This is a genomic window from Arthrobacter sp. NPDC092385, from assembly GCF_044755105.1.
Taxonomy (GTDB): domain Bacteria; phylum Actinomycetota; class Actinomycetes; order Actinomycetales; family Micrococcaceae; genus Arthrobacter_D.
Genome location: NZ_JBIVQL010000008.1, coordinates 170,954 through 224,539, shown reverse-complemented (window position 1 = coordinate 224,539; position 53,586 = coordinate 170,954). Strand labels below are relative to the sequence as shown.

The following is a 53,586-nucleotide window of genomic DNA, read 5'->3' as shown; positions in this document are numbered from 1 at the left end:
CTCCACCGACAACGAACTACGTGCATGCATAAAAATGCTCCCCGGGAGTCGAAACTGAATTTCTCAGTCCAACTTCCGGGGAGCAGTTCAGTGGGGCTGCGGTCCTTCCTTTTCCCGTCGATCGCGTGCGAGCAGCGGGAGGAACGCCGTCAAAGATGCAGGGAGTACGTCCTGCCGCGACCCAGCAGCGTGAATCCGCGACGGGAGAGGAACTCGTACCCCTGAGGACTCGCATTCACCGCGAGGTCCACCGCCCCCGCCTCACCTGCGGCGCGCGCCGTCGCGCTCAGCAGCGCTGTCGCGAGTCCCTGCCGTTGGTAGTCCGGAAGGACCTCGAGGTGGTGGATACCGCCGAGTCGGCGCAACCCGGCCACCCCGGACGGGTAGAAGGAGTAGGCGGCACCCGAGACATTGCCGCCCCGAGCATCCCTGGTCACGGCATGCCAGGCCTGCCTCGGCTGGGACCGGACCACGCGTAGTTCCTGCTCGAGGGGTCCCGAGTAGTCGGGTACCTCGGTGGTGAGGACGGCGTCGCCGTTCTCGGGAACGACCACGGCGGAGACCGGCGCGGCCATCCACCAGGGCTGCCAGCTGGGGGTGAACCCGAGGTCGGCGAGTTCGGAGGCGCTCACCGCGCTGTTGAGCCAAATCCGGGCGGAGGAGGCACCGAGCCGCATGCCCTCGGCCAGGGCGGGCCGCACGGCGTGGGCCCCGACCGCGGGCGGGAACATCATCATGAGCTCCCGTCGGGCCGGCAGCCACACCCAGGTGGCACCGTGCGTCGAGAAGGTCTTTCCGCCGGTGGCCGTCGCCAATGCTGCACACCAGGCGGTCTGCAGGCGCTGGCACTGCGCGATGGTCACCATGGCGGCCCGATGCCCGGGATCCCCCTCATGCCAGGCCGCGGCGCACGAGCAGGGGATGGAGGTCAGCGTCCCGGCCGCGGAACCTGCGGAAGGCTTCCAGCGGGTCGATGCTGTTGCCCCGTGAGAGCAGCTCGCGCCGGAAGTGGTCGCCGTTCGCGCGGGTCAGGCCGCCGGAGGACTTGAACCACTCGACCGTGTCGGCGTCGAGCATCTCGCTCCAGATGTACGCGTAGTAGGACGCCGCGTACCCGCCGGCGAAGATGTGCTTGAAGTAGGAGGTGCGGTACCGCGGCGGAACGGGGGCGAAATCGATGCCCGCCTCGGCGAGGGCCGAGGCCTCGAAGGCGAGCGGGTCATCGATCACGGTGCCGGGGGAGATGGAGTGCCAGGCCAGGTCCAGCAGGGTGGCGCCGAGGTAGGCCGTCGTCTCGAATCCCTCGCCCCAGGCGCCGGCCGCGTGGATGCGGTCGATGACGTCCTGGGGGAGTGCTTCACCCGTCTCGTGGTGGCGGGCGTAGCTCGCGACGATCTCCGGCCAGAGGATCCACATCTCGTTGACCTGCGACGGGTACTCCACGAAGTCACGCGGTACCGATGTGCCCGCGAACAGCGGGTAGGTGACGTCGGAGAACAGCCCGTGCAGGGCATGGCCGAACTCGTGGAAGGTGGTGACGACCTGGTCGTAGGAGAGCAGCGTCGGTTCACCCGGGCCCGGCCTCGAGATGTTCAGGTTGTTGACGACGACGGCCCGCGTCCCCTCGAGGCGCGACTGGTCCACGAAGGAGTTCATCCAGGCTCCGCCGCTCTTGGTGTCCCGCGTGTAGAAGTCGCCGAGGAACAGGCCGAGCCCCGAGCCGTCCTCGTTGGAGACCTCCCAGACGCGCACGTCCGGGTGGTAGCCCACGAGGTCCGGGCGCTCCGTGAACGTCAGCCCGTACAGGCGGTTCGCGGCATGGAACACGCCGTCGTGGAGAACGCGCTCCAGCTCGAAGTAGGGGCGCAGGGCGTCCAGGTCGACGTCGAACCGGGCCTTCCGCACCCTGGCCGCATAGTAGGCCCAGTCCCAGGGCTCGATCGGGTGGCCCGCCTCTGCCTCGAGTTCGGCCGCCTCGGCACGCGCATTGCGGACGGCCGGGGCCGCCAGCTCGCGCATGCGGTCCAGGATGGCGTCCAGCGACGGCGCGGTCTGGCTGTCCGTGGCTACCGCCGCGTGCGTGTCGAAGCCGAGCAGGGCCGCGCGCTCGGCACGGAGCGTGGCCATGCGGGTGGCGATGGCGAGGGTGTCGGCATCGTTGCCGCGGGCTCCGCGATGGACGGACGCCTCGTGCAGGCGACGGCGCGTGTCGCGGTTGGTGAGCGATTCCAGTGCAGGCTGCGCGGTCGGCAGGATGAGTGTCAGGAGGTACCTGCCGTCGTGCCCAGCGTCCGCGGCGGCCGTGGCCGCCGAGGAGATCGCGTCGGCGGACAGGCCGTCCAGTTCCTCGGCGGTGTCCACCAGCAGTGCGGAGGCGTTCGTGTCCTTCAGGAGTTTCTGCGAGAACTCGGTGCTGAGGGCCGAGAGTTCGGAGTTCAGCCGGCGGAGGGTGGACTGGGCGTCGTCGTCGAGCTCCGCCCCTGCCCGCACGAAGCTGCGGATGTACTCCTCCACGAGCCGTGCGGATTCGTCGTCGAGCCCATCCAGCGGGACCTGGCCGAGGCGTTCGAACACCGCGCGGTTGAGCTTGATGTTGTCCTCGTGCTCGGCGAGGCGGGGAGCAACCTGCTGCTCGAGCTCCTGGACGGCATCCGTGGCATGGCTGACGGAGTTGCTGAAGAAGACGCGCGACACGCGGTCCAGGGTGCTGCCCGCCCGCTCGAGCGCGACCACGGTGTTCTCGAAGGTGGGAGCCGCCGCCGAGCCGGCGATGCCCTCGATCTCGGCGAGGTGCTCCGAGAAACCGGCGTCGAAGGCCGGCAGGTAGTGCTCGTCCCGGATGGCAGCGAATGGAGGCAGCTGGTAGTCGAGTGTGCTGGGCTCAAGGAAAGGGTTGCTCATGGGAACTAACTTTTGCACGTTGTTGCATCTGTGCGCACCACCCTTGACCCTGCCGAGCGGGAGTACCTACGGTCGGAATGCTTCGCCGCCTGATGATCGACAGGACCCGAGGGGACCCCGACGTCGGCGCAGGGGCACCCGGCACCGAAGCCGGAGTGCCGCGGAGCATCCCGGGCAGCGCAGCCCGGTTCCGAGAAGGAGCACCGATGAGAACCCGTTCCCGAACGTCCGTCCTGCTGACACTGGCCCTGGCCCTGACCGGATTCACCGCAGCGGTGCCGGCCGCTGCGGTATCGCCGCCCTCCCCGCCACAGCCCGACGGCGTGACGGCGATTCCCGCCGTCGAAGGACCCCTCGCCGCCACGGCCGAGTCCTACCCCTTCGGTGCCGCCGACCACCAGGAGGTCCCGCAGGACCTGGCGAAGCTCGGGTACGTGGAGGAGGAGTACCTGGTCAGCGGTACGTCCAACGTCTACACGTGGCCGGCGACCGGACCCGCCCAGGTGCGGACCCCCGACGCCCCGTACACCACGCGCGTGCTCGTCAGGAAACCCGCGAAAGGCCAGAAGTTCAGCGGCAACGTCGTGGTCGAGATGCTCAATCCGAGCAACCTGTTCGACCTCAACATCGGCTGGGCCGTCGCCCAGCAGCAGATCGTGGACAACGGTGATGCCTGGGTGGGCATCACGGCCAAGCCGGTCGCCGTCGAGGCGCTCAGGAATTTCGATCCCGAGCGGTACGCGTCCCTCTCCTTCGCGAATCCGCTGTCACTGAACGACCCACTCAACTGCACCTCGGTCGCCTCCGACTCCTCGAGGACGACCGAGAACGGGCTCGTCTGGGACATCTACTCGCAGGTCGGTGCGTGGCTCCGGAGCGACGACGCCGCGAATCCGCTCCGCTACGGCGAACCCACCACGCAGGTCGAGCACGCCTACGGATTCGGCTACTCCCAGACCGGTGGCTACCTCGTGAACTACATCAACGGCGTGCATCCGCTCGTCGTCCAGTCCGACGGGAAGCCGATCTACGACGCCTATATCGTCGCCGTCGCCGGGGGAGCCTTCGCCGGTGCCTACCCGATGAACCAGTGCGAGCCGGCGCCGCCGGCCGGCGATGCCCGCCGCCAGTTCAAGGACGTCGGCGTGCCGATCATGCGGATGATGTCGCAGTCCGACTATCTGCTGGGCATCGGATCCCGCCGGGCCGACAGTGACGCTCCCGGCGACCAGTACCGCCACTACGAGATGGCCGGCGCCGGACACGCGACCCCGGACGAGCTCACATTCTCGGCGTCGTCCGCGGATATCGTCGCAGCAGGCCGTGCCGTCCCGCCGGCGTCGTGCAACGAGGGACCGCGGAGCAGGTTCCCGAGTTCCATCTTCTTCGATGCAGCCCTGCGGAACCTCGATCTGTGGGTGCGCGAGGGTGTCGCCCCGCCGCGTGCGGAGCCGATCCTGGTGCGTGACGGCGCACCCGTGCTCGACGAGTTCGGCAACGTGCAGGGAGGCCTCCGTTCGCCGTTCCTCGACGCGCCGACCAGCACCTGGTACGGCACAGCGACCGGGGCATCCTTCTGCTTCATCGCGGGTTACGAGCGGCCGCTGCCCCAGGAGACGCTCGACGGTCTCTACCGGAACCACGGCGCGTACATCCGCGCGGTGCGCCACAGCGTGCGCTCCCTCGAGGACCAGGGCTTCCTGACCGACTACGACGCGCGGGCCCTCCGCCGGGAGGCCTCGCGCAGCGACATCCCGTGACGCCGGCGTAGCGTCCTCCTCGTGCTGCCGGCGAAGGAGGTTCCCGTCACGGCGGGAGAGCATCCTTCGCCGGTAGCCGGTAGCCGGTAGCCGGTGGCCGGTAGCCGGTAGCCGGTGGCCGGTAGCCGGTGGCCGGTGGCCGGTGGCCGGTGGCCGTCAGGGAGTCAGGGCGTCAGGCCGCCCGACGCGGCGCCGTGTCCGCGCGCCGGTCCCGCAGCGCATCCCCGGCCACCGAGGCGAGGGTGCTCAGCACGGCCAGGGCGACGCCGATGCGGGTGTGGGCCAGGCGGACGCCCCGGGACGAGAGCTTCTCGCCGAACCGGTACACGAACCGCTCCATGTAGATCGTGACGGCGGCGGTGGACCCGAGCAGGACGACGGCCAGGGCGATCAACGCAGGACGTCCGGGTTTCGTCCTCTCCGGCCGGGACCCGGGACACCCCGGTCCCGACTTCTCCGATGCCGGCTCCCCGGGTCCCGACTTCTCCGATGCCGGCTCCGGGAGCACCGGGCTGCCGCCGTCCGCTGACGACTGCCCGCCCCTGAGCACATACGCACCGTACGCAGCGCTTGCCGCGATGACGCCGGCTTTCACCACCGCACGGGTCCTCCGGCTCGCGGCGTAGTCGGGCAGGGAATACCAGAGGGCTATCCCGGCACCGGACACGACATCGGGCAGGAGGGACGGACGCGAGTTCGAGGAGCTCATGCTTCCAGCCTAGAAAGCGCTCCGTCGGCGCACATCCGCCGTCGTGCTGATCCGGACGTCCTCCCGCAGGGTGATGCGTCCCGTTCAGCTGTCCGTGGGTGGCGTGTACAGCTGCAGGTCGTTGCCCTCGCTGTCCTTGAACGGCAGGATCCGGCCCCAGGGGTACTCGCTGACATCCCCCTCGATGGAGGCCCCGCCACGTGTCGAGTTGCGCTCGAGCTCGTCCTCGATCGAGCCCTCGGGGGAGAAGCTGATGACGGCTCCGCCGCCCGCTCCGCCGTGGGTGCTCTCCCGGGCATTGAGGCCGATGGTCAATCCGCCGGCGTCGATCTCCGACCAGTCGGAATCCTCCATGGTGACGCTGAGTCCGAGGGTGTCCCGGTAGAACGCGACGGCCCTGCCCATGTCCTCGACGGGCAGCCAGACGGTTGCTACTCCCTGTGCCATGACGTTCCTTTCGTGGACCCCGCAAGGGTCCGGGGGTTGTGGGCCCCGGCTGGGCCCGTCCCGTCGAACGCTACCGGCACGGCGGATCCCGCGGTCGGGACGCTCGGGCCCCTTGACGCGACAGGCCCGGTGCTGTCCCCCTACCGCGGCCTGGCGGCGGCGTGCTGCCGGGCGAGATCGGCCAGGGAATCATCCACGCCGTCGTCCTCGAACGCACCGAACTTCCGCTCCGCAGCGGTCCGCAGCAGGAAATCGGCGATCGCGGGGTTCTTCGGCAGCAGCGACCCGTGGAGGTAGCTCGCCACGATGTTCCTGTACCGGGCGCCCTCGTGCTTCTCCTCGGCGTTGTTCCCCGCTCCCTTGACCACGGTCGCCAGGGGCTTCAGTCCGCTGCCGAGGAAGGTCTGGCCGCTGTGGTTCTCGTAGCCGTGGATCTCGCCGAACTCGTCACTGGTGGCCACCACGTTGCCGATCAGCCGTTCGGTCCCGCCGCGCGTCTCGAGGTCCAGCACACCGATGCCGGGGATGACGGTGCCGTCATGCGTGCGGAAGACGTTGCCGAAGAGCTGGTACAGCCCGCAGATGAGCAGCATCGGGGTGCCGTCCTCCGCGAGCTCCCGGAGCCTGGGGGCGATCGACTGGAGGTCGTCCTGGATGACCACCTGTCCGCTGTCCTGGCCGCCGCCGCCCACGATCAGATCGACGTCGTCGGGGAACGGGTCCCCGGCGTTGTGCTCCAGGACCTCGGCGCCGTACCCGCGCCAGGCGAGGCGCTGCTTGAGGACCAGGACGTTCCCGTAGTCGCCGTAGATGTTCATCTCGCGGGGGTACAGCTGCAGGATGCGCAGGGACCCCTTGGACGGATCGGCGGGGGCTTCCGTCAGGGCGCTGGCGGATGGGGCGTCACTCATCAGGAGACCACCTCGACCTTCGTGATCTTGGAGAGCTCGCGACGGACCGCGAGCATGGCTGTGTAGGTGCAGAAGATGCGCTTCGGCCGTCCTGCCGAGCCTCGGATGAACTGCCGGAGCGCGTCCGCGATGTCGGGCTCGACCGCGCCCACCCGGACGTCGTCGTACTTCAGCCGGAGCGCCATGTCGTACGCGCGGACACCGCTGACCACGTCCACGCCCCCGAGGCCCAGCGAATCGAAGTCCACGTCCCAGAGCCAGGACATGTCGCGCCCGTCGGCGTAGTTGTCGTTGATGGCGATCATCGTCGCGCAGCCCGCCGGGTCGAAGGACTTCAGCCCCAGCCGGAAACCGCTGGGATTCTTCACCAGCACGAGTTCGAGGGCCTGGCCGTCGACCACGAGGCTCTCACCCCGCCCGAAGGCGGGTTCCACGGCGGCGAGGGAGGAGAAGAGCCTGCCGGTGTCCGCCGTCCCGCCGAGGACGGCGCGGGCCGCCGCGAGGGCGGCTGCGGCATTGAAGATGTTGTACACACCGCGCAGGCGGAGATCGGTGCGGGTCGTCGTCCCCTCCACCTCGAACTCGGCCGAGTTGCCGTCCACCGAACGGAGGACGACGTCGGCCGGCAGCGCGGACGCCGGCGCGGTGCCCGCTGCCCCGCGCAGTTCGTCGTCGTTCGGGAACGTACTCCGGAGCGATGCGTCGAGGCCGAAGTAGGCGACGCCGGCAGCAGTGATCGACGGCGCGAGTCCGGCGACCCGGGGATCCTCCCGGTTGAGGACGACGGTCCCGGTGGTGGCGAGCGCGATGCGCTCGAGCAGGCGCGTGGTCGCGTCGATCTCGCCGAACCGGTCGAGCTGGTCGCGCAGCACGTTCAGGAGCAGGGAATAGCGCGGGGGCACGAGCTTCACGAAGTGCACGGCGTGCGCCTCGTCGAGTTCCAGGACGGCGACGTCCGCCTTCAGCCGGCCGCGCAGGTCGACCTCGCCCAGCAGCGCGGCGGCGACACCGCGCGTGAAGTTGCTGCCCGTGCGATTCGTGAAGATTGTCAGGCCCTGGCCCTCGAGCAGTTCCACGACCATCTTGGTGGTGGTCGTCTTGCCGTTCGTCCCGCTGACGACGACGACGCCGTGGGGGAGGGCGGAGAGCGCGCGGCCCATGAAGCCCGGGTCGAGGCGCTCGACCACGAGGCCCGGGAACGCGGAGCCGCCGCCGCGCAGGCGGGAGGCGAAGCGCACGGCCTTACCCACGAGGACTGGAAGGGGATTCATGCCTACACAGTATCGCTGGCACGCCCTCCTTCCCTGTACCCGGCGGGGAGGTGCTGCTCACGCCTGCCGTCCGACGCCGGGAACGGGGCCCGAACGGCCTAGAATTGGGGGATGACCTCCCCCTCCTCCCCGGCTCCGCTGCCGACGCCCGAGGCCCCGCGCCGGGGCACGTCCGGACCCGCCGCGTCCGTTCCCGGCCAGGCGTCCGGTTCGACGACGACGACGACGACGACGCCGCACGCGCACCGCGACGTCGTCGTCGGCGTGCTGGCCGTGCAGGGCGACGTCCGCGAGCATGTCGCCACGATCGAGTCCCTCGGCGGGCGCGCGGTGCCGGTCCGGCGCGCGTCCGAACTGGCCGCGGTGGACGGCCTGATCCTCCCCGGCGGCGAATCGACCACGATCGACAAGCTGACGCGCACCTTCGGCCTGGCCGGGCCGCTGCGCGAACTGATCCAGGGCGGCCTGCCCGTCTACGGCTCCTGCGCGGGGATGATCCTGCTGTCCGACGTCATCGCGGACCCCTCGACCGACCGGCAGGGGAACCCGCAGCAGACGATCGGCGGGCTGGACATGGTGGTGCGGCGCAACGCCTTCGGACGCCAGCGCGAGTCCTTCGAGGCAGATCTCGCCTTCGCCGGCCTCGCGACGACGGGCGACGCCGCGGGAGACGATCCGGTCCGCGCGGTCTTCATCCGCGCACCGTGGGTCGAGAAGGTGGGCGACGGCGTCGAGGTCCTGGCGCAGGTGCCCGCCGCCGAGACGCCGCAGGCCGGTCCGTCCGAGGGCGCGGACGCCGACTTGGAGCCGGTCGCTAGAATTGTCGCAGTGCGTTCCAGGAACCTGCTGGCCACGAGTTTCCACCCGGAAGTCACGGGCGAGCGGCGGGTCCACGAACTGTTTATTCGGATGATCAGAGGAGAAGCGTAGGCATGTCGGGGCACTCTAAGTGGGCAACAACCAAGCACAAGAAGGCCGCGATCGACGCCAAGCGCGCGAAGTCCTTCGCCAAGCTGATCAAGAACATCGAGGTCGCCGCGCGGGCCGGTGGCGCCGACGTCGCCGGTAACCCCGGCCTGGAGCTCGCCGTGTCGAAGGCGAAGAAGACCTCCGTGCCCATCGACAACATCAACCGTGCGGTCAAGCGCGGCGCCGGCCTGCTCGGCGAGGCCGTCGACTACCAGACCATCATGTACGAGGCCCGCGGACCCCAGGGCTCGGCCCTGCTGATCGAGTGCCTCACGGACAACAAGAACCGCGCGGCGTCCGAGGTGCGCCTCGGGATCAGCCGCAACGGGGGGACCATCGCCGATCCCGGTTCGGTGGCGTACCTGTTCGCGCGGAAGGGCGTCGTCACGCTCCCGAAGAACGGGCTCACCGAGGACGAACTGCTCATGTCCGTGCTCGACGCCGGGGCGGACGAGGTCAAGGAATCGGAGGGCACCTTCGAGATCGTCTCCGAGCCGCAGGACCTCCGCGCCGTGGTGGCCGCGCTGGACGAGAGCAGCATCGAGTACGAGACCGACGAGGTCGAGTTCGTCCCGTCCATGCAGGTGGACCTCGACGCCGACGGCGCCCGGAAGTTCCTCAAGCTCGTGGACGCGCTGGAGGAGCTCGACGACGTCCAGAACGTCTACTCGAACGCCCACCTCCCGGACGAGGTCCTCGCCGAGCTCGAGAACGACGACTGACATCGTTCCTCCCGGACCCGGGCGGCGGGTAGTCCCGTGACCTTCCGCGTAATGGGCGTCGATCCCGGGCTGACGCGCTGCGGGCTCGCCGTCGTCGACATCGAACCGAACCGGCGCTCGACGCTCGTCGCCGTCGGCGTGGTCGGCACGGAAGCTGGCAGGGGCCTCGACGAGCGGCTCCTGGTCATCTCGGAGGCCGTCGACTCGTGGCTGGACCTGCACAGACCGCAGGCCCTCGCCGTCGAGCGCGTGTTCAGCGGGACCAACATCAGTACCGTCATGGGTACCGCGCAGGCGTCCGGGGTCGTCATCGTGGCTGCCGCGCGCCGGGGCATCCCGGTGGCCCTCCACACGCCCACCGAGGTGAAGGCCGCCGTCACCGGCAACGGGCAGGCGGACAAGGTCGCGGTCACGAAGATGGTCACGAAGATCCTGCGCCTCGACACGGCGCCTCGACCCGCCGATGCCGCCGACGCCCTGGCCCTCGCCATCACCCATGCCTGGCGCAGGGGAGTGGGACTGCAGGGCGCGGCCGCTGCCGCAGGCGGCTCCGTCACGCCGGCCCAGCGGATCTGGGCCGAGGCCGAGGCGCGCGCCCGACGCCGATAGCGCTCGGCCGGCCCCCACGCCGGGGCGCCGCCGGTGTGGCGCCTCGCTCCTGCCCGAGGAAGCCGGTACGGTTGATCAATAGAACGTATGTTCGACACCGGGTGACCGCCCGGTCGTCCCTTCCCGCACGTGCCCTTGGAGCCCTTCATGATCAGTTCACTGCGCGGAACAGTGACCCACGTGGGCCTGCACTCCGCCGTTCTCGACGTCAACGGCTTCGGCATGCAGGTGCAGGCGACGCCGCAGACCCTCGCCGGGCTCCGGGTGGGCGAGCAGGCCACGGTCGCCACCGCCATGATCGTCCGCGAGGACTCCATGACGCTCTTCGGGTTCGAGGACGCCGACCAGCGCGAGGTCTTCGAGACTCTCCTCGCGGTCAGCGGCGTGGGCCCCCGCCTCGCCCTCGCGGTCCTGGCGGTCCATGCGCCCGACGCCATCCGCGTCGCGGCGTCGTCCGGTGACGACAAGGCCTTCAGCAAGGTGCCCGGGATCGGACCGAAGGGTGCGCGCCGGATCGTGCTGGAGCTCGCCGGGAAGCTCGTACCGCTCGAGTCGAAGCCGGGTGTGTCGAAGCAGACCTGGCAGGGCCAGGTGCTCACCGCGATGATGGGCCTCGGCTGGTCCGAGAAGGACGCCGGGGCGGCCATCGACGCCGCCGTGGCCGAGGCGCCCGAGGTCGCCGCCACGGGTGATGTCGGCCAGATCCTCAAGCTCACGCTGCGCCGGCTCGGCCAGGACGGCGCACGCAGCTCGGCCCGCGCGAGGGTCGGATCATGACGGACGGGCAGCCCGAGGAGGCGCCGCTCGTCGCCCCGGCGGCCGATCCCGAGGACCGCGCGGTCGAAGCAGCCCTCCGGCCGAAGAACCTCGACGACTTCGTGGGCCAGAAGCGTGTGCGGCGGCAGCTGTCGCTCGTGCTGGAGGCCTCGCGGCTGCGCGGACGCAGCGCCGACCACGTCCTGCTGTCCGGTCCTCCGGGGCTCGGGAAGACGACGCTGGCCATGATCATCGCGGCGGAGATGAACGCGCCGCTGCGCATCACGTCCGGTCCCGCCATCCAGCACGCCGGTGACCTCGCGGCGATCCTCTCCTCCCTGACCGAGGGCGAGGTGCTGTTCCTCGACGAGATCCACCGCATGTCGCGGCCCGCCGAGGAGATGCTCTACATGGCGATGGAGGACTTCCGCGTCGACATCATCGTCGGCAAGGGCCCCGGGGCCACGGCGATCCCCCTCGAACTGCCGCCCTTCACGCTGGTGGGCGCGACGACGCGCGCGGGCCTGCTGCCCGGTCCGCTGCGGGACCGCTTCGGGTTCACCGGACACCTCGAGTTCTATTCCACGGGGGAGCTCGAACTGGTGCTCCGCCGCTCGGCCATGCTCATGGACATGAAGGTCAACTCTGCTGCCTTCGCCGAGATCGCCGGCCGTTCACGGGGCACGCCCCGTATCGCCAACCGCTTGCTGCGGCGCGTCCGGGACTGGGCGCTCGTGCACGGCATCGACCTCATCGACGCCCGGTGTGCGAGTGCGGCCCTCGACATGTACGAGGTGGACGCCCGCGGCCTCGACCGGCTGGACCGTTCCGTGCTCACCGCACTCATCACCAAGTTCAACGGCGGGCCCGTCGGCCTGTCCACGCTGGCGATCGCCGTCGGGGAGGAGCCGGAGACCGTCGAGACCGTCGCCGAGCCCTACCTGGTCCGCGAGGGCATGCTCGGGCGGACCCCGCGCGGAAGGATCGCGACGGCGGCGGCGTGGAAGCACCTCGGCATCGAGATGCCACAGAACGTCGCCGCGGCCATGCCCGAGGACCTCTTCTCGGTGGCACCCGAGGACCTGCTGGGCGCGGAATCGGGCCTTGAGAGCTGGGCACAGCCGGACTCCTGACGCGGGAACGTCCAGCTTTCCCCTTTACACTGGTGTCTTCCGATGTGTGCCGGGGCACAGTCCTGCCGCCCACACCCACACCCAGTCCCATTTCCAGGAACGGATTTTCCAGTGCTTGCACATGTAGTCGCCCAGCCCGCGTCCGGAGAAGCTCCGGGCTTCGATATCTTCTCCCTCCTCCTGCCGCTGGCGCTGGCCTTCCTGATCTTCACCATGTTCCGCCGGCAGCGGAAGGCGCAGCAGCAGGTGAAGGAGATGCGTACGAACATGGAACCGGGCACCGAGGTCATGACGCAGTTCGGACTCTTCGGGACGATCGTCTCGATCGACCAGGAGAACAACAAGGCAGTGCTCGAACTGTCGCCCGGCAATCTGGCGACCGTCCACACGCAGGCCCTCTCCAAGGTCATCCAGCAGGAACCAGCGGTCGCCGCTGATACTGCGGACGACACCTCGACGCACCTGGATGCCGATGCCCACGACGGCACGACGGTGCCGGACGACGTCTCCTCCATCGACGGCGCCGACCGCACTCCTGCCGCAGGTTCCACCGCGGCGGGATCCTCGAGCACCACGTCGGGCGCCGAGAGCCCGGAAGAGACCCTGGAGCGGCTGAACCGGGAGGCTTCGCGGGAAAACCGCGACGCGCGCGGCTCCCGCGACCCCAAAGCGAACCCGGACAACTAGCATTCCGTAGGGCGCCGCCGCTCGGCCGAGCCCCAGGATCCGCCCGCACCCGGGCAGCGCATCTGAACAGCCATTGAATAAGGACAACCACCATGCCTCGTACCGGTCCCGGGACGGCAGCCAAGCGGACACTAGTCTGGCTGGGCGCATTGACAGCACTGCTCGCGATCCTGCTGGGGGCGGGCTCCTACTGGAGCACCGCGAGCTGGAGCCCCCGGCTGGCCCTCGACCTCGAGGGCGGGACCCAGATGATCCTGGCGCCCAGGGTCCAGGGTGGCAGCGAGATCACCCCCGAGCAGCTCGACCAGGCCGTGGAGATCATCCGCCAGCGCGTCGACGGCTCGGGTGTCGCCGAAGCCGAGATCAACACGCAGTCGGGCCAGAACGTCATCGTCTCGCTGCCCGGTACGCCGGACCCGCAGACGCGCGACCTCATCCAGGCGTCCGCGCAGATGGAATTCCGTCCGGTCCTCGCCGGCGGTCCCGGCCAGGCAGCCGCGGCGACCACCCCGACGCCCGAGGACCAGCTGCCGAAGCCGGCCGCCGAGCCACAGGACGCCAGTGACCCCAACTGGATCACCCCCGAGCTGTACAAGCAGTTCGAAGCCCTGAACTGCCTCGACCCGGCCGCGCTCGAGCCTGCCGAGGAAGCCGCGCCGGCCGACCAGCCGATGGTCGCCTGCGAGCCCGATACGCAGGGCAAGTACATCCTCGGGCCCGTCGAGGTACCCGGTACGGACATCTCGACGGCGAGCTACGGACTGCAGCGCAGCCCGCAGGGCCAGGCGCTGAACACCTGGGCCGTGAACATCGACTTCAACGACGAGGGCACGGAGACCTTCCGCGAGGTGACCGAGCGCCTCTACGCGATCGGCACCGGCGATCCGCGCAACCAGTTCGCCATCGTGCTCGACGGCAGGATCGTCTCGGCGCCGACCACGAACGCGGTCATCGCCGACGGCAACCCCCAGATCAGCGGCAACTTCACCGAGGAGTCGGCCGCAGCGCTGTCGGAGCAGCTGAAGTACGGCGCGCTGCCGATCAGCTTCGAGATCCAGAGCGAGCAGCAGATCTCGGCGACCCTCGGTGCGGACCAGTTGCGGCTCGGCCTGATCGCCGGGCTCATCGGGCTCCTGCTGGTCGCCGTGTACTCGATGTTCCAGTACCGCCTGCTGGGCCTGGTGACGATCGCCTCGCTGGTGGTCGCCGGGATCCTGACCTACCTCGCCATCTGCATCCTCGGCTGGACGGAGAACTACCGCCTCTCGCTCGCGGGTGTGGCCGGCCTCATCGTCGCCATCGGCCAGACTGCCGACTCGTTCATCGTCTACTTCGAACGCATCCGCGACGAACTACGTGACGGGCGCGGCCTCATCTCGGCCGTGGAGAACGGCTGGCGCCGCGCCAAGCGCACCGTGCTCGCCTCCAAGGCCGTGAACCTCCTGGCCGCACTCGTCCTCTACTTCGTCGCCGTCGGCAACGTCCGGGGCTTCGCGTTCACGCTCGGCCTGACCGCCATCGCCGACCTCGTGGTCGTCTTCCTGTTCACCCACCCGGTGCTCAGGCTGCTGGCCAAGACGAAGTTCTTCGGCGAAGGCCACCCGTGGTCCGGGCTCGACCCGAGCCGTCTCGGCGGCATTCCGCTCTACCGCGGAGCCGGACGGCTGCGCGAGCCGGTCGAGAAGCCCGTCGTCATCACGCGGGCCAAGAACAAGGGCGCGACGGCGGAAGCCGAGCGGCGCATGACCATCGCCGAGCGCCGCCGCGCGGAGCAGCAGAAGGCCCTCGCCGGGCGCACCGGTTCCTCCGTCGTAGGGCGCGCCGGTTCTTCCGAGAAGGAGAACAACGAATGAGCCGCACAAGCTTTGCCACGTTCGGCAACGAGCTGTACTCGGGGAAGCGCTCCTACCCCTTCGTCGCGAAGCGGAACCTCTGGTTCCTCATCGCGGGCATCGCCGTCCTGATCTCGATCATCATCCCCGTGGTCAAGGGCGGCTTCAACCTCGGTATCGACTTCCGCGGCGGATCGGAGTTCACGGTCTCCGCGACCGAGAACACGGATGTGGCAATCGGCGAGGCGGCGGTGACCGACGTCGTGCCCGACGCCGTTCCGCGGGTCACCAACATCGCCGGCGACACCATGCGCGTGCAGACTGAACGGCTGTCGGACGACCAGACACTCAGCGTGCGCGACAACCTCATCAGCGGGTACGGGGTGGGCGAGGACCAGGTGACCTCGAGCTTCGTCGGCCCCACGTGGGGTGAGGACGTGAGCCGCCAGGCCCTGATCGGGTTCGGCGTGTTCGTCCTCCTGGCCGCGATCCTGATGGCCATCTACTTCCGCACCTGGAAGATGGCCCTCGCCGCGATGGCCGCGCTCGTCGTCGTGATGGTGGTCACGGCAGGCCTGTACTCGCTCAGCGGATTCGAGGTCACGCCGTCGGCGATCATCGGATTCCTGACGATCCTCAGCTACGCCCTGTACGACACCGTGGTGGTGTTCGACAAGATCCGTGAGAACACGGCGGACATCACCACCACGACCAGGCGGACGTTCGCCGAGCAGGTGAACCTCGCCGTGAACCAGACCCTCGTGCGGTCGATCAACACGTCGGTGGTGGCGATCCTGCCGGTCGCCTCGATCCTGTTCATCGGTGCGTTCCTGCTCGGAGCGGGCACGCTGCAGGACCTCTCGCTGGCCCTGTTCATCGGCATCATCCTCGGCACCCTCGGCACCATCTTCATCGCGGCGCCGCTGTATGCGGCCCTGCGGCTCAATGAGCCGGACCTGAAGAAGCAGGAGAAGAAGGTCCTGGACCGGCGATCGCTCGAAGCGGCGGCTGCCTGACCGTCGGACCGTCCGGCGCGACGACGCCTGCATCAGCACTGCTCAGCCGCAGGAAGCCCTCCGGGCCTCCTGCGGCTGAGCTGTTCGTGGCCCGGCTAGAATTGGAGTTGTCGCGCTACCTGTGGCATCTTGAATCCTTTCGGGTTCCGGGATCGAGATTGAGGGACTGTACATGGCTGAAGCGGTGAATCCCGCGGTACGGACCGGGGACGACCAGGGCGCCGAGGCGCCGGGAGCATCCCGTCCGCTCGCCACCGGCGCGCCACGCCCGGTTCCCTCCCGCGGACTCGTGCAGCCTGCCTCGCCGACCTCCGCGCCGTCGGCGACGAGCGCCGACCAGGTGGCCCCCGGACGGCGCGGCCGGACGCGGGCCCGTATCGCCCGCCTCACGGGACGTGGCTCCTCCGGCTACTCCCCGGTGCTGGAGCCACTGCTCCGCACGGTGCGGGCGAACAACCCCAAGGAAGACCTCGACCTCATCCAGCGCGCCTACCTCGTGGCCGAGCGGAGCCACGAGGGCCAGACGCGCAAGAGCGGCGATCCGTACATCACGCACCCCGTGGCCGTCGCCACCATCCTCGCCGAACTGGGCATGACGGGCACGACCCTCGCCGCGGCACTCCTCCACGACACCGTCGAGGACACCTCGTACACGCTCGAGGAGCTGAAGCGCGACTTCGGCCCCGAGGTCGCCATGCTCGTGGACGGCGTCACGAAGCTCGACAAGGTGTCCTTCGGGGACGCCGCGCAGGCCGAGACCGTCCGCAAGATGGTGGTCGCGATGGCCAAGGACATCCGCGTGCTCGTCATCAAACTGGCCGACCGCCTCCACAACGCCCGCACGTGGCGCTTCGTCTCACCCGCATCCTCCGCGAAGAAGGCGCGGGAGACTCTCGAGATCTTCGCGCCCCTCGCGCACCGGCTCGGCATGAACACCATCAAGTGGGAGCTCGAGGACCTGTCCTTCGCGGCGCTGCATCCCAAGGTGTACGAGGAGATCGTGCGGATGGTGGGGGACAGGACCCCGGAGCGCGAGAAGCACCTCAGCCTGGTCCGCAACCAGATCGAGGAGGACCTGCGCGCCGTGAAGATCAAGGCGACGATCACGGGGCGCCCCAAGCACTACTACTCCATCTACCAGAAGATGATCGTGCGGGGTAAGGACTTCGACGACATCCATGACCTGATGGGCGTGCGCGTGCTGGTGGACAGCGTGCGCGACTGCTACGCGACCCTCGGCTCGCTGCATTCGCGGTGGAACCCCTTGCCCGGGCGGTTCAAGGACTACATCGCCATGCCGAAGTTCAACATGTACCAGTCGCTGCACACCACGGTGATCGGCCCCGGCGGGAAGCCGGTGGAGATCCAGATCCGGACGCACGACATGCACCGCCGCGCCGAGTACGGTGTCGCCGCGCACTGGAAGTACAAGAACGGCGGCAGGCAGCTCGAGGCCTCCGACAACGGGGACATGGGCTGGCTGCGGAGCCTCGTGGACTGGCAGCAGGAGACCTCCGACCCGGACGAGTTCCTCGACTCCCTGCGGTTCGAGATCAACGCGCGCGAGGTCTTCGTCTTCACGCCCAAGGGCGAGGTCATGGCGCTGCCGGCGGGTTCGACGCCGGTGGACTTCGCCTATGCCGTGCACACCGAGGTGGGCCACAGGACCATCGGTGCGAGGGTCAACGGCAAGCTCGTGCCGCTCAACAGCGAGCTCAACCACGGTGACTGGGTGGAGATCTTCACCTCCAAGGCCGAGGGCGCCGGTCCCAGCCAGGACTGGCAGGGCTTCGTCAAGTCCCCGCGCGCCCGGAACAAGATCCGCCAGTGGTTCACGAAGGAGCGCCGCGAGGAGGCGATCGACAAGGGCAAGGAGCTGCTGACGCGCGCGATGCGCAAGCAGAACCTGCCCCTGCAGCGCATGATGACGCACAGTGCGCTGCTGACCGTCGCCCAGGAACTCCGCCACCAGGACATCTCGGCCCTCTACGCGGCGGTCGGGGACGGCCACACGTCCGCGCAGAACGTCATCGAGCACCTCGTGGCGCTCATGGGCGGCCACGAGGGCGCCGAGGAGAACATTGCGGAGACGGCCGTGGCCACGCAGCCCCGCCGCCCCAAGTTCTCCGACTCGGGCGTCACGGTCCGCGGCGTCGGCGACGTCTGGGTCAAGCTCGCCCGCTGCTGCACGCCGGTGCCACCGGATCCGATCATCGGGTTCGTGACGCGCGGCTCGGGCGTATCCGTGCACCGGAGCGACTGCCGCAACGTGCAGGAGCTGCGCGACCAGCCGGACAGGATCGTCCCCGTGGACTGGGCCCCGACGCAGTCGAGCGTGTTCCTCGTGGAGATCCAGGTGGAGGCCCTCGACCGCAAGAGCCTCCTCTCGGATGTGACGAGCGTACTCGCCGAGAACCACGTGAACATCCTGGCCGCCAATGTGAACACCTCCTCGGACCGGGTCGCGATGTCACGGTTCGCATTCGAGATGGGTGACCCGAAGTACCTGAACCACATCCTCAGCGCCGTCCGCAGGATCGACGGCGTGTTCGACGTCTACCGGACCACGGGCTCCCAGCGCCGCCCCTGACACCCGGCTGCTGACATCCCCCAATACCCGGCTGCTGACATCCCTCCCAATACCCGGCTGCTGACACCCCGGTCACGTCCCGCCTCCCTGCTGCTGCGCCGTGCGTAACCGCGTCAGTGCACGCGTCTTGCCCGGCACGCGCGAGGTGTTCATGAGCGCTGCTTCGACGAGCCGCAGCGGGCAGCCGAGGTCCGCTGCCCGGCCGATCGCCCGGAGGATGGCGACGGCGTCGCCGTCCTCCCCGTGGACCGCGATGTCCAGTGCCGTCCGGAGCGGGGTCGTCACGGACACGCCGCCCACCAGGTTGACGTCGAACGGGCCCAGCGCCACCTGATGCATGACGGCGGGCGTGAAGGGTGGCAGGGCCGTGGTGCGCCGGCGGTGGTCGGTCACGAGGCTGATCACGACCGGTGGCGGGGCGCAGCCGTAGATCCAGGCTGCGCAGGAGCGTCCTAGCGCGACCCGCGGGCGGATGGAGGAGGGGACGCTGCGGGCGGCGGCCTGCGACCTGGTCGCGGGGTCCTCCCGGAAGTCGCTGCGGAGGTAGGAATCGCCGATGACCAGGTGCACGAGCCCCTCGAGCCGCATGGCCTGGAGCTCGGCCGAGGTGAAGATCTCGCCCGCATGGAAGAGCGCGCCGCCCGTGGACGTCACCGGATCCCGTGCCCCGCCCAGCGCCCGTTCGGGAGGGGCTGCGGCGTGGGCGCTGTCCAGGGGAGGCATGGCTCCAGCATCCCACCGCGCCGCCCACGGAAAAGCCCTCCGGCGGCCGATGTGGACAACGGCGCCGGAGGGCCTGGGTACCGCCCGTGGCGGCCTGCTGTCAGGAGAAGTCCTGCGCGGACCTCTGCAGCATCTCGAGCCATTGCTCACGTGCCGCGAGAGCTTCCTTCGCCGAGGCGATCTTCTTGGCGTTCCCCGCGCGTTCGGCGTCGGCGAGGTCCTCCTTGAGCTGGGCGATCGTCGCCTCGAGCTGGCTCAGCGCGCTGTTCGTGCGTGCCTTCGTCTCCGGGTTCGTCTTCGTCCAGTTCTCGTCGTCCGCGGCCTTGACCGCGTCCTCGACCTGTCGCAGGCCGCCATCGATGCGGCCCATGTCGGCGCGGGGGACCTTGCCGGCCTCGTCCCACCGGTCCCGGACGGACTGCAGTGCCTTCTTGGCCGCGGCGAGGTCCCGAATCGGCAGGATCTGCTGGGCCTCCTTGAGGAGAGCCTCCTTGGCGGCGAGATTGCCGGCGTACTCCTCGTCGACGGCTTCGTTGGCCGACTTGCGAGCCTCGAAGAAGCGGTCCTGCGCCGCACGGAAACGGGCCCACAGGGCGTCGTCATCCTTGCGGCTCGCGCGCTTGGACGCCTTCCACTCGTCCATCAGGCGCCGGTACTCGGCCGCCGTCGGACCCCAGTCCGTCGACGAGGCGAGCTGCTCGGCGCGCGCGATGAGCGCCTCCTTGGCCTGCTTCGCCTCGGCGTTGTCGCTGTCCAGCTGAGAGAAGTACGCCCGGCGGTGGCGGTCGAACACGGTGCGCGCGGACCGGAAGCGCTTCCAGAGGGCGTCCTCCGTGCCGCGGCCGAGCCTCGGCCCGTTCTTCTGGGCCGCCTTCCAGAGCTCGAAGAGCTCGTTCATCCGGGTACTGCTGGCCTTCCACTGCACGGTCGAGGGATCACGGCCGGCGAGTTCCTCGGCCTCCGCGACGATCGCCTCCCGAGCCGCGAGTTCCTTGGCCTTCAGCTCGTCCTGCACGGCGCGTTCGGCCTTCTCGAGGCCCTTGACGGCGTCGAGCAGGGCATCGATGCGAGCCTCGAGGGCGAGGACGTCGCCGACCATCTTGCGTTCGCCGACCTGCGCACGCAGGTGCTTGGCCGTCTTGGCCATGTCCGAGGACGGCGCCTTCGCCTCGACGCGCTGCTCGAGCAGCGCGACCTGGCTCACGACGTCGTCGTACTTGCGCACGAAGTAGGCCAGGGCCTCGTCGCGCGTGGCATCGGGGTACTGGCCCACCGGGTGCTCTTCACCGGCGACGAGCAGGAAGACGTGGCCGTCCTCCTCGACCCGCGCGAACTGGCCGGCCACCTCGAGGGACGTGCTGTGGGCAGCCGGAGCGGCCAGGGGCTGGGCGGCCTTCCTGAGCGGCCGGGGGGCCATGGCGGTGGGCAGCGGCGGCCGTGTGGCGGCCAGGCGCGGCGAGGGAGTGCTCAGCGGCGCGGGGTCGGCTGCGAGGGGTACCGACGGCTCGTCCGCGTCGGCGGGCGCGGCGGCAGGTGATTCTTCCTCATCGGGCACCGACGCCTCGGCCTCGGCGGTACCTGCGGCTTCCGCTGCCGCCGCATCCACCTCGCCGGCAGGAGGCTGCGCCGACGCCGTCGGTTCCGCTGCACCGGTTTCGTCCGTGCCGGTTTCGTCCGTGCCGGTTTCGTCCGTGCCGGTTTCGTCCGCGCCGGTTTCATCCGTGCCGGTTTCGTCCGTACCGGGTTCCGTGCCGTCGGCTACGGACGGGAAGGTGCCGGTGCCATCGGCTGACACGGCGTCCTGCTGCGTGTCCTGGTCGATGGTCGTTTCGTCGGATTGCTGACTGTCTGTCACCGCTAGAAGTCTTTCACTCGTCGGATGGCCGTGAGCAACGCCGGGGCCATTTCATGCAGGGTCTAGGAGTCTATCGGTCCGGCCGATCGGATCGTGGCGGGAGAGCCCCCGTGGACGACCTCCACCAGTACCACCGATCACCGGAACAACGCAGTCCCTGCCCTGAGGCTACTTTACCCATGAGCCCTTCGATCCGCGCCGGGGAGCGGGCGCCGGGCCTGCCGCTGGACGGGCGCCGTCCCGTCGGTACGGCGCCTTTTTCCGGGAACCTCCCGCGGGACCTAGGATTGAGCCCGCAGAACCGGACCGCCCTCCCCATCGGGCGGCGACGACGGCACCCAGCGCAGGAGGAGACCTACCCCATGGCCCGCAAGGCATCACTGTCCGGCTTTCCCGAATGGCTACCGGAGGAGCGCCTGATCGAGCTCCATGTCCTCGAGGTGCTGCAGCGGACGTTCGAGCTCCACGGCTTCTCCAGCATCGAGACCCGCGCGGTCGAGACGGTGGACCACCTCCTCCGCAAGGGTGAGATCGACAAGGAGGTGTACGCCGTCTCCCGCCTGCAGGCCGATGAGGCGTCCGCCTCCGAAAGCGGCCTCGCGCTCCACTACGACCTGACGGTGCCCTTCGCACGCTATGTCGTCGAGAACGCCGGCCACCTCGCGTTCCCCTTCCGCAGGTTCCAGATCCAGAAATGCTGGCGCGGTGAACGGCCCCAGGAGGGACGCGCGCGCGAGTTCACCCAGGCGGACATCGACGTCGTCGGAGACGGCGTCCTGCCGTTCCGGTACGACGTCGAACTCGCCCTCGCGGTGGTCGAGGCCCTCGGTGCCCTGCCGATCCCGCACTTCACGCTGCGCGTCAACAACCGGAAGCTCGCCGAGGGCTTCTACCGCGGCATCGGTCTCGAAGACACCGCGGCGGTCCTGCGCAGCATCGACAAGCTCGAGAAGATCGGCCCCGAGAAGGTGGGCGCCCTGCTCCGCGACGAGGTCGGCGCCGACGACCACCAGGTCCGGCTCGCCCTCGATCTCGCGGGCATCCGTACTCCGGACACCTCGTTCGTCGAACGGGTGCGCGCCCTCGGGGTCACGAACGATCTCCTCGAGGAAGGCCTCGAGGAGCTCCGGCAGGTCGTCGGAGAGGCGTCCCGGCGGGCGCCCGGGCGCGTGGTCGCGGACCTGAGCATCGCCCGCGGACTCGACTACTACACGGGAACGGTCTACGAGACGGTGCTCGACGGACACGAGGGGCTCGGCTCCATCTGCTCCGGCGGCCGCTACGACTCCCTCGCCCGCAAGGGCAACCGCACCTTCCCCGGCGTCGGGCTGTCCATCGGGGTCACGCGGATCGTCTCGCGCATCCTCAGCCAGGGCTTCGCCACGGTGTCCCGGGGCGTGCCCACGGCCGTCCTCGTGACGCTCGCCGACGACGACTCGTGGTCGCAGGCGCAGGACGTCGCCGCCGCGCTGAGGAGCCGCGGCATCTCCGCGGAGGTCGCGGCGACGGCCGAGAAGTTCGGCAAGCAGATCAAGTTCGCGGATCGCCGCGGCATCCCCTTCGTATGGTTCACCTCGCCCGAGGGCGCGCACGAGGTCAAGGACATCCGCTCCGGCGACCAGGTGCCCGCCGACCCCGCCTCGTGGTCGCCCCCGGCCGAGGACCTCCGCCCGGTGGTCGCCTCCGCCTGACGGCCCGTCCCCGGTGCTGCGGTCCGTGTCGAGGTCGCCGCGCGCGGTCAGGCCCGCCGTCGACGCCGTGCGAGCACCACGCCCCGGGCAGCAGCGCCCGCCGCGAGGACGCCGAGCATCGTGGCGACCGATACGGCAGGGAGGGTGAAGGCGAGCAGGAGGCACCCGGCCGCGCCGACCGCGTTCAGCCAGCGCGGGGCGTACCACTGCCGTTCGGTGAGCGTGAAGGCCGCGATGTTGGCGATCGCGTAGTACACCAGGACGCCGAAGCTGGAGAACCCGACCACGGTCAGCACGTCGGTGGTGACCAGGAGGCCGACGACGACGGCGGCTGTCACGATGTCGGCGGCCCACGGCACGGAGTAGCGCGCGGAGATGCGCGCGAGAGCGCTCGGCAGGTCGCCCTGGCGCGCCATGGCGAGGCTCGTGCGGCCCACCCCCGCGATGAGCGCGAGCAGGGCACCGAGGCTGGCCAGGGCGGCAGCGATGGTGACCACGGCTCCACCCCGGCCCATGGAGCCCTCCCCGGGGACGCCGACGTCGATGACGTCGCGGAGCGGTGCCGTGGCGCCGGCGAGGCCCCCGGGACCGAGGGCGTGCAGGAGCGAGAGCGCCAGGAGCAGGTACAGCAGGAGCGTGAAACCGAGGGCGCCGAAGATCGCCGCGGGGATGTTCCGGCGCGGATTCCGGACCTCCTCGCCCATCGTGGCGATCCGGGCGTAGCCCGCGAACGCGAAGAACAGCAGCGCCGAGGCCTGCAGCACGCCTCCGATCCCGGTCGCTCCGTCGGACGGGGACCGGGCCGCGGGCGACGAGAAGCCGACGACGACCACGAAGGCCAGGACCGGGACCACGAGCGAGACGATCACGCGCGTGGCGAGGGCCGTGCGGGTCACGCCGAGGAGGTTGACGACCGTGAGCCCCACGACGGCGGCCACCGCCGCGGCCTTCTCGGCGCCCGGGGCCGCATACAGGCCGAAGACGAGGGCCATCGCCGCGCAGGACGCAGCCTTGCCGGTGACGAAGCTCCAGCCGGCGAGGAATCCGGGCCAGTGCCCGAGTTGTTCGCGTCCATAGACATAGGTGCCCCCGCTCGAGGGGTACCGCACGGCGAGGGAGGCGGTCGCCGAGGCGTTGCAGTAGGCGACGAAGCCGGCGATCACGACGGCGAGGGGCAGGAGCGCCCCCGCGGCCGCACCGGCCGGGGCGAAGACCACGAACGCGCCGGCGCCGATCATGGCGCCGATCCCGACGGTGGTGGCGTCGAAGCCGCCCAGGACGCGGCGGAGTGCCGGTTGCTCGGACATGGTCCTCCTCGGGATCGGCAGCAGCGGTCGGACGGTGGTCGCGGGACGACACGACCCCTCCGGGTCCCTGTCCGGGCGTCCTGACCGGGACCGGTAAAGTTGGTCGGGCTTGACGCAACTCTAGGCAGGTACTCACGACGCCTGCGACTCATCTGACACATCTGTGGGAAGGAATGCTGTGCTCCGCACGCATGAACTCGGCTCCCTTCGGCCCGAGCACGTAGGACAAACGGTCACCCTGGCGGGGTGGGTCGCCCGCCGCCGCGACCACGGCGGGGTCGCCTTCCTCGATCTCCGCGACGCGTCGGGATTCGCCCAGGTCGTGGTGCGCGAGGAGGACGTCTTCTCCAGCCTGCGCAACGAATACGTCCTGCAGATCGTCGGCACGGTGCAGCAGCGGCCCGAGGGGAACGAGAACCCCGCACTTCCCACGGGGGCCATCGAGGTCATCGCCGACACCGTGCGGATCCTCAACACCTCCGAGCCGCTGCCGTTCCAGATCGACGAGCACGTCGAGGTGGGTGAGGAGGCGCGACTGCGCCACCGGTACCTGGACCTCCGCCGTCCGGGCCCCCAGGCGAACCTCCGCCTGCGCTCCGAGGCCAGCCGGGTGGCGCGCGAGCTCCTGCACGCGGACGGTTTCGTCGAGATCGAGACCCCCACGCTGACCCGTTCCACCCCCGAGGGTGCCCGCGACTTCCTCGTGCCGGCGCGCCTCGCCCCCGGCTCCTGGTACGCCCTGCCGCAGTCGCCCCAGCTGTTCAAGCAGCTCCTGCAGGTCGGCGGGTTCGAGAAGTACTACCAGATCGCCCGCTGCTACCGGGACGAGGACTTCCGCGCCGACCGGCAGCCGGAGTTCACGCAGCTCGACATCGAGGCGAGCTTCGTGGAGGAGGACGACATCATCGCGCTCGGCGAGCAGCTGGTGTCGTCGCTGTGGAAGCTCATCGACGTCGAGATCCCCCTGCCCATCCGCCGCATGACCTACGCCGAGGCCATGGCGAAGTACGGCTCGGACAAGCCCGACCTCCGGTTCGGGCTCGAGCTGACGGAGCTGACCGAATTCTTCAAGGACACGGAATTCGGTGTCTTCAAGGCGCCCTACGTCGGCGCCGTCGTCATGCCCGGCGGTGCTGCCCAGCCGCGTCGCCAGCTGGACGCCTGGCAGGAATGGGCCAAGCAGCGCGGCGCCAAGGGCCTCGCCTACGTCCTGATCGACGCCGACGGCAGCCTCCGCGGCCCGGTCGCGAAGAACCTGACGGACGCGGAACGGGACGGCCTCGCGGCTGCCACCGGCGCCGAGCCCGGCGACTGCATCTTCTTCGCGGCGGGCGACCGCACGTCGTCGCGCGCCATCCTCGGCGCAGCCCGGGTGGAGATCGGACGGCGCACCGGCCTCATCAAGGAGGGCGACTGGGCCTTCGTGTGGGTCGTCGACGCCCCCATGTTCGAGCCGGCGTCGGCCGCGGTGGCCGCGGGCGACGTCGCCGTCGGTGGAGGAGCGTGGACAGCCGTCCACCACGCCTTCACGTCCCCGAAGCCCGAGTTCCTCGACACGTTCGACACCGACCCGGAGAACGCCCTGGCCTACGCCTACGACATCGTCTGCAACGGCAACGAACTCGGCGGTGGATCGATCCGTATCCACCAGCGCGACGTCCAGGAGCGTGTCTTCGCGGTCATGGGCCTCGGCGCCGAGGAAGCCCAGGAGAAGTTCGGCTTCCTGCTCGAAGGCTTCAAGTACGGCGCGCCTCCGCACGGCGGCATCGCGCTCGGCTGGGACCGCGTCGTCTCCCTGCTCGCGGGCGCGGATTCGATTCGCGACGTCATCGCCTTCCCGAAGTCCGGTGGCGGCTACGACCCGCTGACGGCAGCACCCGCGCCGATCACGGCGCAGCAGCGCAAGGAGGCCGGCGTCGACGCCAGGCCGAAGGCCGAGGGCTGATCGGCGCGCCCGTGCCCTGATGCCGCACCGAGGGACGGGACGCTCTTCACGGAGTGTCCCGTCCCTCCTGCGTAGGTGCCGTCGCGGCGTCGCGTCCTGCGAGCGCCGTCGCCGATCGCTCTCGGACGAATTGTGACGCATCGGCCGAGGGGATGGGCGCGCTGTGAAATAATCGGGTCAGTACGTGCTCCGGGGTCGGTGTAAGTCCGAACCGGCGGTGATAGTCCGCGACCCGTCAGGGGTCCCGCATCCGCGGGACCGCGACGGTTGAGCCGGTGGAATTCCGGGACCGACAGTCAAAGTCTGGATGGGAGAAGCACGAACAGCAGGGACTCGCCGCTGCCCGCGGAACGGGCCGCGGCACGCGTCGCGGTTCCGTCCGTGACGGAGCGTCCCTCCTGCTGCCATTGCCCGGAGCCGTCGTATCGGTGAAGGATCGGCATGGATTTTCTGCAGTGGCTCTTCGAAGCCCGCATCCCGGTGGGTGATGGTTCCCTCCTGCTGCGTGAAGTGGTGGGCAACGTGTTCGGCCTCCTCAGCGCCCTCGGCGGCATGCGCCGTCGCGTGTGGGCGTGGCCGGTCGGGATTCTCGGCAACCTCCTGCTCCTGACGGTCTTCCTCGGATCCGTCTTCGGGGCTGCGAGCGCCGCCAACCTGCTCGGACAGGCCGGGCGCCAGGTGATGTTCATCGCCGTCTCGATCTACGGGTGGCGTCAGTGGCAGGCCAGCCGCCAGCGCGGCGGGCAGGCCGTCATGCCGCAGTGGGCCGGTACGAGGGCCCGCCTCGGCATGGTCGCCTTTTTGATCGTCGGGACCTTCGCGCTGACCCCGCTCTTCCGCGCCCTCGGCTCGTACGAGCCCGTCTGGGCCGACGCCTGGACCTTCGTCGGATCCCTGCTCGCCACCTACGGCATGGCCAAGGGCTGGGTCGAGTTCTGGCTCGTCTGGGTCGCCGTCGACATCGTCGGGGTACCCCTGCTCTTCAGCGCCGGCTACTACGCCAGCGCCTTCATGTACATGTTCTACGGTGCGTTCACCCTCATCGGCTTCTTCGTGTGGGCCCGCGCCCAGCGCACGGCCAAGCCCGGCATCGAGACCCTCCTGCCGGAGCCCACGCTGCGATGAGCACGACGACGTCCGGTACCGCCGGTGCCACCGCCGCCGAATCGGCCGCCATGCAGCGCGCCCTGGACCTCGCCGCGCGGGGCGTGCGGGGAGCCAACCCCCTGGTGGGCGCCGTCGTCCTCTCCGCCGGCGGCGTCGTCCTCGGCGAGGGATACCACCGCGGTGCGGGCACTCCGCACGCCGAGCCGGCCGCCCTCGCGGACGCCCGCCGTCGCGGCAACGACCCGCGCGGCGCCACGATGGTGGTCACCCTCGAGCCGTGCGACCACACCGGGCGGACGGGGCCCTGCAGCGGTGCCCTGATCGAGGCCGGCGTGGCACGCGTGGTCTACGCCGCGGACGACGTCAACGGTGCCGCTGCCGGGGGCGGCCGGAGGCTCCGCGACGCCGGTGTCGACTGCCTGGGCGGACACGAGGCCGCCCGCTCGCAGGAGCTCAACGAGCGCTGGAGCGCAGCCGTCCTCGGCAGCCGGCCCTTCGTGACCCTGAAGTCCGCGCAGTCCCTCGACGGCCGTGTCGCGGCGTCGGACGGGTCCAGCCAGTGGATCACCGGCGCCGAAGCACGCGCTGACGGGCACCGGATCCGCGCCCTCGCCGACGCCGTGCTGGTGGGTACCGGCACGGTCCTCGCCGACGATCCGCAACTCACCGCGCGAAGCGCCGGCGGGGAGGCCTCCGGAGCGGGAGGCCTCCGGGTCGTCATGGGTGAGACGCCCGTGCCCGACGGCGCCGCCGTCAGGGGAGAGGGCTTCCTCCAGCTGCGGAGCCGGGACGTGGGCGAGGTCCTCGACGAGCTCCACGGCCGGGGAGTCCGCCACCTCCTCGTCGAGGGGGGCCCGCGGATCGCCTCCGCGTTCCTCCGGGCCGGTGTCGTCGACGAGCTGTTCAGCTACGTCGCGCCGCTGATCCTCGGCGACGGCGCACCCGCCTTCCCGGACCTCGGCGTCGGGACCCTCGCCGACGCCGACCGGTGGGTGCTCGACGACGCCGGAGGACCCGGCGTCCGTCAGCTCGGCGCGGACGTCCGGCTGCACCTGCGTCCGCCGTCGCCCTCCTGATCCGCACCTGATCCCCGTCCACCCCCAAGCAACCCACCCGAAGGAAGTACCAGTGTTCACAGGAATCGTGTCCGAGCAGGGCAGCGTGGTCTCACTCGAGCTCACGGCGGACGGCGAGAGCGGCCTGCTCGTCTTCGAAGCGCCGGAGACCGGGAGGGACCTCACGCCCGGTGCTTCGATCGCCGTCAACGGCGTGTGCCTGACGGCCGTCACGCTCGACTCCGGGCGTGTCGGCGTCGATGTCATGGGTGAGACCCTCCGCCGCACCACCACGGGCGCGCTGCAGCCCGGCGCCCCCGTCAACCTCGAGCGGTGCGTGCCCGCGGGCGGACGCCTCGACGGCCACGTGGTGCAGGGGCACGTGGACGGCATCGGCGTACTCCTCGAGCGCGAGGACCTCGGTGCGTGGCACAGGCTCCGCTTCGGGCTGCCTGCCAGACTGGGACGCTACGCCGCGGAGAAGGGCTCCGTGGCGATCGACGGGGTCTCGCTGACCGTCACGGCCGTCAGCGCACCCGACGAACCGGAGCAGTGGTTCGAGGTGGGACTCATCCCGACCACCCTCAAGGAGACCGGCCTCGGCGCCAAGGCCCTGGGCGATCCGGTCAACCTCGAGATGGACGTCCTCGCCAAGTACGCCGAACGCCTCCTCGGGTTCGCCGCCGCGGACGCCCGGGCCGCCGTCGACGGGGGAGCGCAGTGACGGGGACCGAGGTGATCCGGCTCGACCCGGTCACCGACGCGATCGCCGCGATCTCCGCCGGCCGCGCCGTCGTCGTCGTCGATGACGAGGACCGCGAGAACGAGGGAGACATCGTCTTCGCCGCCGAGGACGCGACGCCGGAGCTGGTCGGCTGGACGGTCCGCTGGACCTCCGGTGTCCTCTGCGTGCCGATGCGCGCCGAGGACGCCGACCGCCTCCTCCTCCCGCCGATGACCGCCGTGAACGAGGACTCCAAGGGCACGGCCTACACGGTGTCCTGCGATGCGGCGGCGGGCGTCAGCACGGGTATCAGTGCCGCGGACCGGGCCCGCACCGCCAGGGTCCTCGCCGATCGGTCGAGCGTGCCCGTGGACCTCACGCGGCCGGGGCACGTCTTCCCGCTGCGCGCGGCTCCCGGCGGCGTCCGCGAGCGCCCGGGACACACGGAGGCGGGAGTCGAGCTGAGCGTCCTCGCAGGCAAGGGCCCCGCAGCCGTCATCGCCGAACTGGTGCACGACGACGGCGACATGATGCGCCTGCCCGCGCTGCGCCGCTTCGCCGACGAGCACCGCATACCGCTCGTCTCGATCGAGGACCTCGTCGCCTTCGTCCGCGGACGCGACGCCCGGCAGGAGGACGAAGCGCGCGAGCGCGTCCTCCGGACGGACCCCGCCGGCGCCTGACGGCGCCCGACCACCCATCCCACGAAACACCACCGAAGGAGAACCATGAGCGGCCACGGAGCACCCAGCATCGACATCAGCGGACTGACAGGCCAGGAGGGCGCGCCCCTGCGCCTCGCGATCATCGCCGCCAGCTGGCACACCGAGATCATGGACGGCCTGCTCGACGGCGCACGCCGCGCCGCGGCCGAGGCGGGAGCGGACGTCACGGAGATCCGCGTCCCGGGCAGCTTCGAACTGCCCGTCGCCGCAGCACGCATCGCGCCGCACGTCGACGCCGTCGCCGCCCTCGGCGTCGTCATCCGGGGAGGCACGCCGCACTTCGAGTACGTCTGCCAGGCGGCGACGTCGGGACTCACCGACGTCAGCGTGCGCACGGGCGTGCCGGTCGGCTTCGGCGTGCTGACCTGCGACACGGAGCAGCAGGGGCTCGACCGCGCCGGACTGCCCGGCTCCTCGGAGGACAAGGGACACGAGGCCGTCTCCGCGGCCCTGGCGACCGCGGCCGTCCTGCGGTCCTGGGCCTGATGGCCGCGGAGGCGTCCGTCACAGGACGGGGCCCCGGTGCCGGGGCAGGCCCGCGAGCCGATAGCCTAGGGGATGTGAAAACCTTTGATTCCCTGTTCGAGGAACTCAGCGCGAAGGCCGCCGAACGGCCGGCGGGCTCGCGGACGGTAGCGGAGCTCGATTCCGGCGTGCACGGCATCGGCAAGAAGGTCGTCGAGGAGGCCGCCGAGGTCTGGATGGCCGCCGAGTACGAGTCCACCGAGGATGCGGCCGAGGAGATCTCGCAGCTGCTCTACCACCTGCAGGTGCTCATGCTGGCCAAGGGACTTCGCCTGGAGGACGTCTACAAGCATCTGTAGCCGCGCCGGCGCATCCGCCCGCGGCTCCTGCTTGCCCTTCCCTCCTCCAGCGAAAGACATTCCATGCTCCGTGTAGCAGTCCCCAACAAGGGCGCCCTCTCCGAGGCCGCCTCGTCCATGCTCGCCGAGGCCGGCTACCGCCAGCGCCGCGACTCCCGCGAGCTCGTCCTGGTCGATCCCGAGAACGAGATCGAGTTCTTCTTCCTCCGACCCCGTGACATCGCGGTGTACGTGGGGTCGGGAACCCTCGACGTCGGCCTCACCGGACGCGACCTCTTCCTCGACGCGCAGGTCGAGGCCGTGGAGCTCATGCAGCTCGGCTTCGGCGCGTCCACCTTCCGGTTCGCCGGGCCGGTGGGCGATTTCTCCTCGCCGGAGCAGCTCGAGGGCAAGCGCCTGGCCACCAGCTACGAGGGACTCCTCAAGGACTACCTCGCCGAGCGGGGCATCACGGCCGCCGTGGTCCGGCTCGACGGCGCCGTCGAATCCTCGGTACGCCTCGGTGTCGCCGACGCCATCGCCGATGTCGTCGAGACCGGCAATACGCTGCGCGCCGCGGGCATGGAGATCTTCGGCGAACCCATCCTCCGGAGCGAGGCCGTGCTGATCGGCCGGGCCGGCGTCGAGGCCCCGGCCGGGCTCGACGTCCTGCTGCGGCGCCTCCAGGGTGTCCTCGTGGCACGCCAGTACGTGATGATGGACTACGACATCCGGAAGGACCTCGTCGACGAGGCCGCGGCCCTGACGCCGGGCCTGGAGTCCCCGACCGTCTCGCCGCTGCGCGACTCCGACTGGGTGGCCGTGCGCTCCATGGTCAAGCGCAACCAGACCAACCGCATCATGGACGAGCTGTACGAACTCGGTGCGCGCGCCATCCTCGTCAGCACCATCCACGCCTGCCGGATCTAGGGGAGGGGCAGCCATGACCGTCGCCATCCGCGTCATCCCATGCCTGGACGTCGACGCCGGGCGCGTCGTCAAGGGCGTCAACTTCGAGGACCTGCGCGACGCCGGGGACCCGGTGGAACTCGCGCACCGCTACGACCGCGCGGGAGCGGACGAACTGACCTTCCTCGACGTCACCGCGTCGTCCGGGAACCGGGAGACGACCTTCGACGTCGTCGCCCGGACCGCGGAGGAGGTCTTCATCCCGCTGACCGTGGGCGGGGGCGTGCGGGAGATCTCCGACGTCGACCGCCTCCTCCGGTACGGCGCGGACAAGGCGTCCATCAACACGGCTGCCGTCGCCCGCCCGTCCGTGATCGACGAGATCACGCGGCACTTCGGTGCCCAGGTCCTCGTCCTCTCCCTCGACGCACGCCGCACGCGGGACGCCGCCACGCCGTCCGGCTTCGAGGTGACCACGTACGGTGGCCGCAAGGGCACCGGGATCGACGCCGTCGCCTGGGCCAGGGAGGCCGCGGACCGGGGCGTGGGCGAGATCCTGCTCAACTCCATCGATGCGGACGGGACCAAGGAGGGCTTCGACCTCGAACTCATCCGCGCCGTGCGTGCCGCCGTGGGCGTGCCGCTCATCGCCTCGGGCGGAGCGGGCAGGCCGGAGCACTTCCCGCCGGCCGTGCAGGCCGGTGCCGATGCGGTGCTCGCGGCCTCGGTCTTCCACTTCGGGCCGGTGGACGCCATCGCACAGGTGAAGACCGCCATCCGGGACGCGGGCTTCCCCGTCCGCTGAGGGCTCCGCCGCAGGAGACCGGTCCTCCACGGGAGGCCGGGTAGGTGCGCTGCCCGCTCAGATGCCGACGTCGGCGCTCTCGAGCAGGGCGACGGCGTCGGGCTGGCCCTCGAAGGTGACCAGGGCCTGCCGGCGGCGCCCGTGGGCGTGCATCAGCAGTTCGCCCGGATCGCCCACGATCGCCACGGAGACCGGTGCGCGCCTGGCGACGTGCCGCGGACCGTCGGGCCGCACCAGCACGATGCCGAGGTCCACGCCGCGGTAGAGGATCGCCGCACGCTTGACGAGTTCTTCCCAGAGCGCTCCGGCGTAGTCCTCGTCGAGGGACCTGGGTGCCCAGCGCGTGGTGGCGCGGCGGACGTCCTCGGTGTGGACGAAGTACTCGATGAGGTTGGCGCTCTTGTCGATCGAACTGATGCGCATCGGCGAGAACGGCGGCGGCCCGGCCAGGAAGCGGTTGACCAGGGCCTCGTACCCGGCCGGGGACGCGGCGCGCTCCGCTGTCTCCCGCGTGGCGCGCTCGGTGACCGCTGCGAGCTTCTTCACGACCATCCCGAGCCCGAGCGCGGGCCTGTGCTCGCGCAGGTAGAGGTGCGCGGCGAGGTCGCGGGTCAGCCACCCCTCACACAAAGTGGGGGCGTCGGGACCGGCTGCCAGGAGCGTCTCGGCCAGGACCTCGCGGGACGGGGCTACGTAGTGCATCACAGCTGAAAGTAGCATGTCGCGCGCGGGCGGGGCAGGCGCGCCGCGCCCCGCCGCGGACCGCACTAGAATCACAGGTGATGCCTTCCACCACGTCCTCCCAGAACACTCCCGAGACCTCCGCCGACGGCGTCCCCGGGGAAGCCGGTCCGCTCCTCGATCCGGCCATCGCCGCGACCCTCAAGAAGGACGACGCCGGCCTGGTCGCCGCCGTCGTGCAGCAGTACGACACGCGCGAGGTCCTGATGCTCGGCTGGATGGACGAGGAGGCCCTCCGGCGCACGCTGACCAGCGGGCGTGTGACCTTCTACTCGCGGTCGCGTGCCGAGTACTGGCGCAAGGGGGACACCTCCGGCCACCGCCAGTGGGTCAGGGGCGTGGCCCTCGACTGCGACGGCGACGCGCTGCTCGTCACCGTGGACCAGGAGGGTGCCGCGTGCCACACCGGCACGCGAACATGCTTCGACGGACGGGCGCTGCCCGCCGTGACCGCCGGCCGTCCCCACCCCGAAGGATCCTGACCCGATGCAGCAGCTGGGTACAATTCGCCCCACCCTGGAGGAGTTCCGCGACCTGGCCAAGGCCCGCCGCGTGGTTCCCGTGCACCTGAAAGTCCTCGCGGACGCGCACACGCCGATCGGCATCTACCGCAAGCTCGCGGCGGGAGAGCCCGGGACCTTCCTCATGGAGTCCGCCGCCGTCGGCGGCGTCTGGTCGCGCTATTCCTTCATCGGCTCCTCCTCGCGCGCCACGCTCACCACCCGGGACGGCGAGGCCTTCTGGCTGGGCGAACCGCCCGCCGGCGTACCCTCGGGCGGAGACCCGGTCGAGGCGCTGCGCCTCACGGTCGAGGCGCTGCGGACCGAACGGTTCGAGGAGCTCCCGCCGTTCACCTCCGGCATGGTCGGTTTCGTCGGCTGGGAAGCGGTGCGCCACTGGGAGCGGCTCACGAGCCCGCCCGAGGACGACCTGTTCCTGCCCGAACTCGCGATGTGCCTCGTCTCGGACCTCGCCATCCACGACAACTCCGAGGGCTCGCTCACGCTGGTCGCCAACGCCATCAACTTCGACGGCACCGACGAGCGCGTCGACGAGGCCTGGCACGACGCCGTCGCGCGCGTCCGGGCGATGCTCGCGAAGCTCGTCGCTCCGACGGAACTCGCCGTCTCGGTGATGGCCGAGGACGCGCCGACCGCCGAGGAGTCGATGGACCGGGTCCGGGAGTCCTGGTTCGAGCCCGACTACCTGCGGGCCATCGAGCGCGGCAAGCGGGCCATCGTCGACGGCGACGTCTTCCAGGTGGTCATCAGCCGGCGCTTCGAGATCGAGTGCGACGCCTCCGCGCTCGATGTCTACCGCATCCTGCGCACCACGAACCCGAGCCCCTACATGTACCTGTTCAGCCTCGAGGACGCCGAGGGCCGGGCCTACTCGATCGTGGGGAGTTCCCCGGAAGCGCTCGTCACCGTCACGGGGGACGAGGTCATCACGCATCCGATCGCGGGTTCGCGTCCGCGCGGCAGGACCACCGAGGAGGACCGCGACCTCGCCGTCGAGCTCCGCGCGGACACGAAGGAGAAGGCGGAGCACCTCATGCTCGTCGACCTCGCGCGGAACGACCTGTCGAAGGTCTGCACCCCGGGCAGCGTCGACGTCACCCAGTTCATGGAAGTGGAGAAGTTCAGCCACATCATGCACCTCGTGTCCACCGTGGTCGGCCGGCTCTCGCCCTCGAAGAGCGCCTACGACGTCCTTGCGGCGACCTTCCCCGCCGGCACGCTCTCGGGTGCGCCGAAGCCCCGCGCACTACGCCTCATCGACGAGGTGGAGCCGCACCGGCGCGGCATCTACGGCGGCGTGGTCGGCTACCTGGACTTCGCCGGGGACATGGACATGGCCATCGCCATCCGGTCGGCGCTGCTGCGGGACGGCAGGGCCTACGTGCAGTCCGGCGGAGGGATCGTCGCCGATTCGGTCCTCGAGGCGGAGGCCCTCGAGACGGTCAACAAGGCGGCGGCTCCCCTCCGGGCGGCCCTGACGGCGGCCGGGCTGCGGCCCGCGACGGCGGACTCCCAGTGAGCACGACCGGGCGTCCCGCTCCCGGCCGGTTCACCCGCCGCGGCATCGTGGTGATGGGGATCGTGGTCCTGGCGCTGCTCGCCTTCGGGTCGACGACGCAGACGTGGCTCACCGTGCGCCTGCCCCAGGAAGCCGTCCAGACCCCGGACCTCCGCGTTCCCGGCAGCGACGCGGCGACACCCGTGACGGCGTTCGCGCTCGTCGCGCTGGCCGCCGCCCTCGCCGTCTCGATCGCGGGACGCGTGGCCCGCTGGGTCATCGCCGGCATCCTCGTGCTCTCCGGCATCGGGATCGCCCTGTCCAGCGCCTCGGTGGCACTGGATCCCGCCGCCGCCGCCGAGCCCGCGATCGGTGCGGCCATCGGCGTCAGCGGCCTGGCCGGAGCCGATGCGACGGCAAGCGCCATGCCCTGGCTCGCGGTCGCAGCCGGGGCCCTGCTGGTCCTCGCCGCGGCCTGGGTGGTCCTTGCCGGCCGGACCTGGGGAGTGAACAGGCGCTACGACGCCGGCGCGTCCCGGGGCGCCCGGTCCGAGCCCGGGAGCCTCCAACCCGGAGCGCCGGCTCCGTCGACCGGTGATGTGGCTCCCGGCGTCGTTCCGGAAGGGGACGGGGATCCGGTCCGGCCGGATGCCTCGGACAGAGTGCCCGGCGGCGCCACCGCGACCGGCCCGACCGGCGCCACCGCGACCGGTCCGACCGGCGCCGGCGGCGCAGGGTCGGGGGACACGGGGTCCGGCGACGCGTCGTCCGCCGGCGCTCCATCCGCCGGCGCTCCATCCGACGGCACCGGTCACTCCGTCGGCTCCGACGAGCCCGATACCGCGGGACCGGGACGGAGCCGGAGCCGGGCGAGCGCCCACGCCGACGAGATCGACAGCTGGGACCAGCTCTCGCGCGGCAACGACCCGACGCGCTGACGCGCGTCCCCACCTGCCGACGTGCTGACGCGTGTCCCGACCCGCCGACGCAGATCCCGAGGCGCTGACGCGCGTCCCCACCCGCCGACGCAGATCCCGACGCGCTGACGCGGGTCCCGCCCCGCCGACGCAGATCCCGAGGCCCTGACGCCCGTCCCCACCCGCCGACGTCCGTTCCGGCGCACCCCGTGGCCGTGGTTCCGCCGGCCCTGCCGTGCCCGCAGGCGTTCGGCCGGGCCGCCCCATCAATGGCAGAATGGAACCAGACCCGTTCGAAGGAGATTTCCCATGGCATCCGAGACCCGCAGCTCCGCTACCCGCAACACCCCGGCGAACCACGCCCAGATGGGCGACGAGACGATCGGTCACGGCAACAGCCCCGCCGCATGGACGTGCGTGCTGATCATGCTGGCCGGTGCGGCCCTGGCCTCCTTCGCCTACATCCTCGCGAGCACCGAAGGCAACCATGACTTCGGGACGCTGCTGTTCTGGGTGGGTATCGGGATCATGTTCGTCGGCCTCATCGTCGGCTTCATCCTGCGCAGGATCGGCTACGGCGTGGGTGGATCGAAGCTCAAGAACAACGGCCACTAGATGACCGTCCTCGACGACATCATCGAGGGCGTCCGCGAGGACCTCGCGGAGCGCCGACGTGCGCTTCCCCTCGAGGACGTGCGGGCCGCAGCCCTCGCGGCACCCGCGCCCGTGGATGCCTTCGAAGCGCTCGGTAGCGGGCAGGGCGGCGCGCTGGCGGTCATCGCCGAGGTCAAGCGGAGCAGCCCGTCCAAGGGTGCCCTCGCCGATATCGCCGACCCCGCGGCCCTCGCCGCATCCTACGAAGAGGGCGGTGCAGCCGTCATCTCCGTGCTGACCGAGGAACGGCGCTTCGGCGGGTCGCTCGCCGACCTCGATGCCGTGCGTGCCGCCGTGGCCCTCCCGGTGCTCCGCAAGGACTTCACGGTGGACGAGTACCAGATCTGGGAGGCGCGGGCCCACGGTGCCGACGTCGTGCTCCTGATCGTCGCGGCCCTCACCGACGAGGAGCTGCGCTCGTTCCTCGCCCTCACGCACCGGCTCGGGATGAGCGCGATCGTGGAGACCCACACCGCCGAGGAGGTGCGGCGCGCCGTCGCCGCCGAAGCGACGATGATCGGCGTGAACGTCCGCAACCTGAAGACCCTCGATATCGACAGGAGCGTCTTCGGCGGGTTGGCGCACCTCATCCCGTCCGGCACGGTCGTCATCGCCGAATCGGGAGTACGCGACGTCGACGACGTCGCCGATTACGCAGGCAGTGGCGCGCACGCCGTCCTGGTGGGGGAGGCGCTCGTGCGGCACAGCGATCCCGCATCGACGATCGGTGCGTTCCGGCAGGCCGGCAGTGAGGCCTGGCGGGCCGTGGACGCAGCCGACGCCTGACAGCCGCGGCAGCCGGAGCGGGGACTCCCGTCCGAAGGGACGGGGAGCACAGTGAGCAGGAAACGGACCGGCCACCGCCGGTCCGCCAGGGACCCGGGCGGCACCGCCGCCGGGACAGGACCAACAGGACAGGAATGCTGAAGTCATGACTGATATGCACCAGGACACGGGCCTCCCCGGCGCGGATGCCGGAGCAGCGGACGCCATCGACGCCGGGACGGCGGAGGCCTTCCTCAGCCACGACCAGAGCCTCCGCCACGCCCCCGGTCCCTACTTCGGCTCGTACGGCGGCCGGTGGATGCCCGAATCGCTGATCGCCGCCCTCGACGAACTGCAGGACACGTTCGACAAGGCCAAGGCCGACCCCGAGTTCACGGCGCAGGTCGCCGAGCTGAACAGGAACTACGCCGGGCGGCCGTCCCTCCTCACCGAGGCACAGCGTTTCGCCGAGCAGTGCGGCGGCGTGCGTGTCTTCCTCAAGCGCGAGGACCTGAACCACACGGGGTCCCACAAGATCAACAACGTGCTCGGGCAGGCCCTGATCGCCAAGCGCATGGGCAAGACCCGCGTGATCGCCGAGACCGGTGCCGGCCAGCACGGCGTCGCGAGTGCGACCGCCGCAGCCCTGCTCGGCCTCGAGTGCGTCGTCTACATGGGCGCCGAGGACACGCGACGCCAGGCCCTCAACGTGGCACGCATGCAACTGCTCGGGGCGACCGTCATCCCCGTGACCAACGGCTCCCAGACGCTCAAGGACGCCATCAACGAGGCGCTGCGTGACTGGGTGGCGAACGTCGGGACCACGCACTACCTCCTCGGCACCGCGGCCGGCGCCCACCCGTTCCCGTCCATGGTCCGGTACTTCCACGAGGTCATCGGCGAGGAGGCCCGCGAGCAGATCCTCGAGCAGGCCGGTCGGCTGCCCGACGCCGTCTGCGCCTGCGTGGGCGGGGGCTCCAACGCGATCGGCATGTTCCACGGGTTCCTCGACGATCGCGAGGTGGCGCTCTACGGATTCGAAGCGGGCGGCGACGGCGTCGAGACCGGCCGCCACGCGGCCACGATCACCCTGGGCCGGCCAGGAGTGCTGCACGGCGCGCGTTCCTACCTGATGCAGGACGAGGACGGGCAAACGATGGAGTCCCATTCCATCTCGGCGGGCCTCGACTATCCGGGCGTCGGACCCGAGCACGCCTACCTGGCCGACATCGGGCGGGCACACTACGAGCCGATCACCGATGCGGAGGCCATGGAGGCGTTCAAGCTCCTGAGCCGCACCGAGGGCATCATCCCCGCCATCGAGACCGCCCACGCCCTCGCGGGTGCCATGAAGGTGGGCCGGCGACTCGCGGCCGACCTCGGACCGGGGGAGCAGGCGTCGGACAAGATCGTCGTCGTGAACCTCTCGGGCCGCGGCGACAAGGACGTGGCAACCGCCGCGGGCTACTTCGACCTGCTTCCGGACGACAGCGCCGAGCAGGAAATCGCCCAGGAGGGTGAACAGCTGTGACCACGCATCCCACCGATCGTCCCGCGCACATCGCCGCCGGCTCGAAGGCGGCCGCCGCCATCGAGAAGGCGCGCCGCGAAGGACGGGCGGCCCTCATCGGCTACCTTCCCGCGGGCTTCCCCGACGTCCGGACCACCATCGAGGCCGGGATCGCCATGGCCGAGAACGGCATGGACCTCATCGAGATCGGCATCCCCTATTCGGATCCCGTCATGGACGGCCACGTCATCCAGGAAGCGACCGTCGAGGCGCTGGCCAAGGGCTTCACCGTGCCGCAGATCTTCGACGTCGTCGAGGGCATCACCAGCAAGACCGATGCCGCCGTCCTCGTCATGACGTACTGGAACCCCGTCATGCGGATGGGCGTCCGGGAGTTCGCCGGACGCCTCGCCGCAGCGGGTGGTGCCGGGCTCATCACGCCGGACCTCATCCCCGACGAGGCGGCCGAATGGCTCGAGGCCTCCGAGGAACTCGGCCTCGACCGCGTCTTCCTCGTGGCTCCCTCGACGTCGCCGCAGCGCATGCAGAACACCGTCGACGCGAGCAGGGGCTTCGTCTACGCGGTGTCCGTCATGGGCGTGACCGGTGCGCGGACATCCGTCGGTGCGGCAGCACGGGCCGTGGTCGACGCCGCGCACCACGCGGGTGCCGAGCGCGTCTGCGTAGGCCTCGGCGTCTCCTCGTCCGCCCAGGTGCGCGAGATCGGCGCCTACGCCGACGGCGTGATCGTGGGTACGGCGCTGGTCGCCGCACTGCGCGACGGCGGAGTCGACGCCGTCGCAGAGCTGACGCGCGAGCTGAGTACGGGTACCCCGAAGGCCTCGGCGTGATCGGCGGGACCCTCGCGGCATCGATTCCCAGCCCGCCCGCCGAGTGGGCGAGCTTCGGCCTCGGCCCGGTGACCATCCACGCCTACGCGCTGTGCATCCTGGCGGGCATCATCCTCGCGCTGATCCTCACGCAGAAGCGGTTCGTCTCCTTCGGTGGGCATGCCGACGCCGTCTGGGACATCGCCATCTGGGCCATCCCTTTCGGCATCATCGGCGGGCGGCTGTACCACGTGGTCTCCTCCCCGGACGCCTACTTCGGCCCCGAGGGTGACCTGGCCCGGATCCCGCAGATCTGGCAGGGCGGCCTCGGTATCTGGGGCGCCATCGCGCTCGGCGCCGTCGGAGCGTGGATCGGTGCGCGCCGGGCCGGGGTGAAGCTCTCGGCGTTCGCCGATGCCGCTGCCCCCGGCGTCCTCCTCGCACAGGCCGTCGGCCGGTTGGGCAACTGGTTCAACCAGGAGCTCTTCGGCGCACCCACCACGCTTCCGTGGGGCCTCGAGATCGACGCGGACAACGCGAATTTCCCGGTCGACCAGGAGCCGGGCACACTCTTCCACCCGACGTTCCTCTACGAGCTCCTCTGGAACCTCGCGGGCGTCGCACTGCTGCTCCTGCTCGCCAGGAGGTTCCGCCTCCGCGGCGGGCGCATGTTCTGGCTCTACGCCGCCTACTACACGCTCGGACGTGTCTGGATCGAGACGCTGCGCATCGACGACGCCGAGATGGTCACGCTCTTCGGTGCGACCCAGCGCCTCAACGTATGGACGAGCATCGCCGTCTTCCTCGTGTCCCTCGCCATCCTCGTGTTCCTCACGGTCAGGCGCCGTCCGGTCGACGCGCCGTCCGTCTACCTGCCCGGTCGGGAACCGCAGGGCGACTCCGCACACGACGCCGCACACGACGCCGACACGGCCGACGGGGCCGTCGACGGCGGGAAGCCAGGGGGAGCGGAGGACGCCCCGCCGGCCTCTCCGGCGGCTGCGGAACCGGCGTCGGACGGACAGGGTGACGACCCGGAGCGGAGCCTGTCCGGTAACGCTTCAGCCACAGGTAGCCACACCGTGGACAAGGGTCAGGGAGCGCGGAACGATCGTGGTAATCTTTCCGAAACAAACGGCTCCTGAGTAACGATTCGCGTTCCCGGGACCCCGCGAGAGCGGAGCCGCGGGATTCGGTTCCCCGACAGCAGTCCCCGGGCCACCGCCCCTAAAGGACGCAACACCACACAGTTGTGGACCCCTGGTGCGATGGCCGGATCACCTTCCGAGCCTGCACCGACACCGCCCCCGACCGGCGCAGGAGAACTGCAACGATTGCCCGCCAACAGCGCCGGGCAGCGCCGGCAGAGGCGGTGTGAACGAGATACACACACGGTGCCCGCTTCCAGACAGCGGTGCCCGCGGGGCCAAGGCTGTCCCCTCCCGACGCTCCATCATGGGGGAAGGATCCTTTCTATGACTGCTTTGACGCCAGGAAAGTCGACCGGGACACACCCGGGAACCACATCGTCCGCGGCCGAGGCCGTGGAGTCGCCCTTCACGCGTTTCGCCTCCCTACCGGAGGCGACCGGCCTCTACAACCCCGAGAACGAGAAGGATGCGTGCGGCCTCGCCGTCATCGCCACCCTTCGCGGTGAACCCGGACACGACATCGTCGATGCCGCACTGACCGCGCTCCGCAACCTCGAGCACCGCGGTGCCGTGGGCGCGGACGAGGGCACCGGTGACGGCGCAGGCCTGCTCACCCAGATCCCCGACGAGTTCTTCCGTGCTGTCGTGGACTTCCCGCTGCCCACTGCCGGCTCGTACGTGGTGGGGACCGCGTTCCTCCCGTCCGAGGCGAAGGAGGAGGAGACGGCCCGCGCCGGCCTCGAGTCCATCGCCGAGTCGGAGGGCCTGGACGTGCTCGGCTGGCGCGTGGTGCCGGTCGTCGCCGACCTCGTCGGTGCGATGGCGCGCGCCTGCATGCCGCACTTCGTGCAGCTGTTCCTGGCGCCGGCGAACGGCAACCCCTCGGACCTCGACGCGAAGGCCTTCCGGGTCCGCAAGCGCGCGCAGAACAAGTACGGGGTCTACTTCCCCTCGCTGTCCTCCAAGACCATCGTCTACAAGGGCATGCTGACCACGGCGCAGCTCGAGCCGTTCTACCCCGACCTCTCGGACGAACGCTTCAAGACGCGCCTCGGCATCGTCCACTCGCGCTTCTCCACGAACACGTTCCCGTCCTGGCCGCTGGCCCAGCCGTTCCGGACCATCGCGCACAACGGCGAGATCAACACGGTCAAGGGCAACCGCAACTGGATGCGTGCCCGGCAGTCCCAGCTGTCCAACCCGCTCCTCGGGGACTCGCCGGAGGAGCTGTACCCCATCTGCACGCCCGGCGCCTCGGACTCCGCGTCCTTCGACGAGGTGGCCGAGCTGCTGACGCTCTCGGGCCGCCCGATCACGCACTCGATCATGATGATGATCCCGGAGGCATGGGAGAACCACGCCACCATGGATCCCGCCCGGCGCGCGTTCTACCAGTACCACTCCATGCTCATGGAGCCCTGGGACGGTCCGGCCGCCGTGTCCTTCACGGACGGCCGCCTCGTCGGTGCCGTGCTCGACCGCAACGGACTGCGCCCCGCCCGCTACTGGGTGACCGAGGACGGCCTCGTCATCCTCGCCTCCGAGGTGGGCGTGCTCGACGTCGAGCCCTCCCGCGTGGTGCGCAAGGGCCGCGTCTCGCCCGGCAAGATGTTCCTCGTCGACACCGAGGAGGGCCGCCTGATCGAGGATCAGGAGATCAAGGCCGAGGTCGCTGCCGCCAACCCGTGGGGCGAGTGGGTCAAGGAGAACCTGATCCAGCTCGAGGACCTCCCGGAGCGCGAGCACGTCATCCACACCAAGGCGTCCATCAACCGCCGCCAGCGCACCTTCGGCTACACGCAGGAGGAGCTGCGCATCCTGCTCGGTCCGATGGCGACGAACGGCGCCGAGCCCCTCGGAGCCATGGGCTCCGACACGCCCATCGCGGTGCTCTCGAAGCGCCCGCGCCTGCTGTTCGACTACTTCGTGCAGTCCTTCGCGCAGGTCACCAACCCGCCGCTGGACTCCATCCGCGAGGAACTCGTCACCTCCATGGGCGTCACCATCGGACCGGACGGCAACCTGCTGTCCACCGGGCAGGTGCGCTCCAAGCAGATCGCCCTGAAATTCCCCGTCATCAACAACGACGAGCTGGCGAAGATCGCGAACCTGGAGACCGAGGACGGCGACCGCCTGACGGTCCGCGTGCGCGGCCTCTACCGGCACGACGGCGGCGAGGCCGCCCTGCGTGCGCGCCTCGCGGAGATCTGCGAGCAGGTGTCCAGCGCGCTCAACCGCGGCGTCGAGTACGTGGTGCTGTCCGACCGCGATTCGAACGCGCAGTGGGCTCCCATCCCGTCCCTGCTCCTCACGAGTGCCGTGCACCACCACCTGCTCAAGAGTGCCAACCGCACCAAGACCTCCCTCGTCGTCGAAGCCGGCGACGTACGCGAGGTCCACCATGTCGCGGTGCTCATCGGGTACGGTGCCTCCGCCGTGAACCCGTACCTGGCCATGGAGAGCTGTGAGGAGCTCGTCCGCAACGGCGACATCACCGGCGTCACGGCCGAAGCCGCCGTCGCGCACCTCATCAAGGGCCTCGGCAAGGGCGTCCTGAAGATCATGTCCAAGATGGGCATCTCGACGGTCAGCTCCTACTGCGGCGCCCAGACCTTCGAGGCGCTCGGCCTGTCCCAGGAGCTCGTGGACGAATACTTCCACGGCACGCAGACCCAGCTCGGCGGTGTCGGCCTCGACGTCGTCGCGGCCGAGACCGCCGCACGCCACGAGAGCGCCTACCCGCAGGACGGCATCGAGGATCCGCACCGCGGCCTCGACAACGGCGGCGAGTACCAGTGGCGCCGTGAGGGCCCGCCGCACCTCTTCAACCCCGAGACCGTCTTCCGCCTGCAGCACGCCACACGGGAGCGCCGCTACGACATCTTCAAGGCCTACACGCAGGGCGTGGACGACCAGTCGCGGGAGCTCATGACGCTCCGCGGGCTGCTCAGGCTCCGTGGCGACGCCCGGGAGGCCATCAGCATCGACGAGGTCGAGCCCGTCTCCGCCATCGTCAAGCGCTTCTCAACCGGCGCGATGAGCTACGGCTCCATCTCGCAGGAGGCCCACGAGACGCTGGCCATCGCCATGAACCGCCTCGGGGCGAAGTCGAACACCGGCGAAGGCGGCGAGGACGTCGAGCGACTCCTGGACCCGGAGCGCCGTTCCGCCATCAAGCAGGTCGCGTCGGGCCGGTTCGGCGTCACGAGCCTCTACCTGACCAACGCGGACGACATCCAGATCAAGATGGCGCAGGGAGCCAAGCCCGGTGAGGGCGGACAGCTCATGAGCCAGAAGGTGTACCCCTGGATCGCCCGCACCCGGCACTCCACCCCGGGCGTCGCCCTGATCTCGCCGCCGCCGCACCATGACATCTACTCCATCGAGGACCTCGCCCAGCTGATCTACGACCTCAAGCGGTCCAACCCCAGCGCCCGCGTCCACGTGAAGCTGGTGTCCGAGGTCGGCATCGGCACGGTCGCCGCGGGCGTCACGAAGGCCAAGGCCGACGTCGTCCTGGTGTCCGGGCACGACGGCGGAACGGGTGCAAGCCCGCTCAACTCGCTCAAGCACGCGGGCATCCCGTGGGAGCTCGGCCTCGCCGAGACCCAGCAGACGCTCATGCTCAACGGGCTGCGCGACCGCGTCGTCGTGCAGGTGGACGGCCAGCTCAAGACCGGGCGCGACGTCGTCATCGCAGCCCTGCTGGGCGGCGAGGAGTTCGGTTTCGCCACGGCGCCGCTCGTGGTCTCCGGCTGCATCATGATGCGCGTCTGCCACCTCGACACGTGCCCCGTGGGCGTCGCGACGCAGAACCCCGAGTTGCGCAGCCGGTTCACCGGCAAGCCCGAGTTCGTGGTGAACTTCTTCGAGTTCATCGCCGAGGAGGTCCGCGAGATCCTGGCGGAGCTCGGCTTCCGCACGCTCGAGGAGGCCATCGGCCACAGCGAGCTGCTCGACGCCCGCCAGGCGATCGAGCACTGGAAGGCCGACGGCCTGGACCTCGACCCGATCCTGCGCGGCAACGAGTCCGATTCGGGTGAGCCGATGCGCAACATGCTCCAGCAGAACCACGAGCTGGACCAGCACTTCGACAACAAGCTCATCGAGATGAGCGCCGACGCGCTGCAGCACCGCTCACCGGTCCGCATCTCCGTGGACATCGTCAACACCGACCGCTCGGTGGGGACCATGCTCGGCCACGAGGTCACCCGGACGTTCGGGCTGGACACCCTCGCGACCAACACCATCGACGTCACCCTCACGGGGCAGGCGGGGCAGTCGCTCGGCGCCTTCCTGCCCGCCGGGATCACTCTGCGTCTGCTCGGCGACTCGAACGACTACGTGGGCAAGGGACTGTCCGGAGGGCGGATCATCGTGCGCCCGGACCGCGCCAACGTGTTCCGCGCGGATCACAACGTCATCGCGGGCAACGTCATCGGCTACGGTGCCACGAGCGGCGAGATGTTCCTGCGCGGCCAGGTGGGGGAGCGGTTCCTCGTCCGCAACTCCGGTGCCACGGCGGTCGCCGAGGGCATCGGCGACCACGGCTGCGAGTACATGACCGGCGGCCAGGCGCTGATCCTCGGCCGCACGGGCCGGAACTTCGGTGCCGGCATGTCCGGCGGAACGGCCTACGTGCTGGACCTCGACCGTGCGCGCGTCAACAAGCAGAGCCTCGAGAACGGCGAGCTCCTGCTCGTCGGCCTCGACGCAGAGGACATCGAGATCGTGCGGCGACTGCTGATCCAGCACGTCGAGGAGACCGAGTCGAACCTCGCCGAGAGCCTGCTGGAGTCCTTCGAGGACACCGTTCAACGATTCACGAAGGTCCTGCCGCGCGATTACGCCGCGGTACTGGACGCCCGCGCCACCGCCGTCGAACAGGGCCTCGATCCTGACGGCGAAGAGGCATGGACCAAGATCCTGGAGGTAACCGGTGGCTGACCCACGCGGATTCATGAAGGTGCGCGAGCGCCAGACCCAGCCCCGCCGCCCCGTCCCGGTGCGCATCATGGACTGGAAGGAAGTGTACGAGGCGCAGGAGAAGGGCGTCCTGAAGTCGCAGGCGGGGCGCTGCATGGACTGTGGCATCCCGTTCTGCCACCAGGGCTGCCCGCTGGGCAACCTCATCCCCGAGTGGAACGACCTCACGTTCCGCGACAAGGGACGCGAGGCGATCGAGCGGCTCCACGCGACGAACAACTTCCCGGAGTTCACCGGCCGGCTCTGCCCCGCGCCGTGCGAGTCCTCGTGCGTGCTCGGCATCAACCAGCCGCCCGTCACCATCAAGCAGGTCGAGGTGTCCATCGCGGACCAGGCCTTCGCCGAGGGCTGGGTGGAACCGCACCCGCCCGAGCGCCTGACCGACCGGACCATCGCCGTCGTCGGGTCCGGACCCGCCGGCCTCGCAGCCGCGCAGCAGCTGACGCGCGCCGGGCACACCGTCGCGGTCTACGAGCGTGACGACCGCATCGGCGGGCTGCTCCGGTACGGTATCCCGGACTTCAAGATGGAGAAGATCCACCTCGAGCGCCGCCTCGACCAGATGGAGGCCGAGGGCACGCGCTTCCGCACCGGCGTCGAGGTCGGCAAGGACATCAGCTGGGGCCAGCTCAAGCGACGCTACGACGCCGTCGTCGTCGCCACGGGCGCCACGGTGCCGAGGGACCTTTCCATCCCTGGCCGCGACCTGGCGGGTGTCCACTTCGCGATGGACTACCTCGTGCAGGCCAACCGCGTGGTCGCCGGCGAGGCGATCGAGGACCAGATCCACGCCGAGGGCAAGCACGTGGTGATCCTCGGCGGTGGCGACACCGGCGCGGATTGCCTCGGCACGGCGCACCGGCAGAAGGCCGCGTCCGTGACCACGCTCGCCATCGGGCAGCAGCCGTCCACCGAGCGCCGCCCGGACCAGCCCTGGCCCACCTTCCCCACGCTCTTCGACATCGCGAGCGCACACGAGGAAGGCGGCGAGCGCCGGTACCTGGCCTCCACCGTCGAGTTCGTCGGGGACAACGGGGTGCTGCGCGGCATCAAGGTCGCGGAGACGGAGTTCGTCGACGGCCGCCGCGTGCCGAAGGCAGGCACGGAGCGCGAGATCCCCGCGGACCTCGTCTTCCTCTCCCTCGGCTTCACCGGTGCCGAGCCGGCCGGGATCACCGAGCAGGTCCAGGCGGAGTTCGACGAGCGAGGGAACGTAGCCCGCGACGGCTACTACATGACCAACACGCCGGGCGTGTTCTCGGCGGGCGACGCCGGCCGTGGCCAGTCGCTCATCGTCTGGGCCATCGCCGAGGGCCGCGCCTGCGCTGCCGCGGTGGACAAGTGGCTCATGGGCTCCACCAAGCTGCCCGCGCCCGTCGCGCCGACGGACCGCTCCATCGCCGTCCTCTGACCGGCCCCCACACCAACCCCTCGACCCAAACACGACTAGGCTAGGTTTATGAGACGCGCAAAAATCGTTGCAACATTCGGCCCCGCAATCGCCAGCTATGAGAACACCCTGGCTGTGCTCGAGGCGGGCGTCGACGTTGCCCGGATGAACATGAGCCACGGCGACTACGCCGTGCACAGCAGCACCTATGAGAACGTGCGCCGCGCGTCGGAGGAGCTCGGCAAGCCCGTCGGCATCTTCGCCGACCTGCAGGGTCCCAAGATCCGCCTCGGCCGCTTCGCCGACGGCCCCCACGCCCTCGCTCCGGGCGATGTCTTCACCATCACCGTCGAGGACATCGAGGGCACCCAGGACATCTGCTCCACCACGTTCAAGGGACTGCCCAAGGACGTCAACGCCGGCGACATGCTGCTCATCGACGACGGCAAGGTCTCCCTCCGCGCCACTGCGGTCGACGACGTGTCGGTCACCACCGAGGTCGTCGTCGGCGGCATGGTGTCGAACAACAAGGGCATCAACCTGCCCGGCGTCGCCGTCAACGTCCCCGCCCTCAGCGACAAGGACGAGGAGGACCTCCGCTGGGCCATCCAGATCGGCGTCGACATGGTCGCCCTCTCCTTCGTGCGTGATGCCGGCGACGTGAAGCGCGTGCACGAGATCATGGACGAGGAAGGCCGCCGCGTCCCCGTCATCGCGAAGATCGAAAAGCCCCAGGCCGTGGACGCCCTCGAAGAGATCATCGACGCGTTCGACGCCATCATGGTCGCCCGTGGAGACCTCGGCGTGGAACTGCCCCTGCAGGATGTCCCGATCGTGCAGAAGCGCGCCGTCGAGCTCGCCCGCCGCTGGGCCAAGCCGGTCATCGTGGCCACGCAGGTCCTCGAGTCGATGATCGACAACCCGCGTCCCACCCGCGCCGAGGCCTCGGACTGCGCCAATGCGGTCCTCGACGGCGCGGACGCCGTGATGCTCTCGGGCGAGACCAGCGTCGGCAAGTACCCGATCGAGACCGTGCGCACCATGGCGGACATCATCGAGTCCACCGAACGCCACGGGCTCGAGCGCGTTCCGCCGCTCGGCAGCAAGCCGAAGACCCGCGGCGGTGCGATCACGCGTGCCGCCGTCGAGATCTCGGACCAGCTCGACGCGAAGTACATCTGCACGTTCACGCAGTCCGGCGATTCCGCCCGGCGCCTGTCGCGGCTTCGCCCGAAGAAGCCGGTGTTCGCCTTTACCCCGGTGCAGTCGACGCTGAACGCCATGTCCCTCATCTGGGGCATCCAGCCCAAGCTCGTCGAGTTCGTGGAGCACACGGACCAGATGACGGCCCAGGTGGACCGCGTGCTCTTCGACCAGGGCCTCGTCGAGGTCGACGACCTCGTGGTCATCGCCGCCGGTTCCCCTCCCGGGCAGGCGGGTTCGACGAACTCGATCAAGGTCCACCGCGTCGGCGACATCACGGACGCCGGGCAGCTGCCCGACGGCCACACGTCCTACATCAAGGAAGACGTGGGCCCCTGGCCCGTCAAGAAGAAGTAGCCCGACCGCTTCCGGGAAACAGAAGACCCCCACCCGATCGATCGGGTGGGGGTCTTCTGCTGCGCCGTGCCGGTCGGTCACCTGCCTGCGTCGGTCGACCTGTCAGTTGACCTGGTTGATGATCGTCTCGGCGACCTCGCGCATGCTGAGGCGGCGGTCCATGGAGGTCTTCTGGATCCAGCGGAAGGCCTCCGGTTCCGTGAGGCCCATCTTCGTGGTCAGCAGGCTCTTTGCGCGCTCCACCAGCTTGCGGGTGGCGAACTGCTCCTGGAGGTCGGACACCTCGGCCTCGAGGGCCTTGATCTCCTCATAACGCGACATCGCGATCTCGATGGCCGGGATGAGGTCCGCGGGTGTGAAGGGCTTGACCACGTACGCCATCGCTCCGGCGTCGCGTGCGCGCTCGATGAGTTCCTTCTGGCTGAAGGCGGTGAGCAGGACGACGGGGGCGATGCGCGCCTTCACGATCTGCTCCGCGGCCGTGATGCCGTCCATGACGGGCATCTTCACGTCCATGAGTACGAGGTCCGGTTTGTGCTCCTCGGCGAGGGCGACGGCCTTCTCCCCGTTGTCCGCCTCCGCTACGACCTCGTAGCCTTCCCCACGCAGGATCTCGATGATGTCGAGTCGGATGAGCGTCTCGTCCTCGGCCACGATGACCCGACGTGCGGGTCCGGCAGGCGCGGATTCGGTGGGTTCAGACACTGTTGCTCCTTGATGATTTGGCGTTCCGATGGGTCGGGGGAGTGCTTGTACCCGTTCCCGGAAACAGACTATCGGCATGTAGAGTGGATTCGCGCACCGGCCGAGGAGGAAGTCAGCCTTCTCACGTCACGCCGGGGCTGGAACGGCCCGAATGGCGGAATTGGCAGACGCGCTGCACTCAAAATGCAGTATCGAGAGGTGTGTGGGTTCGAGTCCCACTTCGGGCACCAGGACGTTCCCGGCCGGCGGCGGGGAGCAGCGTTACTCGGCTGCCGGCCGCTTCCGCTGCAGTTTCGTGGCTGACCGTCGTTCCTTGGCAGCCACTCGCCGGCGGACCGAGCCCCGGGTCGGCCGGGTCGCCCTGCGCGCGGCCGGTTCGGGCGCGAGGCCCTCGGCCACGAGCTCGGCGAGCTTGGCCAGGGCGATCTCCCGATTGCGCAGCTGGGAGCGTCGTTCCGAGGCCGTCACGGTGATCACCCCGGAGACGAGACGGGGTCCGAGACGCGTCAGCAGCATCAGACGCTGGCTGTCCGAGAGCGCCGCCGAGCGTGCGACATCCCAGAAGAGTTCCACGCGGCTGTCCGAGGTGTTGACGTGCTGGCCGCCCGGCCCGGACGAACGCGAGAACCGCCAGCCCAGTTCCGACGCGGGAATCGTGAGCGCGGGCGTCACCTCCAGATCCATGCACCAAGCCTTGCACGACACCGGGGCAAGGAGAGATCCAGCGGAGTTGCCGGGGGTACATTGAGCCCATGGCAAGCGAAGCGATGATCCTCGATGTCGACGGCCCGGACGGCACGCGGGCGGTCCGCCTGTCGAGCCCGTCCCGCGTGCTCTGGCCCCAGATGGGCCTGACGAAGCTCGACCTCGCGCGGTACCTCGTCGCCGTCGCGCCGGCGTTCCTCCGCGCGAACGGCGGCCGCCCCCTCTCACTCCAGCGCTTCGGCGGAGACGTGGACGGCGAGTACTTCTTCAGCAAGAATCCGCCCAAGGGCGCTCCCGATTATGTCCGCAGTGTGACGGTGGTCTACCCCAGTGGCCGCTCGCACCCCCAGCTGGTCCTCGACGAGCCGGCCTCGGCCGTCTGGGCAGTGCAGATGAACACGGTCGTCTTCCATCCGTGGGCCTCGCGCGCCGAAGACCCCGACCTCCCCGACGAGCTGCGGATCGACCTCGACCCGCAGCCCGGTACGACCTTCGCCGACGTCGTTGCCGCCGCTCACGAACTCCGCGCCCTCCTGCAGGAAGCAGGCCTGACCTGCTTCGTGAAGACCTCGGGCAACCGCGGCCTCCATGTCTTCTCGCCCATCGAGCCGCTGCACGAGTTCCTCGAGGTGCGCCGTGCGGTCATCGCCGCTGCCCGGGAGCTCGAGCGGCGCATGCCGGATCGCGTGACGACGGCGTGGTGGAAGGAGGAGCGAGGCGCGCGCATTTTCGTGGACTACAACCAGGCGAACCGGGACCGGACCATGGCCGGCGCCTACAGCCCGAGGGCGTTGCCGCACGCCCCGGTGTCCTGCCCTGTCTCCTGGGAGGAGCTGACGGGCCTCGACCCGGCCTCCTTCACCCTGACCACGGTGCCCGAAAGGCTGCGGACCCAGGGCGACCCGTGGGAGGACCTGCATGCGGAGCCCGGCACGATCGACGTGCTGCGCGGGTGGTGGGACCGCGACGTCGAGAACGGGCTCGGCGAGCTGCCCTTTCCCCCCGACTTCCCGAAGATGCCCGGCGAACCCATGAGGGTGCAGCCGAGCCGTGCACGTACCCGCGACTGATCCGCCCTGTCAACGGCCGTCCCGGCACCTGCACCGCCTGCCCGCGCACGTGCAGCCGCTGGTAGAACGGAAGAGAACGTTGCCGCGCCCCGCGTCGAGCCGGGCCTGATTCCGTGCCGCACCACCCGTCGGCACTGGGAGACCCATGAAGAAGACCGTGCTGTCATCGACCCTCCTCCTGCTCCTCCTGGCGGGATGCGGCGGCAACCCCGCGACCGATGCCGAGCCTCCCGGCCCCACGCCGGATCCCGCACAGACCCAGAGCGACGTTGCTGCCGCGCCGTCGGACGCGCCGTCGGTCGAGGGACTCGCAGATGCCAACAGCGGCAGCTTCGCGTTCCTGATCGACCAGGCGAAGGGCGACATCATCCTGCCCGCGGAGGCTCCTGAGGACGTCGAGGGGCTGCGCACCCAGCTGGGCGAGGATGCGGTGACCTACGCCCTCGTAACGGTGCAGAACCCCGAAGGAGGGATTCCCCTCGACCTGGAGACCATCACCGTCTCCACACCGGAGGGCCAGGACCTGGAGTTGCGCCCAGCAGCGACGGTGATCGAGGAGTGGGGTGCGGCATCGAACGGTGGCGAATCCTCGCCGGAGGTCGTCGGACTCGTCGAGCAGTACAGCGGGGGAGCGGTGCCCGGGGACACGACCGAGCTCCTGATGATCGGAACGTTCCCCGAGGTGCCGGAGACGGTGCGACAGGTGATGGTCCAGCCGACCGGTGGCGAGCCCGTGGAGGCCACCGTTCGGCCGGAGTCGTAGGCTCCGGCGCCCCGGGTAGCCGGGGCCGCGGAGTAAACTCACGGTATGCCGAGCAAGGAGAACCCCCGCACCGCCGTGGTCATCGAAGATGACGACGACGTGCGCGACCTGCTGCACACCGTGCTGACCGGGTCGGGTTTCCGCGTGCACACGGCGCCCGCGGGCCTCGCGGGAGTGGAGATGGTGCGCCGCCTGATGCCGGACGTCGTCACGCTCGACGTCGGACTGCCCGATATCGACGGTTTCGAGGTGGCGGAGAGGATTCGCCGCTTCTCCACCACCTTCATCGTGATGCTGACGGCGCGCACGGACGCGTCCGATGAGAAGAGGGGATTCGACGCCGGCGCCAACCGCTACCTGCGTAAGCCCTTCCGGCCAGCCGAGCTGCGCCGCCACCTGCAGGAGGGCACGGCGGCGACGACCGACGCCTGATTGCTCACCGCCGAGCAAGCGATGCCTGATCGCCTACTGACGAGCAAGCGATGCCTGATCGCCTACCGCCGAGTGACGCCTGATCGCTCACCGCCGAGCAACCACCGTCAGTGGGATCGTGCGCCCGCAGTGCTCACCAGTAGCGGTTCGTTCAGGGCATCCGAGGCCAGCCCTGTCACCAGGGCGTAGACGCCCTTGTGCAGGTAGTCGACGGTCTTCTCGCCGGCCGGCCACAGGGACGGGGCGGCTCCGGCGCCGGTGGCGTTCTCCAGGGTCTGGTCGAAGGCGAGGCGGATGACCGTGTGGGCGGCCGTGGCGGAGCCACCCCGGATACCCGTCACGGACCAGATACCCCGCAGGGCACCGAGGGTTGCTCCGGTCAGCCAGTGCATTGCATGGTTCCACGCGGGGTAGTGCGCCGAATTGCTCGTGGGCCGGCCGCACAGCAGCCGGAGTGTCCGCGCGGGGATGTGCGAGTCGGGGCGGTGCGTCAGGCGCTGCTCCACGAGCTCGCCGACGGTCATCGCGGCCGTACCCAGCAGGCCGGCCGCCACGCCCCGCAGCGCGGCCCGTGCCAGGACGGACCGGCGTCCCGTCACTAGTTGTCCTCCCCGCGCGCGTCATCGTCGAGATCGGTGTCGATCCCGTTGTTGTCGTCGTAGTTGCCGGTGTCTGTCCCGGAATTGTCGCTGTCCTTGTTGCCGAGGTCGCAACCGCCGAGGAAGAGTGCACTCGCGGCGAGGAAGGCGGCGATGGACTTGAGTTTCTTGTCGGCCATGGGAGGCTCCATCCTTCGGGTGCCGGTCAAGGACGACGGTCCCGCCGTCCTTGATCCACGGTAGGCAGGGCGCAGGAGAGCAGGCAACCAGCGGCGCTCCGTTTGGCCGGCTTGCAATCCGGGTTGCCGTTCCTATCGGGGCAGGACACCGCAGCGCTGCAGGAGCCGGTCCAGGCGATGGCGGGGCTGTTCGTCGAACCGTGCGCCCGTGCCCGGTCTCAGGTGCGGGAGTCGCGAATCAGGTTGGTGATGCGTGCGGTCGACAGACGCCGTCCCTGTTCGTCCGTCATGACCACTTCATGCGTGGTCAGGGTCCGGCCGAGGTGGATGGCGGTCGCGGTGCCGGTCACCAGTCCGGAGTCCGCGCTGCGGTGGTGCGTCGCACCCACTTCGATGCCGACGGCCTGCCGTCCCGGCCCTGCATGAAGCCCGGCCGCGAAGGACCCGAGGGTCTCGGCGAGCACCACGTGCGCTCCGCCGTGCAGGATGCCCGCCACTTGCTGGTTGCCCTCGACCGGCATGGTCGCGACCATGCGCTCCGCACTCATCTCCTGGAACACGATGCCCATCTTGACCGTCAGTGCGCCCACGCCGTACCGGCCCAGCCAGCCGTGCATCTCCGCGGGAACGCCGGCGGCGACGAGTTCC

At 70.0% G+C, this 53,586-nt stretch carries 49 protein-coding genes, 1 tRNA gene and 1 riboswitch (1 of these 51 running past the window's edge); of the genes, 35 read left to right on the top strand and 15 right to left on the bottom strand.

What is annotated here, in order from left to right; genetic code table 11:
* Window positions 1-149 precede the first annotated feature (149 nt).
* Complete coding sequence (locus ACIQCY_RS12400; protein WP_400484189.1) at window positions 150-866, bottom strand: GNAT family N-acetyltransferase; 717 nt, start codon at window positions 864-866, stop codon at window positions 150-152.
* 25 nt (window positions 867-891) lie between these two features.
* Entirely contained in the window at window positions 892-2,901 is a 2,010-nt protein-coding gene (locus ACIQCY_RS12395; protein WP_400484188.1) for a M3 family metallopeptidase, read from the bottom strand.
* A 206-nt stretch (window positions 2,902-3,107) separates the two neighbouring features.
* Here ACIQCY_RS12395 and ACIQCY_RS12390 point away from each other — a divergent pair, with 206 nt between their 5' ends.
* Entirely contained in the window at window positions 3,108-4,661 is a 1,554-nt protein-coding gene (locus ACIQCY_RS12390; protein WP_400484187.1) for an alpha/beta hydrolase domain-containing protein, read from the top strand.
* Window positions 4,662-4,833: 172 nt separating this feature from the next.
* On the opposite strand, the gene ACIQCY_RS12385 is transcribed toward ACIQCY_RS12390, so the two are convergent.
* From ACIQCY_RS12385 to ACIQCY_RS12370, 4 genes are all read right to left on the bottom strand, one after another.
* On the bottom strand, window positions 4,834-5,370 hold the full coding sequence (locus tag ACIQCY_RS12385) for a hypothetical protein (RefSeq protein WP_400484186.1): 537 nt from the start codon (window positions 5,368-5,370) through the stop codon (window positions 4,834-4,836).
* An 84-nt stretch (window positions 5,371-5,454) separates the two neighbouring features.
* Window positions 5,455-5,817 (bottom strand): VOC family protein, encoded by a 363-nt coding sequence (locus ACIQCY_RS12380; RefSeq protein ID WP_400484185.1) that lies wholly within the window; start codon window positions 5,815-5,817, stop codon window positions 5,455-5,457.
* 140 nt (window positions 5,818-5,957) lie between these two features.
* On the bottom strand, window positions 5,958-6,728 hold the full coding sequence (locus ACIQCY_RS12375) for a type 1 glutamine amidotransferase (RefSeq protein ID WP_400484184.1): 771 nt from the start codon (window positions 6,726-6,728) through the stop codon (window positions 5,958-5,960).
* Window positions 6,728-7,999: a MurT ligase domain-containing protein gene (locus ACIQCY_RS12370; protein ID WP_400484183.1), complete on the bottom strand. Its 1,272-nt coding sequence runs from the start codon at window positions 7,997-7,999 to the stop codon at window positions 6,728-6,730. The genes ACIQCY_RS12375 and ACIQCY_RS12370 overlap by 1 nt, the downstream gene beginning before the upstream one ends.
* A 111-nt stretch (window positions 8,000-8,110) precedes the next feature.
* On the opposite strand from ACIQCY_RS12370, the gene pdxT reads away from it, so the two are divergent.
* The 9 genes from pdxT (at window position 8,111) to ACIQCY_RS12325 (ending at window position 18,313) form a co-directional block, all read left to right on the top strand.
* Window positions 8,111-8,929: a pyridoxal 5'-phosphate synthase glutaminase subunit PdxT gene (gene pdxT, locus ACIQCY_RS12365; protein WP_400484182.1), complete on the top strand. Its 819-nt coding sequence runs from the start codon at window positions 8,111-8,113 to the stop codon at window positions 8,927-8,929.
* A 2-nt stretch (window positions 8,930-8,931) separates the two neighbouring features.
* Window positions 8,932-9,690, top strand: coding sequence for a YebC/PmpR family DNA-binding transcriptional regulator (locus ACIQCY_RS12360; protein ID WP_400484181.1), 759 nt, complete (start codon window positions 8,932-8,934; stop codon window positions 9,688-9,690).
* 36 nt (window positions 9,691-9,726) lie between these two features.
* On the top strand, window positions 9,727-10,299 hold the full coding sequence (gene ruvC / locus ACIQCY_RS12355; protein WP_400484180.1) for a crossover junction endodeoxyribonuclease RuvC: 573 nt from the start codon (window positions 9,727-9,729) through the stop codon (window positions 10,297-10,299).
* A gap of 147 nt (window positions 10,300-10,446) precedes the next feature.
* Window positions 10,447-11,076 (top strand): Holliday junction branch migration protein RuvA, encoded by a 630-nt coding sequence (ruvA, locus tag ACIQCY_RS12350; protein ID WP_400484179.1) that lies wholly within the window; start codon window positions 10,447-10,449, stop codon window positions 11,074-11,076.
* Complete coding sequence (gene ruvB, locus ACIQCY_RS12345; protein ID WP_400484178.1) at window positions 11,073-12,188, top strand: Holliday junction branch migration DNA helicase RuvB; 1,116 nt, start codon at window positions 11,073-11,075, stop codon at window positions 12,186-12,188. The genes ruvA and ruvB overlap by 4 nt, the downstream gene beginning before the upstream one ends.
* A 111-nt stretch (window positions 12,189-12,299) precedes the next feature.
* A complete protein-coding gene (yajC, locus tag ACIQCY_RS12340; protein WP_400484177.1) occupies window positions 12,300-12,875 on the top strand; it encodes a preprotein translocase subunit YajC in 576 nt (191 codons plus the stop codon).
* Between the two features lie 92 nt (window positions 12,876-12,967).
* Entirely contained in the window at window positions 12,968-14,728 is a 1,761-nt protein-coding gene (gene secD, locus ACIQCY_RS12335) for a protein translocase subunit SecD (RefSeq protein WP_400484176.1), read from the top strand.
* Window positions 14,725-15,723, top strand: coding sequence for a protein translocase subunit SecF (gene secF / locus ACIQCY_RS12330; protein WP_400484175.1), 999 nt, complete (start codon window positions 14,725-14,727; stop codon window positions 15,721-15,723). Before secD ends, secF begins: the two co-directional genes overlap by 4 nt.
* 172 nt (window positions 15,724-15,895) lie before the next feature.
* Window positions 15,896-18,313: a RelA/SpoT family protein gene (locus ACIQCY_RS12325; protein WP_400484174.1), complete on the top strand. Its 2,418-nt coding sequence runs from the start codon at window positions 15,896-15,898 to the stop codon at window positions 18,311-18,313.
* Between the two features lie 72 nt (window positions 18,314-18,385).
* Here ACIQCY_RS12325 and ACIQCY_RS12320 read toward each other — a convergent pair whose 3' ends face one another.
* On the bottom strand, window positions 18,386-19,036 hold the full coding sequence (locus ACIQCY_RS12320) for a hypothetical protein (RefSeq protein WP_400484173.1): 651 nt from the start codon (window positions 19,034-19,036) through the stop codon (window positions 18,386-18,388).
* Between the two features lie 100 nt (window positions 19,037-19,136).
* Entirely contained in the window at window positions 19,137-20,891 is a 1,755-nt protein-coding gene (locus tag ACIQCY_RS12315) for a DUF349 domain-containing protein (protein ID WP_400484172.1), read from the bottom strand.
* A 362-nt stretch (window positions 20,892-21,253) separates the two neighbouring features.
* Here ACIQCY_RS12315 and hisS point away from each other — a divergent pair, with 362 nt between their 5' ends.
* A complete protein-coding gene (gene hisS / locus ACIQCY_RS12310) occupies window positions 21,254-22,582 on the top strand; it encodes a histidine--tRNA ligase (RefSeq protein WP_400484198.1) in 1,329 nt (442 codons plus the stop codon).
* A 47-nt stretch (window positions 22,583-22,629) separates the two neighbouring features.
* Here the strand turns inward: hisS and ACIQCY_RS12305 are convergent, their stop codons facing one another.
* Window positions 22,630-23,889, bottom strand: coding sequence for an APC family permease (locus ACIQCY_RS12305; RefSeq protein WP_400484171.1), 1,260 nt, complete (start codon window positions 23,887-23,889; stop codon window positions 22,630-22,632).
* A gap of 178 nt (window positions 23,890-24,067) precedes the next feature.
* Here ACIQCY_RS12305 and aspS point away from each other — a divergent pair, with 178 nt between their 5' ends.
* The 9 genes from aspS to hisF all read left to right on the top strand — a co-directional run bounded on the left by aspS (window position 24,068) and on the right by hisF (window position 31,962).
* A complete protein-coding gene (aspS, locus tag ACIQCY_RS12300) occupies window positions 24,068-25,834 on the top strand; it encodes an aspartate--tRNA ligase (RefSeq protein WP_400484170.1) in 1,767 nt (588 codons plus the stop codon).
* Window positions 25,835-26,015: 181 nt separating this feature from the next.
* Window positions 26,016-26,157: riboswitch (FMN riboswitch) on the top strand.
* A gap of 118 nt (window positions 26,158-26,275) precedes the next feature.
* On the top strand, window positions 26,276-26,959 hold the full coding sequence (gene pnuC, locus ACIQCY_RS12295) for a nicotinamide riboside transporter PnuC (protein WP_400484169.1): 684 nt from the start codon (window positions 26,276-26,278) through the stop codon (window positions 26,957-26,959).
* Window positions 26,956-28,017 carry a bifunctional diaminohydroxyphosphoribosylaminopyrimidine deaminase/5-amino-6-(5-phosphoribosylamino)uracil reductase RibD gene (ribD, locus tag ACIQCY_RS12290; RefSeq protein WP_400484168.1) on the top strand — a complete coding sequence of 354 codons (1,062 nt, stop codon included), beginning with the start codon at window positions 26,956-26,958 and terminating at the stop codon, window positions 28,015-28,017. Before pnuC ends, ribD begins: the two co-directional genes overlap by 4 nt.
* Before the next feature lie 52 nt (window positions 28,018-28,069).
* Window positions 28,070-28,720 (top strand): riboflavin synthase, encoded by a 651-nt coding sequence (locus ACIQCY_RS12285; protein ID WP_400484167.1) that lies wholly within the window; start codon window positions 28,070-28,072, stop codon window positions 28,718-28,720.
* Window positions 28,717-29,403 carry a 3,4-dihydroxy-2-butanone-4-phosphate synthase gene (ribB, locus tag ACIQCY_RS12280; protein ID WP_400484166.1) on the top strand — a complete coding sequence of 229 codons (687 nt, stop codon included), beginning with the start codon at window positions 28,717-28,719 and terminating at the stop codon, window positions 29,401-29,403. The genes ACIQCY_RS12285 and ribB overlap by 4 nt, the downstream gene beginning before the upstream one ends.
* A 45-nt stretch (window positions 29,404-29,448) precedes the next feature.
* Window positions 29,449-29,931, top strand: coding sequence for a 6,7-dimethyl-8-ribityllumazine synthase (gene ribH, locus ACIQCY_RS12275; RefSeq protein ID WP_400484165.1), 483 nt, complete (start codon window positions 29,449-29,451; stop codon window positions 29,929-29,931).
* A 74-nt stretch (window positions 29,932-30,005) separates the two neighbouring features.
* Window positions 30,006-30,269 (top strand): phosphoribosyl-ATP diphosphatase, encoded by a 264-nt coding sequence (locus tag ACIQCY_RS12270; protein WP_400484164.1) that lies wholly within the window; start codon window positions 30,006-30,008, stop codon window positions 30,267-30,269.
* A 63-nt stretch (window positions 30,270-30,332) separates the two neighbouring features.
* Window positions 30,333-31,178, top strand: coding sequence for an ATP phosphoribosyltransferase (gene hisG, locus ACIQCY_RS12265; protein ID WP_400484163.1), 846 nt, complete (start codon window positions 30,333-30,335; stop codon window positions 31,176-31,178).
* Between the two features lie 13 nt (window positions 31,179-31,191).
* Window positions 31,192-31,962, top strand: a complete 771-nt coding sequence (hisF, locus tag ACIQCY_RS12260) for an imidazole glycerol phosphate synthase subunit HisF (RefSeq protein ID WP_400484162.1) — start codon at window positions 31,192-31,194, stop codon at window positions 31,960-31,962.
* 57 nt (window positions 31,963-32,019) lie between these two features.
* On the opposite strand, the gene ACIQCY_RS12255 is transcribed toward hisF, so the two are convergent.
* Complete coding sequence (locus ACIQCY_RS12255) at window positions 32,020-32,664, bottom strand: TIGR03085 family metal-binding protein (RefSeq protein ID WP_400484161.1); 645 nt, start codon at window positions 32,662-32,664, stop codon at window positions 32,020-32,022.
* A gap of 80 nt (window positions 32,665-32,744) precedes the next feature.
* Here ACIQCY_RS12255 and hisI point away from each other — a divergent pair, with 80 nt between their 5' ends.
* From hisI to pyk, 11 genes are all read left to right on the top strand, one after another.
* Window positions 32,745-33,185, top strand: a complete 441-nt coding sequence (hisI, locus tag ACIQCY_RS12250) for a phosphoribosyl-AMP cyclohydrolase (protein WP_400484160.1) — start codon at window positions 32,745-32,747, stop codon at window positions 33,183-33,185.
* A gap of 4 nt (window positions 33,186-33,189) precedes the next feature.
* Window positions 33,190-34,743: an anthranilate synthase component I gene (locus ACIQCY_RS12245; protein WP_400484159.1), complete on the top strand. Its 1,554-nt coding sequence runs from the start codon at window positions 33,190-33,192 to the stop codon at window positions 34,741-34,743.
* A complete protein-coding gene (locus ACIQCY_RS12240; protein ID WP_400484158.1) occupies window positions 34,740-35,660 on the top strand; it encodes a Trp biosynthesis-associated membrane protein in 921 nt (306 codons plus the stop codon). Before ACIQCY_RS12245 ends, ACIQCY_RS12240 begins: the two co-directional genes overlap by 4 nt.
* 288 nt (window positions 35,661-35,948) lie before the next feature.
* Entirely contained in the window at window positions 35,949-36,254 is a 306-nt protein-coding gene (locus ACIQCY_RS12235) for an HGxxPAAW family protein (protein WP_400484157.1), read from the top strand.
* Window positions 36,255-37,079 carry an indole-3-glycerol phosphate synthase TrpC gene (gene trpC, locus ACIQCY_RS12230; protein ID WP_400484156.1) on the top strand — a complete coding sequence of 275 codons (825 nt, stop codon included), beginning with the start codon at window positions 36,255-36,257 and terminating at the stop codon, window positions 37,077-37,079. It begins immediately after the preceding gene.
* 154 nt (window positions 37,080-37,233) lie between these two features.
* A complete protein-coding gene (gene trpB / locus ACIQCY_RS12225; protein WP_400484197.1) occupies window positions 37,234-38,589 on the top strand; it encodes a tryptophan synthase subunit beta in 1,356 nt (451 codons plus the stop codon).
* Window positions 38,586-39,419, top strand: coding sequence for a tryptophan synthase subunit alpha (gene trpA, locus ACIQCY_RS12220; RefSeq protein WP_400484155.1), 834 nt, complete (start codon window positions 38,586-38,588; stop codon window positions 39,417-39,419). Before trpB ends, trpA begins: the two co-directional genes overlap by 4 nt.
* Window positions 39,416-40,543, top strand: coding sequence for a prolipoprotein diacylglyceryl transferase (lgt, locus tag ACIQCY_RS12215; protein WP_400484154.1), 1,128 nt, complete (start codon window positions 39,416-39,418; stop codon window positions 40,541-40,543). Before trpA ends, lgt begins: the two co-directional genes overlap by 4 nt.
* Window positions 40,544-40,873: 330 nt before the next feature.
* The gene (gene gltB / locus ACIQCY_RS12210; protein ID WP_400484153.1) at window positions 40,874-45,496 is read left to right on the top strand and encodes a glutamate synthase large subunit; all 4,623 of its coding nucleotides are present in this window, start codon (window positions 40,874-40,876) and stop codon (window positions 45,494-45,496) included.
* On the top strand, window positions 45,489-46,946 hold the full coding sequence (locus tag ACIQCY_RS12205) for a glutamate synthase subunit beta (protein WP_400484152.1): 1,458 nt from the start codon (window positions 45,489-45,491) through the stop codon (window positions 46,944-46,946). The genes gltB and ACIQCY_RS12205 overlap by 8 nt, the downstream gene beginning before the upstream one ends.
* A 48-nt stretch (window positions 46,947-46,994) precedes the next feature.
* A complete protein-coding gene (gene pyk / locus ACIQCY_RS12200; RefSeq protein ID WP_400484151.1) occupies window positions 46,995-48,485 on the top strand; it encodes a pyruvate kinase in 1,491 nt (496 codons plus the stop codon).
* Between the two features lie 102 nt (window positions 48,486-48,587).
* On the opposite strand, the gene ACIQCY_RS12195 is transcribed toward pyk, so the two are convergent.
* The gene (locus ACIQCY_RS12195; protein WP_400484150.1) at window positions 48,588-49,190 is read right to left on the bottom strand and encodes an ANTAR domain-containing response regulator; all 603 of its coding nucleotides are present in this window, start codon (window positions 49,188-49,190) and stop codon (window positions 48,588-48,590) included.
* A gap of 145 nt (window positions 49,191-49,335) precedes the next feature.
* On the opposite strand from ACIQCY_RS12195, the gene ACIQCY_RS12190 reads away from it, so the two are divergent.
* Window positions 49,336-49,420 (top strand) — tRNA-Leu (locus ACIQCY_RS12190).
* A 31-nt stretch (window positions 49,421-49,451) separates the two neighbouring features.
* Here ACIQCY_RS12190 and arfB read toward each other — a convergent pair.
* The gene (gene arfB / locus ACIQCY_RS12185; protein ID WP_400484149.1) at window positions 49,452-49,874 is read right to left on the bottom strand and encodes an alternative ribosome rescue aminoacyl-tRNA hydrolase ArfB; all 423 of its coding nucleotides are present in this window, start codon (window positions 49,872-49,874) and stop codon (window positions 49,452-49,454) included.
* Between the two features lie 68 nt (window positions 49,875-49,942).
* On the opposite strand from arfB, the gene ligD reads away from it, so the two are divergent.
* From ligD to ACIQCY_RS12170, 3 genes are all read left to right on the top strand, one after another.
* On the top strand, window positions 49,943-50,965 hold the full coding sequence (gene ligD, locus ACIQCY_RS12180; protein ID WP_400484148.1) for a non-homologous end-joining DNA ligase: 1,023 nt from the start codon (window positions 49,943-49,945) through the stop codon (window positions 50,963-50,965).
* Window positions 50,966-51,110: 145 nt separating this feature from the next.
* Window positions 51,111-51,728 carry a hypothetical protein gene (locus tag ACIQCY_RS12175; protein ID WP_400484147.1) on the top strand — a complete coding sequence of 206 codons (618 nt, stop codon included), beginning with the start codon at window positions 51,111-51,113 and terminating at the stop codon, window positions 51,726-51,728.
* Between the two features lie 45 nt (window positions 51,729-51,773).
* Window positions 51,774-52,160, top strand: a complete 387-nt coding sequence (locus tag ACIQCY_RS12170; RefSeq protein WP_400484146.1) for a response regulator transcription factor — start codon at window positions 51,774-51,776, stop codon at window positions 52,158-52,160.
* A 107-nt stretch (window positions 52,161-52,267) separates the two neighbouring features.
* On the opposite strand, the gene ACIQCY_RS12165 is transcribed toward ACIQCY_RS12170, so the two are convergent.
* From ACIQCY_RS12165 to ACIQCY_RS12155, 3 genes are all read right to left on the bottom strand, one after another.
* Complete coding sequence (locus ACIQCY_RS12165) at window positions 52,268-52,759, bottom strand: hypothetical protein (protein WP_400484145.1); 492 nt, start codon at window positions 52,757-52,759, stop codon at window positions 52,268-52,270.
* Entirely contained in the window at window positions 52,759-52,938 is a 180-nt protein-coding gene (locus ACIQCY_RS12160; RefSeq protein ID WP_400484144.1) for a hypothetical protein, read from the bottom strand. The genes ACIQCY_RS12165 and ACIQCY_RS12160 overlap by 1 nt, the downstream gene beginning before the upstream one ends.
* Window positions 52,939-53,156: 218 nt before the next feature.
* A protein-coding gene (locus ACIQCY_RS12155) for a hotdog fold thioesterase (protein ID WP_400484143.1) crosses the window boundary here: on the bottom strand, window positions 53,157-53,586 show its 3' portion. It continues 59 nt past the right edge of the window; 430 of the gene's 489 nt are visible here — the last part of the coding sequence; the start codon falls outside the window, past its right edge — the gene reads right to left on this strand; its stop codon occupies window positions 53,157-53,159.

Excerpts from the sequence above, each read along its gene's own strand:
- ACIQCY_RS12400 (WP_400484189.1), bottom strand. The coding sequence starts at position 866 with ATGGTGACCATCGCGCAGTGCCAGCGCCTGCAGACCGCCTGGTGTGCA.
- ACIQCY_RS12395 (WP_400484188.1), bottom strand. The coding sequence starts at position 2,901 with ATGAGCAACCCTTTCCTTGAGCCCAGCACACTCGACTACCAGCTGCCT.
- ACIQCY_RS12390 (WP_400484187.1), top strand. The coding sequence starts at position 3,108 with ATGAGAACCCGTTCCCGAACGTCCGTCCTGCTGACACTGGCCCTGGCC.
- ACIQCY_RS12385 (WP_400484186.1), bottom strand. The coding sequence starts at position 5,370 with ATGAGCTCCTCGAACTCGCGTCCGTCCCTCCTGCCCGATGTCGTGTCC.
- ACIQCY_RS12380 (WP_400484185.1), bottom strand. The coding sequence starts at position 5,817 with ATGGCACAGGGAGTAGCAACCGTCTGGCTGCCCGTCGAGGACATGGGC.
- ACIQCY_RS12375 (WP_400484184.1), bottom strand. The coding sequence starts at position 6,728 with ATGAGTGACGCCCCATCCGCCAGCGCCCTGACGGAAGCCCCCGCCGAT.
- ACIQCY_RS12370 (WP_400484183.1), bottom strand. The coding sequence starts at position 7,999 with ATGAATCCCCTTCCAGTCCTCGTGGGTAAGGCCGTGCGCTTCGCCTCC.
- pdxT (WP_400484182.1), top strand. The coding sequence starts at position 8,111 with ATGACCTCCCCCTCCTCCCCGGCTCCGCTGCCGACGCCCGAGGCCCCG.
- ACIQCY_RS12360 (WP_400484181.1), top strand. The coding sequence starts at position 8,932 with ATGTCGGGGCACTCTAAGTGGGCAACAACCAAGCACAAGAAGGCCGCG.
- ruvA (WP_400484179.1), top strand. The coding sequence starts at position 10,447 with ATGATCAGTTCACTGCGCGGAACAGTGACCCACGTGGGCCTGCACTCC.
- ruvB (WP_400484178.1), top strand. The coding sequence starts at position 11,073 with ATGACGGACGGGCAGCCCGAGGAGGCGCCGCTCGTCGCCCCGGCGGCC.
- secD (WP_400484176.1), top strand. The coding sequence starts at position 12,968 with ATGCCTCGTACCGGTCCCGGGACGGCAGCCAAGCGGACACTAGTCTGG.
- secF (WP_400484175.1), top strand. The coding sequence starts at position 14,725 with ATGAGCCGCACAAGCTTTGCCACGTTCGGCAACGAGCTGTACTCGGGG.
- ACIQCY_RS12325 (WP_400484174.1), top strand. The coding sequence starts at position 15,896 with ATGGCTGAAGCGGTGAATCCCGCGGTACGGACCGGGGACGACCAGGGC.
- ACIQCY_RS12320 (WP_400484173.1), bottom strand. The coding sequence starts at position 19,036 with ATGCCTCCCCTGGACAGCGCCCACGCCGCAGCCCCTCCCGAACGGGCG.
- hisS (WP_400484198.1), top strand. The coding sequence starts at position 21,254 with ATGGCCCGCAAGGCATCACTGTCCGGCTTTCCCGAATGGCTACCGGAG.
- ACIQCY_RS12305 (WP_400484171.1), bottom strand. The coding sequence starts at position 23,889 with ATGTCCGAGCAACCGGCACTCCGCCGCGTCCTGGGCGGCTTCGACGCC.
- pnuC (WP_400484169.1), top strand. The coding sequence starts at position 26,276 with ATGGATTTTCTGCAGTGGCTCTTCGAAGCCCGCATCCCGGTGGGTGAT.
- ribD (WP_400484168.1), top strand. The coding sequence starts at position 26,956 with ATGAGCACGACGACGTCCGGTACCGCCGGTGCCACCGCCGCCGAATCG.
- ribH (WP_400484165.1), top strand. The coding sequence starts at position 29,449 with ATGAGCGGCCACGGAGCACCCAGCATCGACATCAGCGGACTGACAGGC.
- hisG (WP_400484163.1), top strand. The coding sequence starts at position 30,333 with ATGCTCCGTGTAGCAGTCCCCAACAAGGGCGCCCTCTCCGAGGCCGCC.
- hisF (WP_400484162.1), top strand. The coding sequence starts at position 31,192 with ATGACCGTCGCCATCCGCGTCATCCCATGCCTGGACGTCGACGCCGGG.
- ACIQCY_RS12255 (WP_400484161.1), bottom strand. The coding sequence starts at position 32,664 with ATGCACTACGTAGCCCCGTCCCGCGAGGTCCTGGCCGAGACGCTCCTG.
- hisI (WP_400484160.1), top strand. The coding sequence starts at position 32,745 with ATGCCTTCCACCACGTCCTCCCAGAACACTCCCGAGACCTCCGCCGAC.
- ACIQCY_RS12245 (WP_400484159.1), top strand. The coding sequence starts at position 33,190 with ATGCAGCAGCTGGGTACAATTCGCCCCACCCTGGAGGAGTTCCGCGAC.
- ACIQCY_RS12235 (WP_400484157.1), top strand. The coding sequence starts at position 35,949 with ATGGCATCCGAGACCCGCAGCTCCGCTACCCGCAACACCCCGGCGAAC.
- trpC (WP_400484156.1), top strand. The coding sequence starts at position 36,255 with ATGACCGTCCTCGACGACATCATCGAGGGCGTCCGCGAGGACCTCGCG.
- trpB (WP_400484197.1), top strand. The coding sequence starts at position 37,234 with ATGCACCAGGACACGGGCCTCCCCGGCGCGGATGCCGGAGCAGCGGAC.
- gltB (WP_400484153.1), top strand. The coding sequence starts at position 40,874 with ATGACTGCTTTGACGCCAGGAAAGTCGACCGGGACACACCCGGGAACC.
- pyk (WP_400484151.1), top strand. The coding sequence starts at position 46,995 with ATGAGACGCGCAAAAATCGTTGCAACATTCGGCCCCGCAATCGCCAGC.
- arfB (WP_400484149.1), bottom strand. The coding sequence starts at position 49,874 with ATGGATCTGGAGGTGACGCCCGCGCTCACGATTCCCGCGTCGGAACTG.
- ligD (WP_400484148.1), top strand. The coding sequence starts at position 49,943 with ATGGCAAGCGAAGCGATGATCCTCGATGTCGACGGCCCGGACGGCACG.
- ACIQCY_RS12175 (WP_400484147.1), top strand. The coding sequence starts at position 51,111 with ATGAAGAAGACCGTGCTGTCATCGACCCTCCTCCTGCTCCTCCTGGCG.
- ACIQCY_RS12170 (WP_400484146.1), top strand. The coding sequence starts at position 51,774 with ATGCCGAGCAAGGAGAACCCCCGCACCGCCGTGGTCATCGAAGATGAC.
- ACIQCY_RS12160 (WP_400484144.1), bottom strand. The coding sequence starts at position 52,938 with ATGGCCGACAAGAAACTCAAGTCCATCGCCGCCTTCCTCGCCGCGAGT.